General features: G+C 55.4%; 53 protein-coding genes (1 of these 53 cut by a window edge). 28 read left to right on the forward strand and 25 right to left on the reverse strand.

The annotated features are described in order from the left end of the window. Window positions 1-220: 220 nt before the first annotated feature. On the forward strand, window positions 221-1222 hold the full coding sequence (locus BP758_RS02490) for a response regulator (RefSeq protein ID WP_292368391.1): 1002 nt from the start codon (window positions 221-223) through the stop codon (window positions 1220-1222). Window positions 1223-1247: 25 nt separating this feature from the next. Here the strand turns inward: BP758_RS02490 and aroC are convergent, their stop codons facing one another. From aroC to BP758_RS02550, 12 genes are all read right to left on the reverse strand, one after another. Next, on the reverse strand, window positions 1248-2234 hold the full coding sequence (gene aroC, locus BP758_RS02495; protein WP_292368393.1) for a chorismate synthase: 987 nt from the start codon (window positions 2232-2234) through the stop codon (window positions 1248-1250). Next, entirely contained in the window at window positions 2231-3619 is a 1389-nt protein-coding gene (locus tag BP758_RS02500; RefSeq protein WP_292368394.1) for a shikimate kinase, read from the reverse strand. Before BP758_RS02500 ends, aroC begins: the two co-directional genes overlap by 4 nt. After that, window positions 3616-4881, reverse strand: a complete 1266-nt coding sequence (gene aroA / locus BP758_RS02505; protein WP_292368395.1) for a 3-phosphoshikimate 1-carboxyvinyltransferase — start codon at window positions 4879-4881, stop codon at window positions 3616-3618. The genes BP758_RS02500 and aroA overlap by 4 nt, the downstream gene beginning before the upstream one ends. Next, entirely contained in the window at window positions 4878-5684 is an 807-nt protein-coding gene (locus tag BP758_RS02510; RefSeq protein WP_349680494.1) for a prephenate dehydratase, read from the reverse strand. The genes aroA and BP758_RS02510 overlap by 4 nt, the downstream gene beginning before the upstream one ends. After that, on the reverse strand, window positions 5666-6490 hold the full coding sequence (locus tag BP758_RS02515) for a prephenate dehydrogenase/arogenate dehydrogenase family protein (RefSeq protein WP_292368397.1): 825 nt from the start codon (window positions 6488-6490) through the stop codon (window positions 5666-5668). Before BP758_RS02515 ends, BP758_RS02510 begins: the two co-directional genes overlap by 19 nt. A gap of 2 nt (window positions 6491-6492) precedes the next feature. After that, entirely contained in the window at window positions 6493-7482 is a 990-nt protein-coding gene (locus tag BP758_RS02520; RefSeq protein ID WP_292368398.1) for a 3-dehydroquinate synthase II, read from the reverse strand. After that, entirely contained in the window at window positions 7483-8265 is a 783-nt protein-coding gene (locus BP758_RS02525) for a 2-amino-3,7-dideoxy-D-threo-hept-6-ulosonate synthase (RefSeq protein ID WP_292368400.1), read from the reverse strand. It lies immediately after the preceding gene. Window positions 8266-8270: 5 nt separating this feature from the next. Next, on the reverse strand, window positions 8271-9062 hold the full coding sequence (locus tag BP758_RS02530; protein ID WP_292368402.1) for a 2-amino-3,7-dideoxy-D-threo-hept-6-ulosonate synthase: 792 nt from the start codon (window positions 9060-9062) through the stop codon (window positions 8271-8273). 451 nt (window positions 9063-9513) lie between these two features. Continuing rightward, window positions 9514-10698 carry a helix-turn-helix domain-containing protein gene (locus tag BP758_RS02535; protein ID WP_292368404.1) on the reverse strand — a complete coding sequence of 395 codons (1185 nt, stop codon included), beginning with the start codon at window positions 10696-10698 and terminating at the stop codon, window positions 9514-9516. Between the two features lie 933 nt (window positions 10699-11631). Then, window positions 11632-12120 carry a hypothetical protein gene (locus BP758_RS02540; protein ID WP_292368406.1) on the reverse strand — a complete coding sequence of 163 codons (489 nt, stop codon included), beginning with the start codon at window positions 12118-12120 and terminating at the stop codon, window positions 11632-11634. A 159-nt stretch (window positions 12121-12279) separates the two neighbouring features. Then, window positions 12280-12723 carry a MarR family winged helix-turn-helix transcriptional regulator gene (locus BP758_RS02545; RefSeq protein WP_292368408.1) on the reverse strand — a complete coding sequence of 148 codons (444 nt, stop codon included), beginning with the start codon at window positions 12721-12723 and terminating at the stop codon, window positions 12280-12282. Between the two features lie 50 nt (window positions 12724-12773). After that, complete coding sequence (locus BP758_RS02550) at window positions 12774-13415, reverse strand: DUF1847 domain-containing protein (RefSeq protein WP_292368410.1); 642 nt, start codon at window positions 13413-13415, stop codon at window positions 12774-12776. Window positions 13416-13523: 108 nt separating this feature from the next. Between BP758_RS02550 and BP758_RS02555 the strand changes: the two genes are divergently transcribed. The 3 genes from BP758_RS02555 (at window position 13524) to BP758_RS02565 (ending at window position 16079) form a co-directional block, all read left to right on the forward strand. Next, the gene (locus BP758_RS02555) at window positions 13524-13868 is read left to right on the forward strand and encodes a winged helix-turn-helix transcriptional regulator (RefSeq protein ID WP_292368412.1); all 345 of its coding nucleotides are present in this window, start codon (window positions 13524-13526) and stop codon (window positions 13866-13868) included. Window positions 13869-14565: 697 nt separating this feature from the next. Then, window positions 14566-14811 carry a MarR family transcriptional regulator gene (locus BP758_RS02560; RefSeq protein ID WP_292368414.1) on the forward strand — a complete coding sequence of 82 codons (246 nt, stop codon included), beginning with the start codon at window positions 14566-14568 and terminating at the stop codon, window positions 14809-14811. Window positions 14812-15023: 212 nt separating this feature from the next. After that, complete coding sequence (locus tag BP758_RS02565) at window positions 15024-16079, forward strand: RCC1 domain-containing protein (protein WP_292368416.1); 1056 nt, start codon at window positions 15024-15026, stop codon at window positions 16077-16079. 143 nt (window positions 16080-16222) lie between these two features. On the opposite strand, the gene BP758_RS02570 is transcribed toward BP758_RS02565, so the two are convergent. Together BP758_RS02570 and BP758_RS02575 are read right to left on the reverse strand one after the other, a co-directional pair. Further along, window positions 16223-20110 carry a hypothetical protein gene (locus BP758_RS02570; RefSeq protein ID WP_292368417.1) on the reverse strand — a complete coding sequence of 1296 codons (3888 nt, stop codon included), beginning with the start codon at window positions 20108-20110 and terminating at the stop codon, window positions 16223-16225. Window positions 20111-20826: 716 nt separating this feature from the next. After that, entirely contained in the window at window positions 20827-21678 is an 852-nt protein-coding gene (locus BP758_RS02575; protein ID WP_292368418.1) for a Yip1 family protein, read from the reverse strand. Between the two features lie 344 nt (window positions 21679-22022). On the opposite strand from BP758_RS02575, the gene BP758_RS02580 reads away from it, so the two are divergent. Next, complete coding sequence (locus BP758_RS02580) at window positions 22023-22466, forward strand: ribonuclease HI family protein (protein ID WP_292368419.1); 444 nt, start codon at window positions 22023-22025, stop codon at window positions 22464-22466. A 116-nt stretch (window positions 22467-22582) separates the two neighbouring features. Here BP758_RS02580 and BP758_RS02585 read toward each other — a convergent pair whose 3' ends face one another. Beyond that, window positions 22583-22906 carry a hypothetical protein gene (locus BP758_RS02585; RefSeq protein ID WP_292368420.1) on the reverse strand — a complete coding sequence of 108 codons (324 nt, stop codon included), beginning with the start codon at window positions 22904-22906 and terminating at the stop codon, window positions 22583-22585. A 945-nt stretch (window positions 22907-23851) separates the two neighbouring features. Between BP758_RS02585 and BP758_RS02590 the strand changes: the two genes are divergently transcribed. Then, the gene (locus BP758_RS02590; protein ID WP_292368421.1) at window positions 23852-24124 is read left to right on the forward strand and encodes a hypothetical protein; all 273 of its coding nucleotides are present in this window, start codon (window positions 23852-23854) and stop codon (window positions 24122-24124) included. 279 nt (window positions 24125-24403) lie between these two features. Here the strand turns inward: BP758_RS02590 and BP758_RS02595 are convergent, their stop codons facing one another. After that, the gene (locus tag BP758_RS02595; RefSeq protein ID WP_292368422.1) at window positions 24404-25012 is read right to left on the reverse strand and encodes a TetR/AcrR family transcriptional regulator; all 609 of its coding nucleotides are present in this window, start codon (window positions 25010-25012) and stop codon (window positions 24404-24406) included. Window positions 25013-25338: 326 nt separating this feature from the next. Between BP758_RS02595 and BP758_RS02600 the strand changes: the two genes are divergently transcribed. From BP758_RS02600 to BP758_RS02610, 3 genes are read left to right on the forward strand one after another with little or no spacing between them, the layout of a single operon-like run. Then, window positions 25339-25635 carry a hypothetical protein gene (locus BP758_RS02600; protein WP_292368423.1) on the forward strand — a complete coding sequence of 99 codons (297 nt, stop codon included), beginning with the start codon at window positions 25339-25341 and terminating at the stop codon, window positions 25633-25635. After that, window positions 25632-25850: a hypothetical protein gene (locus BP758_RS02605; protein ID WP_292368424.1), complete on the forward strand. Its 219-nt coding sequence runs from the start codon at window positions 25632-25634 to the stop codon at window positions 25848-25850. Before BP758_RS02600 ends, BP758_RS02605 begins: the two co-directional genes overlap by 4 nt. Then, the gene (locus BP758_RS02610; protein ID WP_292368425.1) at window positions 25810-26202 is read left to right on the forward strand and encodes a response regulator; all 393 of its coding nucleotides are present in this window, start codon (window positions 25810-25812) and stop codon (window positions 26200-26202) included. The genes BP758_RS02605 and BP758_RS02610 overlap by 41 nt, the downstream gene beginning before the upstream one ends. 274 nt (window positions 26203-26476) lie before the next feature. Here the strand turns inward: BP758_RS02610 and BP758_RS02615 are convergent, their stop codons facing one another. After that, the gene (locus tag BP758_RS02615; RefSeq protein ID WP_292368426.1) at window positions 26477-27370 is read right to left on the reverse strand and encodes a class I SAM-dependent methyltransferase; all 894 of its coding nucleotides are present in this window, start codon (window positions 27368-27370) and stop codon (window positions 26477-26479) included. A 119-nt stretch (window positions 27371-27489) separates the two neighbouring features. Then, on the reverse strand, window positions 27490-28098 hold the full coding sequence (locus BP758_RS02620) for an MASE1 domain-containing protein (protein WP_292368427.1): 609 nt from the start codon (window positions 28096-28098) through the stop codon (window positions 27490-27492). A 114-nt stretch (window positions 28099-28212) separates the two neighbouring features. On the opposite strand from BP758_RS02620, the gene BP758_RS02625 reads away from it, so the two are divergent. The 5 genes from BP758_RS02625 to BP758_RS02645 all read left to right on the forward strand — a co-directional run bounded on the left by BP758_RS02625 (window position 28213) and on the right by BP758_RS02645 (window position 33430). Next, the gene (locus BP758_RS02625) at window positions 28213-29127 is read left to right on the forward strand and encodes a sensor histidine kinase (protein WP_292368428.1); all 915 of its coding nucleotides are present in this window, start codon (window positions 28213-28215) and stop codon (window positions 29125-29127) included. 320 nt (window positions 29128-29447) lie between these two features. Continuing rightward, window positions 29448-31085 carry an ABC transporter ATP-binding protein gene (locus tag BP758_RS02630; protein WP_292368429.1) on the forward strand — a complete coding sequence of 546 codons (1638 nt, stop codon included), beginning with the start codon at window positions 29448-29450 and terminating at the stop codon, window positions 31083-31085. A gap of 730 nt (window positions 31086-31815) precedes the next feature. After that, entirely contained in the window at window positions 31816-32061 is a 246-nt protein-coding gene (locus BP758_RS02635) for a hypothetical protein (RefSeq protein WP_292368430.1), read from the forward strand. A gap of 122 nt (window positions 32062-32183) precedes the next feature. Next, entirely contained in the window at window positions 32184-32837 is a 654-nt protein-coding gene (locus BP758_RS02640; protein ID WP_292368432.1) for a flavodoxin family protein, read from the forward strand. Window positions 32838-33085: 248 nt separating this feature from the next. Further along, complete coding sequence (locus BP758_RS02645; RefSeq protein ID WP_292368433.1) at window positions 33086-33430, forward strand: hypothetical protein; 345 nt, start codon at window positions 33086-33088, stop codon at window positions 33428-33430. A 109-nt stretch (window positions 33431-33539) separates the two neighbouring features. On the opposite strand, the gene BP758_RS02650 is transcribed toward BP758_RS02645, so the two are convergent. From BP758_RS02650 to BP758_RS02660, 3 genes are read right to left on the reverse strand one after another with little or no spacing between them, the layout of a single operon-like run. Next, window positions 33540-33869, reverse strand: coding sequence for a DUF5400 family protein (locus tag BP758_RS02650; protein WP_292368435.1), 330 nt, complete (start codon window positions 33867-33869; stop codon window positions 33540-33542). A 13-nt stretch (window positions 33870-33882) separates the two neighbouring features. Beyond that, window positions 33883-34728, reverse strand: coding sequence for a DsrE family protein (locus BP758_RS02655; protein ID WP_292368437.1), 846 nt, complete (start codon window positions 34726-34728; stop codon window positions 33883-33885). A 1-nt stretch (window position 34729) separates the two neighbouring features. After that, window positions 34730-35410: a DUF169 domain-containing protein gene (locus BP758_RS02660; RefSeq protein ID WP_292368438.1), complete on the reverse strand. Its 681-nt coding sequence runs from the start codon at window positions 35408-35410 to the stop codon at window positions 34730-34732. A gap of 194 nt (window positions 35411-35604) precedes the next feature. On the opposite strand from BP758_RS02660, the gene BP758_RS02665 reads away from it, so the two are divergent. Together BP758_RS02665 and BP758_RS02670 are read left to right on the forward strand one after the other, a co-directional pair. Next, on the forward strand, window positions 35605-37236 hold the full coding sequence (locus BP758_RS02665; protein WP_292368440.1) for a GAF domain-containing protein: 1632 nt from the start codon (window positions 35605-35607) through the stop codon (window positions 37234-37236). Window positions 37237-37346: 110 nt separating this feature from the next. Beyond that, the gene (locus BP758_RS02670; protein ID WP_292368442.1) at window positions 37347-37541 is read left to right on the forward strand and encodes a hypothetical protein; all 195 of its coding nucleotides are present in this window, start codon (window positions 37347-37349) and stop codon (window positions 37539-37541) included. 57 nt (window positions 37542-37598) lie between these two features. Here BP758_RS02670 and BP758_RS02675 read toward each other — a convergent pair whose 3' ends face one another. Next, the gene (locus tag BP758_RS02675; RefSeq protein ID WP_349680495.1) at window positions 37599-38096 is read right to left on the reverse strand and encodes a multiprotein bridging factor aMBF1; all 498 of its coding nucleotides are present in this window, start codon (window positions 38094-38096) and stop codon (window positions 37599-37601) included. Between the two features lie 202 nt (window positions 38097-38298). On the opposite strand from BP758_RS02675, the gene BP758_RS02680 reads away from it, so the two are divergent. Next, on the forward strand, window positions 38299-39474 hold the full coding sequence (locus BP758_RS02680; RefSeq protein WP_292369947.1) for a proteasome-activating nucleotidase: 1176 nt from the start codon (window positions 38299-38301) through the stop codon (window positions 39472-39474). A 166-nt stretch (window positions 39475-39640) separates the two neighbouring features. Continuing rightward, window positions 39641-40312 carry an FKBP-type peptidyl-prolyl cis-trans isomerase gene (locus tag BP758_RS02685; RefSeq protein ID WP_292368444.1) on the forward strand — a complete coding sequence of 224 codons (672 nt, stop codon included), beginning with the start codon at window positions 39641-39643 and terminating at the stop codon, window positions 40310-40312. Between the two features lie 141 nt (window positions 40313-40453). On the opposite strand, the gene BP758_RS02690 is transcribed toward BP758_RS02685, so the two are convergent. Together BP758_RS02690 and BP758_RS02695 are read right to left on the reverse strand one after the other, a co-directional pair. Continuing rightward, complete coding sequence (locus BP758_RS02690; RefSeq protein ID WP_292368446.1) at window positions 40454-42226, reverse strand: ribosome biogenesis/translation initiation ATPase RLI; 1773 nt, start codon at window positions 42224-42226, stop codon at window positions 40454-40456. A gap of 19 nt (window positions 42227-42245) precedes the next feature. Continuing rightward, entirely contained in the window at window positions 42246-42617 is a 372-nt protein-coding gene (locus BP758_RS02695) for a hypothetical protein (protein ID WP_292368448.1), read from the reverse strand. Window positions 42618-42677: 60 nt separating this feature from the next. Here BP758_RS02695 and rqcH point away from each other — a divergent pair, with 60 nt between their 5' ends. The 3 genes from rqcH to BP758_RS02710 all read left to right on the forward strand — a co-directional run bounded on the left by rqcH (window position 42678) and on the right by BP758_RS02710 (window position 48855). After that, complete coding sequence (gene rqcH, locus BP758_RS02700; RefSeq protein ID WP_292368451.1) at window positions 42678-44582, forward strand: ribosome rescue protein RqcH; 1905 nt, start codon at window positions 42678-42680, stop codon at window positions 44580-44582. Further along, complete coding sequence (locus BP758_RS02705) at window positions 44579-45601, forward strand: mRNA surveillance protein pelota (protein ID WP_292368453.1); 1023 nt, start codon at window positions 44579-44581, stop codon at window positions 45599-45601. Before rqcH ends, BP758_RS02705 begins: the two co-directional genes overlap by 4 nt. A 179-nt stretch (window positions 45602-45780) precedes the next feature. Further along, a complete protein-coding gene (locus BP758_RS02710) occupies window positions 45781-48855 on the forward strand; it encodes a response regulator (protein ID WP_292368455.1) in 3075 nt (1024 codons plus the stop codon). A gap of 55 nt (window positions 48856-48910) precedes the next feature. Here the strand turns inward: BP758_RS02710 and BP758_RS02715 are convergent, their stop codons facing one another. Next, the gene (locus BP758_RS02715) at window positions 48911-49669 is read right to left on the reverse strand and encodes a metal-dependent hydrolase (RefSeq protein WP_292368457.1); all 759 of its coding nucleotides are present in this window, start codon (window positions 49667-49669) and stop codon (window positions 48911-48913) included. A 778-nt stretch (window positions 49670-50447) separates the two neighbouring features. Here BP758_RS02715 and nifH point away from each other — a divergent pair. The 7 genes in view from nifH to BP758_RS02750 are tightly spaced (at most 55 nt apart) and all read left to right on the forward strand, a layout consistent with a single transcriptional unit that may run on beyond the window. Next, window positions 50448-51278 (forward strand): nitrogenase iron protein, encoded by an 831-nt coding sequence (gene nifH, locus BP758_RS02720; RefSeq protein ID WP_292368458.1) that lies wholly within the window; start codon window positions 50448-50450, stop codon window positions 51276-51278. 55 nt (window positions 51279-51333) lie between these two features. Further along, window positions 51334-51660 carry a P-II family nitrogen regulator gene (locus tag BP758_RS02725; protein WP_292368460.1) on the forward strand — a complete coding sequence of 109 codons (327 nt, stop codon included), beginning with the start codon at window positions 51334-51336 and terminating at the stop codon, window positions 51658-51660. A gap of 16 nt (window positions 51661-51676) precedes the next feature. Beyond that, on the forward strand, window positions 51677-52096 hold the full coding sequence (locus tag BP758_RS02730; RefSeq protein ID WP_292368462.1) for a P-II family nitrogen regulator: 420 nt from the start codon (window positions 51677-51679) through the stop codon (window positions 52094-52096). 15 nt (window positions 52097-52111) lie between these two features. Further along, window positions 52112-53752, forward strand: coding sequence for a nitrogenase molybdenum-iron protein alpha chain (gene nifD / locus BP758_RS02735; RefSeq protein ID WP_292368465.1), 1641 nt, complete (start codon window positions 52112-52114; stop codon window positions 53750-53752). Then, complete coding sequence (locus BP758_RS02740; RefSeq protein WP_292368467.1) at window positions 53745-55112, forward strand: nitrogenase component 1; 1368 nt, start codon at window positions 53745-53747, stop codon at window positions 55110-55112. The genes nifD and BP758_RS02740 overlap by 8 nt, the downstream gene beginning before the upstream one ends. Window positions 55113-55159: 47 nt before the next feature. Further along, window positions 55160-56557: a nitrogenase iron-molybdenum cofactor biosynthesis protein NifE gene (nifE, locus tag BP758_RS02745; protein ID WP_292368469.1), complete on the forward strand. Its 1398-nt coding sequence runs from the start codon at window positions 55160-55162 to the stop codon at window positions 56555-56557. Beyond that, window positions 56547-57671: the 5' portion of a nitrogenase component 1 gene (locus tag BP758_RS02750; RefSeq protein ID WP_292368471.1), read on the forward strand. The gene runs 273 nt beyond the window's last position; 1125 of the gene's 1398 nt are visible here — the first part of the coding sequence; it begins with the start codon at window positions 56547-56549; its stop codon lies off the right edge, out of view. Before nifE ends, BP758_RS02750 begins: the two co-directional genes overlap by 11 nt.

Here is a 57671-nt window from a genome sequence, read left to right on the forward strand (position 1 = left end):
CTGTGGAGAACCGGAAAATTTTCCCGGCAACATCGTGTTGCAGGAAACCGGATCCCCGGTGTTTTTTTCTTATGTCCGATATCTGTCGGGATGATAAAGACGAGCGGTGAGTGCCCGGTCCTGCCGGGTCTGTCAGAGGATAATACGGGACGATCTCCATGCACGATGAACATACCGGGAAAACAGGGCGGGAATACCACACCCTGTACCAGGGGGGCCTATGGTAACCCTGCTCTATGTGGACGATGAACCGGCCCTGCTTGAGATAGGAAAGCTGTTTCTCGAATCGCAGGAGGACTTTCAGGTAGAAACGCTCCCGTCTGCAAAACTGGCGCTCGAAAGACTCGGCTGTACACAGCGGTACGATGCAATCCTCTCCGATTACCAGATGCCGGAGATGGACGGGATTGAGTTCTTAAAGGAGGTACGCCGCAAATATGGGGAGGTCCCGTTTATCCTCTTTACCGGGAAAGGCCGGGAAGAGATCGTGATCCAGGCCATCAACAACGGCGCAGACTTCTATGTCCAGAAAGGCGGGGAGCCAAAATCCCAGTTCGCCGAACTGGCGCACCATATCCGTGCGGCAATCGAGCGCCGGACCGCGATTGACAGTCTCCGCCATTCCGAGCAGCGGCTTGCCGATATCATCGATTTTTCCCCGAACCCGATGTTTGCCATCGACAAAAAGGGGGAAGTCATCCTCTGGAACAAGGCAATTGCGGAACTTACCGGCGTACCTTCAGACAGGATGCTCGGGAAAGGGGAGTACGAGTACGGATACGCCCTGTACCGCAGAAGACGGCCCATGCTTGCCGACCTGATTCTTGCAGAAGATGCAGCGTTCGAGAAGGAACACTACCTCTACACCCTTTGCGAAAACCGGACGCTTACTGCCGAAGCCATCCTGACAAAGGATGACGGTACCGAGATCCATCTCTGGGGAAAGGCCAGCCGGCTCTATGAGCCTTCAGGGGATTGTGCCGGAGCCATCGAAACTCTCACGGACATCACCCGGCTCAAGGAGACCGAGGCAAAGCTGAAAAAGGCGTACGACCAGCAGACCCGCATCTTAGAAGAGTTCCAGAAACGGGCTGCCCTGACCCGGGAGAATTACCAGTCGGTTCTTCGGAGTGATGCGCCGGAGACGTCGCACGAGGCCTGCCCGGATCGGTTATCGCAAAAAAAGCCCGCCCGTTCTCCCCGCCATCCGCAGAAGGAATAACCCTCTGCGCACGGTAAAAAAGGTATTACCGGTATTTCTCTTCTTCAAGCACCGCATCGATAAGCACGAGCGCAAGCATTGCTTCGGCCACAGGAAGGATCCGGGGCACAATGCAGGGGTCGTGCCTTCCACCGACCGCGATCTCCGTTGCATTCCCGTGGATGTCACGGGTCTGCTGGACTTTTGCAATCGAGGGGGTGGGCTTTACCGCGATTCTTGCCACGATCTCCTGGCCGCTCGAGATCCCGCCAAGGATACCGCCGGCATGGTTGCTCGTAAATCCCATCTGTGTCATGCCGTCGTTGTTCTCGCTCCCGAAGCGCCCGGCAACCGCAAAACCGTCGCCGATCTCAACGCCTTTTACCGCGCCGATCCCCATGAGTGCGCCGGCAATTGCTGCATCGAGTTTCCCAAAGACCGGGTCGCCAAGTCCCGCCGGGCAGCCGGTGGCCGTGATCTCCGCGATCCCGCCAACCGAATCGCCGGCTGCCTTTGCTGCAAGGATCTCCTGTTCGATCCCGGCGGGATCGGTCTTTGCGTGGACGGAGACGATACGGCTCTTCACGGTGATCCCTTTTTCGGCAAGGACTTTAAGGGCCACTGCGCCGGCTGCAACGCGGCCAACGGTCTCCCGTCCCGAGCTCCGGCCCCCGCCCCGAAAGTCCCGGATCCCGTACTTTTCCTGATACGTGAAATCGGCATGGCCGGGCCGGAACTTCACTTTGATCGTCTCGTAATCGGCGGAATGTACGTCCCTGTTCCTGACAAGAAGCGCTATGGGTGTCCCGGTGGTCTTTCCCTCAAAGACTCCCGAGAGGATCTCGACCCGGTCGGTCTCGTCCCGCGCCGAAGCCAGGGGGGAGGCCCCGGGCCGGCGCCGGTCCAAAAGCGGCTGGATATCTGCGGCGGACAGCGCGAGCCGGGCCGGACAGCCGTCGATAACACAGCCTACCGCGGGCCCGTGGCTCTCGCCAAACGTAGTAACCCTGAAATTGTTGCCAAAGGTGTTCATGCAAGGATCTCCCTGATGGCTGCATCGGGCACATCGATCCCAAAGAAGAGCCGGAACTGGTCTTTTGCCTGGTACACAAAGACATCGGTACCGGGGATCGTGGTGCAGCCGGCCTTCTGCGCTGCCCGGAGGAGCGGGGTAAGCGGCGGGGTGTACACAAGATCAAATACGGTCATCTCCTTCTTGAGCTGATCGGCCCGGAGCGGGCTGGTCATATCGGGCTGCATGCCAAGCGGCGTAGCATTCACGACAAGGTCCGGCCCGATTTTGTCAAAGGCGTCCAAGGGTTTTGCCGTACAGCCGAAGCGTTCCGCGAGCTGCTGCGCTTTCTCGAAGGTCCGGTTGAGGATGGTGACCTCCATCCCGAGATCGATGAGCGCATAAGCTGCTGCTGCGGCAACGCCCCCGGCCCCGAGAAGAACCGCCCGTTTCCCCTTGTACCCGGCAAGAGGTTTCTCGATCCCGATCCAGTCGGTGTTGAAGCCCCGGGCAATCCCGCAGGAGAAGACCACGGTGTTCACGGCCCCGATCTGTTCTGCGGCACGGTCGATCTTGTCGAGGTGCACGATCACGTCCTGCTTAAAGGGGATCGTGACCGAGAGCCCTTTTGCATCGATGTCCCGGGCCACGCGCAGGATGGTCTCAATGGACGAGTCCTCGAACCACGTGTAATGGTAATCCAGGTCGTAGCGGGCAAAGAGCCGGTTGAAGAGGTGGGGGCTCCGGCTGTGGGCGGCCGGCCAGCCGGCAATCCCGAGGATCCGGGTACGGACATCCCGTGAAGGGCCGGTAAGGAGTTCCTCAATTTTGCCCCGCTCGGCATTGGGGACCTTCCCGGTAAGGAACCAGCGGCACGCAGCCTCCCGTTCGGATGCCGCCGTAGAGCCGTTTTTTAAAAGGTTGAGGATCCGGTCGGCTGCCTGTTCCGGCGAGGTCCGGCTGGTATCCACGCAGAAGTCTGCCGATGCCGCATACTGCCGGCGCCGCCGGTCGATCATTTTGCGGATCTCCTCTTTTAACGGCAGGTCGGTGAGCGGCGGCCGGGGGGTATGGGAGAGCCGGCGCTCGATGGTGGCATAATCGGATTTGAGGAGCACGCAGGTGCTCTTCCTTCGCAGGTGCTCCATGTTTGCCGGGTCATTGACCGAGCCGCCGCCGGTACCGATAACGGCATTTTCTGTCGGGAGGCCGGCGATCTCTTGGCGTTCGAGCGCCCGAAACGTCTCTTCCCCGTCGCGTCGGAAGATCTCGGAGATGCTTATCCCGGTCCGGGCCCTGATGAGCGCATCGGTATCGATAAACGGCACGCCGAGTTTTTCTGCAAGGAGGGTCCCGATCGCGGTCTTGCCCGTCCCCCGGTAGCCGGTAAGCACGATCCGCTTCATGCCATCACCGGGGAGAGGATATTCCAGAACTCAGGGAACGACTTTGTGGTGCAGTCGGCCCCGGTGATGGAGACATCGCCGATACCAAGGCCGAGAATCGCAAAGCTCATCGCGGTCCGGTGGTCGTTTGCCGGGTCGATGACCCCGCCGTGGAGCGGCGCAGGATCGATGATGATCCGGTCGTTGTCGGTGGTCACGTTCCCGCCGAGGTGTCGGAGCCGGTCGGCCGTGATCGCCACCCGGTCGCTCTCCTTGTATTTCAGGTGGGAGATGCCGGTGATCACGGTCCGGGATCGCGCAACGGCGGCGACCATGCAGAGGGTCTGGACGGTGTCGGGCGCTGACGACATGTCGATGGTGATGCCCGAGAGCGGTCCCTCGTGCGAGACCGTTACCCGGTCGCCGGCGTACGTGACCTGGCAGCCCATCATCTCAAGCGCATCGAGGAAGCGCCGGTCGCCCTGAACGGAGAGGGGTTGTAACCCGCTGACCGAGACCTTCCCTTCGCAGATCGCCGCAAGGGCAAAGAAATACGAGGCAGACGAGTAATCGCCCTCGATCACATACGTGCGGCCACTGTACCGGTCTTTGGGGCTCACCACGAAATGACGGTAGCCTTCGCGCCGTATTTTCGCCCCGAAGTCGGTCATGACCCCGGCGGTGATATCGAGGTACGACTGCGATGCCGGCGTGCCGGTGATGGTTACGTCCACCGGGCCTTTTGCATAGGGAGCAACCATCAGGACCGACGAGGCATACTGGCTGCTCACCGAACCGTCGATGGTGGCGTAGCCTCCCAGGAGCCGGCCCCCGATGGTGACCGGGGGATAGCCTTCGTTTTTTGCAAACACGATCATTCCCCCGAGACCGTGAAGCGTATCGGCAAGGGGCCCGAACGGCCGTTCCTGCATCCGGGCGCTTCCGGTGAGCGTGACCGGGTTATCGGAAAGGAGGGCGGTGCCCGCAAGCAGGCGCAGCGATGTGCCCGAGTTGTCCAGGTCAAGGACCGTGCCCGGCGGGCAGGAGAGTTTCCCGTTGCAGCCGGCAACCGTGACGCTCTTTGCATCCCCGCTGATCGTTACGCCGAGCTTTGTAAGGGCTGCCGCGGTGAGCTTCGTGTCGTCCGCAATGAGTGGGTTTATGATCGTGCTCTCCCCCTCTGCAAGCGCCGCCGCTACCAGGGCACGGTGGGTGTAACTCTTGGACGGCGGGGCGGTGACGGAAAGTTCGATATTTCTCCTCTGGGGGAGCGTGACTATCATGCCGGAACCTCAATCTTAGGATAGCAGCCAAGTCTTTTGACCGTTGTGATTTGATCCAGCTCATACAGGGCCTCGTCGGTCTTTCCGGTAATGGCATAGTCGAGGAAGAAGACGTACGTCCCCATCCCCCGTTTTGTAGGCCTCGACTCGATCCGGGTCAGGTTGATCCCCTTCCGGGCAAAGACGCCGAGAAGCTCGTAGAGCAGCCCGGCCCGGTCGGTGTCGGGGTCGATTAAGAGGCTGCATTTCCCGGCCGGGCAGCCGGGCCCGGGGCTTTTGGCGATCCGCACGAACCGGGTCGTGTTCTCAGGATTGTTCTCGATGTTAGCGTCCACGACCGGGATATGGTAGATCGCGGCCGCGGAGAGCGGGAGGACCGCCCCGGCGTTCGGGGTCTTTTTTGCTTCAAGGGCACTCGATGCATTGCTGCTCGTGTGGATCACGGGAACACCGAGCCGTTCGAGATACGCGCTGCACTGCTCGTGGGTCTGGGGGTGGACATAGACCACCCGGATCTGCTCTTTTGGCACGGGCGAGGCAAGGTTGTGGTGGACGGGGAGGTACATCTCCGCGGTGATCGAGAGGTCAAACCTCATGAGGCAGTCCATGGTCTCGCCGACCGCGCCGGCCTCGGAGTTCTCGATCGGGACAAGACCGTCGCCTTCTCCTGCCGCAACCGCGGCAAAGACGCCGTGGATGGTGGGTTTGAGCACGATCGTCGTGTCTTTGAGCCGGGTGGCAAGTTCGTGGGAGAACGTGCCCTCGGGCCCGAGCGTGACCAGGGTCATCTCTTCACCATACATTCGATGAGCCGGTCGGTAAGCTCCTGGCCCCGGCCGCAGTAATCTCCCAGGTGCAGGTTGTCTTGTTTGAAGAATGCCTCGAAGGCAGCCGGATCGCCGGATTTTACGATTGCCGAGAGGTCTTCTGCTGCCGCCCGGCAGGCATCGATGACCTCGGGTACGTACGGGTTCTTTTCCAGGATATCGGCATAGAGCGCGCCGTCCTGCGAGAGGAGCCGGCCGACAAGGCCCAGTTCGATCTGGTACACCGGGCTCATGTAGGGTTCGGTGGCCCTGATGTCGCAGCCGCTCCTGCGCATGGCGTCCGCCATGCAGATCGTGACAAAGTGCGTGAGCCCCTGCACGACGGCCATCATCCTGTCGTGCTCTTCGGGGGTTGCCCGGGTGCAGACCGCGCCCTCGCGGGTAAAGATCCCGGTGAGCCGCGCTACGGTCTCTTCCGGTGCCCGGGCCGGGCAGACCACGATCGTCTGGCCGGCAATAGAGGAGACGCTCGGCCCGAACATCGGGTGGAGCCCGATAACGTCTGCCTTTGATGCGAGCATGGCTTTGACGGGCGCCACCTTGAGGGAGGTGAAGTCGCAGAGGAGCTGGCTCTTTTCCATGACCGGGGCGATCTCCGCGATCACATTCTCCGTCTCCCGGATCGGGACCGAGACTACCACGATATCGCAGGTGCCCGCAAGATCCTCTGCCGTGAGCGCGGTCGTGCGTCCCGAGACGAGCGTCTCGTACCCCGCCCGCTCAAAGACCGGGCAAAAGAGCCGGCCCATCTTTCCCGTGCCGCCGATGATTCCTGCCTTCATGCTCACTTCTCGCGGATCGTCTCTTTGACGGCCATGCCGAAGTGCCGGCCGCCTTCGAGCACGCAGCCGAGGATAGTATCTCCTGCTGCAAGGTTCACTACCGAGATCGCGTTCCCGCCGGGGGCAACGAGCCGGATCGTCTCAGCGTTCTGGAGGATCAGGCTTGCCTTTGCGCCGCCTTCGGCTTCTGCATCGACAAGGAGGAGCGGCCGGCGCTCGATCTTGGTCCTGCCGACAATCGCGGACCGGGCTGCGCCGGTCTCGTCCGAGACAAGCACCTGCCCGCCGATGGCAAGATCGGCAAGGTACGCGGTCTTCCCGTCCGGGAGGAGGGTGTAGGCATGGACTGCGCCGGCGTTTACCCGGAAGGGCCGGGGGGCAACGTACGGGTTTTCGAGCGTTTCCGCATGGACAAGGAGCATGGCTGACGAGGTGTTTCCCATCAGCATGCCGTCCCCGTCTTCGAGCATCGAGCAGGTATCCACGCAGACCCGGTCGCCCATGCCCACGGGGCAGATCCTTGTGACCGTGAAGGGCACGAGGTGGACGGTCCCTGCGGCGTTCTTTACCAGTTCTGCGATCTCCTTTACCACGGCAGGTTTGTCGGTCTGCAAGAGGATCCCGTACACGCCTTTCTCAAGAACGGTGAGCGCGAGTTCTGCCTCGTGCCGGTTCTTTACCGCTGCCACGATCCTGTCGGACTGGGCAACAAGGTTTTCGAGCGGGATGACCGTCCAGTCGCTTGTCGTGACGATCACGATCCGGTTCTTGCCCTTCTCCGCTGCCTCGTTCTCGCTTGCCTTGTCGGTGATCCGGCACTCGGCCACGTCTTTCCCCGGCACAAGGTCGCCATCCGGGGCAATGGTGGTGATCCGGCCCAGGCGTTTTACTTCTGCGGCATGCTCTGCCACGATCGCATCCGCACCGCTCTCGATTGCGGTGGTGACAATATCCTTGTTCCACGGCCGGGCATCCACCCAGAACTGCTTCATTTACTGCTTCTCCAGCGCCTTCTTCGGGTCAACGTTGTGGTGCACCACACGGCAGATGGCGTGCACGAATGCCCGGGTGTCCTCACGCTGGAAGGCGTTCCTTCCCATGCAGACACCGGCGCCGCCGGCGGTGACCGAGTCCCGGATCATTTCGAGCGATTCAAGATCGCTGCACTTCTCGCCGCCGGCAACAAAGACCGGCACCGAGCAGGCTTTGGTGATCCTCGCAAATGCCTCGGGGCTCCCGGGGTAGCTGGTCTTGATTAAATCGGCGCCGAGCTCTTCGGCGACCCTTACGCAGTGACCGACCGTCTGCGGGGAGGTCGGGTCGATGCCCTTCCCCCTCGGGTAGATCATGACCAGGAGCGGCATGCCCCAGCGGTTGCAGTCCCGGGCGATCCGTGCGCCGTCTTCAAGCATCTTCGACTCGTTCGGTGCGCCGAGGTTGATGTGGATGGAGACCGCATCGGCGCCGAGCGCGATTGCCTCTTCGACCGTGCAGACCAGCACCTTGTCGTTCGGGTCCGGGTTGAGCGAGGTGCTGCCCGAGAGGTGGACGATGAGGCCGATGTCCCGACCATGCCTGCGGTGGCCGCGCTTGACCATGCCCTTGTGGAGGACGATCGCGTTTGCCCCGCCCTCGCTCACATCGGTGATCACTTTTGTCATATCTAAGAGGCCGTCGATCTGGCCCATGGAGAACCCGTGGTCCATGGGGATGATCACGGCCCTGCCGGTGTTCCTGTCCATTATGCGTTCGATCCGGATTTCCTTGCCAATCATGAGTCTCACCCGTTGAGGACTTTCAGCGCTTCTTCGACGCTCTTGTTCTGGTGCACGATACATGCCGCTGCCCGCACAAACTTGTCCGGGGTCCGGTGCTGGAAGGCGTTCCTGCCGATCGAGATCCCGGCCGCACCGCCCGCCATCGCGCCCTCGATTAATTCTAACGTTGTGCGGTCATCCGTCTTTGAACCTCCGGCGACCACGACCGGCACCGGGCAGCCCCGGGTTACTTCGCGGAAGGACTCCGGGTCGCCGGTGTACACGGTCTTTACGATATCGGCGCCGAGCTCGGCTGCCACCCGGGCGGCGAGCTTGACCTGGTCGAGGTCGTTGTTCTTGGTGATGTTCTTGCCCCTCGGGTACATCATCGCAAGGAGCGGCATCCCCCACTCCATGCACTCGACCGCTACCGTGCCGAGATCGGAGAGCATCTTTGCCTCGCTCTCGGCCCCGATATTGACGTGCATCGAGACCGCATCGGCGCCCATCTTTATGGCGTTTGTGACCGAGTTCACAAGCACCTTCTCGTTTGGGTCCGGCGCAAGCTTCGTGCTTGCCGACAGGTGCAGGATAAGGCCGATGTCCCGCCCGCCCTGCCGGTGGCCGTGGAGCGCAAGACCCACGTGGCCGATTACCGCGTTTGCCCCGCCGTCCGCGATCAGGTTCACGGTCTGGCCCATATCGATAAGGCCCGGGATCGGGCCGTCCGAGACCCCGTGGTCCATCGGGACGATGATCGTCTTCTTCGTATTGCGGTTCATGATTCTTTCCAGGCGGATTTCCTTTCCTCTCATGTTGTGCAACTCCTTTTTTTCAATGCCTTTTTTTAAACAATCAACAATGTGAATCGGTAACTCTCAATCAACTACAATCAACAGCGCCCCTTCGAGCCAGCGAACGAACGATCAGCGGCGAAGGGGCTTACCGGTACCAGGGATAATACCTGAAACCGAAGCTGCTAAAGAAGCTAAAGAAGCCAAAGAAGCTAAAATAGCCGGAAGCGCGATAGCCGGAGCTTGTCGCGTTTGTGCTTTCAGAAACGGAACCTGTTATGCTGCGGACGGTGCTCTCGCTTTTAGAGATAAAGACATTCCCGAGGGAAAAAACCCTCACGGGTGCGGACGCATCCTTCCTGCATGATCATTTGTTTGGGAGTGCTGGTATATAATGGTGTGTGCTAAGGTGTAGCATGGTTGGATCGATATATAAAAAGGGAAGGTTTGAATGAGTCAAGGAACCACATTATTATTGTTTTTTACGGTTTCCATTCTCATCATAATTCTGAGATTTTTCCAAACCACATGCATTTGCGAGAGCATCGAAAGTCTTTTTCAGGATATTTTCGATATTTTCGTTATACTCTTCAATCATAACTTCGGGCAGTGTAAGTATCTCTTTCTGAATTTGTGGAATGTCTCTTTCAAGCATTGGATATCGGTTTTTGTCTGTGCACCGTGTAAACTTCTGCACTCCAACAAGAGTTAAAAATATAATAATTGGTCCTTCGATATTCAATCCCTTTAATGCGAGTAAATAGTTCTTGGATGCGTCTATTATTTTTTCTTCAAATGGGGTCAATGGGATGCACGAATCCTCGATTCCAATAAGATAATTACTACCGACCGATTCAATAATCCCATTTCGAAATAATTGAACATATTCATATGGATTTTTTTCGCCAACTTTGCCAATTTTAACTTTTCCATCGGAATTAAATGTTCCAATGAGTTTATAATCTGTCAACGTTGCAATATCTTTAATAATTTCAGGATATTGTGTAAAATCGATTAATGTTTGAGGATCAAATGCATTAATTGGAATAACATGGAGTATAACTTTTGGAGTTTCGATCGTTTGTAGGGGTGAATCACCGTAATGAATACTATGAATGCGTCGATTAATAAATGTTGAAATTTTATCAAACCGAGATTCCGATAAATTAAATGCATTTCTTAATTCAATGACATCCAATTGGTACTTTCCTTTTGAGTTTCTTGAACAAAATTTATCCCAACCTTTAAAAATAATTCTGTGAGGACTATTCCAACTTTTTTTAATTCTGATAATTATCACATATTTTCCAGTGGACAATTTAATTGAATGTGATTGAGGCGGTGTTATTCGAGGTTGAAGTCCATTTTGAATAATACTATTAATTCTTCGGATTTCTTCATCAGCGTTTGTAATATCCAAACCCACTATTTTTTCTGGAAATCCTGTGTTTCGATTTTCGGTAATCCCAAAAATTATATCTCCCCCATCAGTATTTGCAAAAGAAGAAATATCCGCGAGAAATTCTCTTTTCTCTTCATCATTTCCAACGTTAATTTTTTCTTTATATTCTATTGTTCTTCCTTCTGGAATTTCATTATCAATTAATTTCTGCAAATCTTCTAAATCAATCTCATCGATTTTATTTTTTTGAATCATAATATTTGATTGGTTAATGAGTAAAAATAGATAAAGGTTTTAACCCTCCATATTTCGGAGTTTCCACAATACCGAATTATTCCCAGTGTTTTTCCGGTAATGGATCCGCAGCGGGGGCGCCCCGTCGGGGGCGGCGGAACTCCTCGCTCGTGGGGGTGTGGGGGCGACAGCCCCCGCGATACCATCAGACCCATCCGGAATTTTTTGAACCCCCAGTATCTTAACCGGACCGGCCACAAAACAACGATTCGAACCAATGCAAAAATGTCCCGGTCGCGGACCCGGGGGGTACCCCACCCCCCTCCTTTCGATCAAAGTGGGGGTCACCCTCCCCCCCTTGTGCCGGGCCGGGTGGGGGGTACCCTCCACTCATGATCGCACCCGGCCCCCCACCCCCTCCTCTCTCAGCAAGAGGAGGAGCTACCCCCCCGCACTTCCACTATTTGGGGCACCGTTTCCCGTGGAACTCCGGCGTGAACCCGCACGCAGGGAAAAACCGGGAAAGGGGGGTAGTCCCCCCACCCGGACCGTTCGGGACCCCCCATCCCCCCACCAATGTTCCCGTAGCCTCATACCCCTCCCCCCTCCTCCCTCAGCATGAGGGGGGACTACCCCCCGGTTCCGGCACCGGAACGTGTGCTTCGGGGGGAGCATTTCGCCGGACAAGGGGGGGTGCCCCCTCCGTACCCTGAGGGCGGAGGGGGTGGCCGATCGTACGATGGGGAGGGGGTACCCCCTCCTCTCCTTTCGATCAATGCGGGGGGTACCCTCCCCCATGTGCCGGGTGGGGGAACCCCCCCTTGCTTCCCAATGAAACTGCAATAACGATCACGTAAGAGCAGGGAGCGTTGCCACAACAAAAAACAGGGAACTGGTTAACCATTACCAGGGGGTAGTTCCCAGACCGGACAGGGGATCAATCCCGTCTCTTTTTCAGGCACCGGCGGGCAGCATTGTTCCGGTACTGAAATAGTGGTCAAGGCACCGCTTGAGCATCCCCGTCAGGCCGGCAAAACGCTCATCGAGCCCGGTTTCAACAAACCGGTTCCCCGCTTCTGAAAGTCCGGTCACCGTCCAGGTTATGGCAAGATCGGTATCGCCCGGTGTGGGTTCTGACAGATCCATCTCCCAGAGAATGGTCACAAAACCGGGCGTGATCCGGGAGATCGCAACACGTCGGCAGGGTACGTGTTCGGTAAACATCCAGATTGTCAGGCCCTCATCCGGAAACAGGGTGGTAAAAACACAGCCGGGCTCTGCGTAACCGGATTGCGAACAGACCATGGTATAGTCCCACCCGGCAATCCAGTCGCGTTCCCGTTCGGGGCAGAGGAGAGGAAAGACATCTGCCGGGGGAGCATGGAGATGCAGCACGGCTTTTTTTGTGGCCCGGCTGCCGGATCCGTGCGTGGGCCGGCTCATGCCCGTCCCCTCACGGGAAAAAAATCCTGCGCCGCATCGTCTCTTCTCACGGATAATTTTTTCTTGTCCTGTCTGAACCCGTGCTGTTGCATACCGGAACCGTATGACCGGATCGGATAAATAGTTTGTTAGTTTGAACTAACTAATTTCCGACAGGACTTATTCATCCGGTTCAAGCGGGCTCTCTACCATAATCCGGAATGCACGGGTCAGGATCTTCTGCTCCGCCGGTGTCGTGCACAGCTCCAGCCGTTCGATGAATTGCCGGCATGCCCGATGCTTATGCAGGAAAACTGCCTGTCCCTTTGCCGAGAGGGAGAGGAAAAATTTCCTCTGGTCCGTCGTGGACCGGGTACGGATCACAAACCCGTCGCTGATCAGTCTGGTGACTGCTGCCGTGGCCGATGGCTTGGAGACCCCGATGATACGTGCAAGTTCGGTCAGTGTAATATTTTCATTGCGGTGGATCGCCTGCAGGTAAAAATACTGGTTAATGGTGATATCGGGAAACCCGGGCACCGATCCCGGTTCGGATCCCTCGTTCTCGATGAGGATATGGTGGTATCGTTCGATGACCTGCAGGAACAGATCCCCTAATTCCATGATCATAGTGGGGCACGGCCGGCGTTTAAAGATGTTGAAAGACCAAAAAATCACCTCTTGGCAAACCGGTCCTGGAAAAATCCCTGGCTCTGGTACAACGCAGCCACGGGATTATGCCCGAGGGCACGGTCCTTGACAATGAGCGGCGTTGTCTCTGCCGTACAGTTTTGCAGGAATAAAATGTCGTGCCCGACGCAGAGCCCGACCATGATATTTAAGTCCGTTTTTTCCCGGTTGAGGATCTCTGCCTGCAGGATCGGGTTGCAGAAGATGTTCCCGGGCATGCCGAGATCCTGCGGGTTCACTTCCCCGCAGAGACAGGACAGGGAGACGACTTCAAAGCCGCTGTTTTCAAGAATGTCAGATAACATCTTCGCTTCCGGCATCAGGGCATAACACGTGGCGATGCCCAGTCGTTTCATTCCCCGTATCTTAGCGTATTCGATAATCTCGTGGATCCGGGTCCACGCATACTTCTCGGTCTGTTTTTGCGGATCAAGCACTTTCTTCATCAGGCCAAGCCATCCCTTCATGACCGCCAGGTTTTCCGGGAGCCGGTACTTTTCTGTTGCCTCTTTAACCAGATCCGGGTACTTTTCGGTTGGGCAGGATGCCGGGACCTTCCCGTTCTTTTCTGTTGAACCGCACCGGCGGACGGCACATTTTACGCACTGCGGACTGTTCGTTGCCATACAAAAAAAACTCCTCTGATAACAAGCATCCGTTTCCCGCTTGGTTACAAATACCATGCAGACGGAAAAACGTAACATTGTTGCCAAAAAATAACTATTGGAGGAAATATGCCCGAATCAAAAATACCGTCCAAATGCCCGGTGGAATTGTTCTGCGAGGTCATGGGGAGCCGGTGGAAGATCCTCATCGTCTGGAACCTTAAGGACCGTACGCTCCGGTTTACTGCGCTCCAGAAAAAAATGCATAACGTGAATTCAAAGACCATCACAACGCATCTTCGGGAACTGGAGAACCTAAAGATTATTTCAAGGGTGATGTATCCCGAAGTTCCGCCCCGGGTTGAATATTCCCTGACGGAATACGGCAAGGGGCTTCTCCCGGTATTCGGTGCTATGCGAAGCTGGGGCCTGCAGTACCTGGAAAGCGAGGGAATACCTGCGAAAAAATGCTAGGGCAACTGGCGCGGATAATGGGGTCTGGAGGGGCAGGTCCGGTGGCACTCATCAGTAGGGGGTACTCCCTCCACCCTGATCAGACCCACGTTAATCCGGGCCCGAATATGGCTCTAATTCCCCATTTCATATTTTGACCCTTTCCAGAAACCTCCGTAAATCGACCCGTTTCAGTTCGCGTGGAAAATTACGCCATATAATCGCTCCGATTGCCGAAATTCGCCTGATTTCGATGTCAAAGAATCGCCCTTAATGGCCTTACAATCGATGAAATTCTCTAGGACAGGCAAATACCCGATCCCTGCCGGTTTTCGCCACTATAACGCTGCTACCAGTTACCTCACGGTATCTGACGGAAAACACCCCAAATGACCCGAATTATTACCGTTTTTTCGGGAATTATTACCTCCCAGCCCGGAAAAACAGGAAATCGGAGCCCGTAAAAGGCGTATTTTTGCACTACGGATACATCCAAAAAACCGGTGTCTGGTGAAATCCTTGTGGAGCGACGAATATCCACGTTGGAACAAGTGAAAATGTCGGGGGCTGTCGCTTCAGATTTTTATATCACACTTGTGCAATTCACTATCACCAGGCACCACTATTGATATCGACGGGAGTGGAGATAAAATTTGTTACACATCTATCAAGCATCCTCATACGTGTTCTATTCCTTGTTCACTTAATGTATAATCTCGTGAGTTTTGTTACACGGGGGAGCGTGAGAAGGAAAGTGATCAAAGGCCTTCTCCGTCCAACCACCACAACGGAACTTGCGAAGATGATTGGTGTCGACCGGGCTGCGGTAAGCCGTACCATCCATGCAATGGAAAAAGTCGGGCTCGTAGAATGCCTGACACCGGATGAAAATAGGGATCGCTATTACCGGATAACTGAGACCGGGAAAAAGGTCGTCGCGATTATTGAAGATATGGAAAAGTAGTTTTCTCGGGGTTTCCGCAAAGTATAACCTGACTTTTCAATGGGGTTGAATGCATCTGTTAAGGAGATTGCATCACAGCGCCATTTGGGGATTTTTATCCAAGAATGGTTCCGGCCGACAGGGTATTAGTGCTGGCGATGAGTGAAAAAAGAGTTGCGGTTATGGTGACCATTAAGGGATTCCTGAAAATATGATATTCATAAGAGGAAGTCATGCAAAAATCTCACCTGTTCCTGATTTTAGTCATATCGCTCTGTTGTCTTGGGGCAGGGCTAGCTTTTGTTGAAGTCTCCACTCCAGATGTCAAGAATGACACTCTTACTGTCGCTCACCCGATAAACACTTCATTAACGGGACAACCGGATGTATTCCTTCCGGAAAAAAATGTCTCGTTGAATACAATCAGTGAAATCACGCAAAATATGGTGTCGAGAACCGAGAATGTAATTGCGATATCCGCCGGTAATGAACAGAGCCTGGCCCTTCTGGAAAATGGGACTGTCATTTCCTGGGGGGCCAGAAACATGACCGGTCTCGGGGATCTTCCTACGAATCTCACCCCGGTGGGTGCAGTATCTGCAGGTAAATATCATCTTGGAGGTCTTGCCCTGAAAAATGACGGGACTGTTAGAGCCTGGGGATGGAAATGGTTTCATGAATGGGATGTACCTCCCGGCCTTGAAGAGATCACCGCAATTTCTTCCGGTGGCTGGCATAATCTTGCGCTAAACCGGAACGGAACCGTGGTTGCCTGGGGTGACAACGGATACGGAGAGTGTACTGTTCCTTCAGGTCTCACGAATGTATCTGCGATATCTGCAGGGTACTATTTCTCTCTTGCGCTGAAAGACGATGGATCTGTCATTGCATGGGGACGGAATAGTCATGGTCAATGCAGTGTTCCGGAAAAATTAAAACATGTTCACTCCATTTCAGCGGGAGAACAACATAGTCTGGCACTGATAGAAGATGGGAGCGTTGTCGCATGGGGAAATAATTACTACGGGCAATGTAATGTCCCGCACAATCTTACAAACGTCATTGCGATATCTGCGGGATGTGATCACAGCCTGGCACTCAAAGATGACGGGACCGTGGTTGCCTGGGGAGACAACCAATACGGTCAGTGCAATATCCCTAAAAATCTCACCAATGTCACTGCGATATCTGCAGGTTGTAATCACAGCCTGGCACTCAAGGATGACGGTACTGTTGTTGCCTGGGGCAACAACCAATACGACCAATGTGATATCCCTCAGGAATTATGAGGAAATGGGACACTTTAACGTTGCATAGTGTTCGAATTTCTCACTACCGCGGGAGAGGCAATGCGCAGGAATCTTATACGAAACCTCAAATGTGGGTATCTTGTAATATCCCTAAAATGGGATTGAAAAAAACAATCTGCACCTTAATCTTTTATAACGATGATGCCTGTTAATGTCGGATATTCCAGTTCTTCTATCCATTTAACCGTGGACGGAGCTGATGAATAACAATCAGTTCCTGTCTTGCCTTCAGGGCATACAGGATCTCGCCAGATGATTTTATTTTTTAAATTTTCTTGTTTTGTCCCCACAATAAGCCTTGCATGGCCGTCTTTTCCTGCTTTTACTGGTCTCTTGGCCTTTATCTCCGTATTTATCGTATCAAATGTGGGTGTTACAGACAGCGATCCACTCTTTCCTAATCCCCCATCGTTTACTGCTTTCGTATAATATCCAATTTCTCCAGAAGCCGTGGCTGCAGGACAAGTCAACGTCGGATCTACTTTGTCGCAGTCAACCTGCGAAGTATCCACTCCCATTGTTTTCGCAATATCACACTGGGATCTGCTGTCAGCGTTGTCCAGACCATAATATTTGGTCGCCATCTGTGCCACAGCCACGACGCAAAACTGATTACATATCTGTTGAGCCTGGGGAATACCATCAATATAATAAATTTCGCTGATGCCGCTATCGCCCGATCTTATCAGGGGAGACCGTCCGTTATGAGTGAAGTCTGCTTCTCCCGAAGTTTTATATTTTCCATTATCGGTGATGTCTTTTGTCCCCTGTGCTACAACGGAGGGGTCTGTTTGTGTTGATTTCGTTGTTGTATCGATCACAGTGTCAGAATGTTTTAAATTTGCTGTGACGGTAATCTTGTCAAAATTTTCGTTTTCCGTTTTCGCTGTAGCGGTATATGTATATGATCTAACAGAACTGCTAATATCCAGATCTATCGATTGTATTGAGGAGGGGCCTGCATTGTTTAAATCTGTTATAGTTACCAGAGATACCGAATGCGAAACATTGGGATCGATCGCATTATTTTTAATAATCAACGAGGAGATGTCACCGGAACATTGATCATCACTGCCCCGTTTGCATAGTGTCCCGCTCCACCCGTTATCTCCAAGATACTCAACGGAATAAATCGGGCTGTAATCAATCGCTGTGTTGAAAGGCTGACTTAAAAATAAATGATGTTTTGCAGTGTTTGCTGCACTGCACCCGGTGTTTGCATAACATACACCTTGAGGGATTGTCGGTAGATGGAGAGGATATGAGTTTGCGGAGAGGGAATAACTTTCGTCACCAACATTCTCGTTTATTTTCAAAAGTATTTCGTTTGTTTTTGGATCTGACACCGTTACCTTCCTGGGGGTGGTACTGTCTACTAATGAACCCGAAGGAAGATAATGAATAACGGTCGTAGGAAGTGTATTCCCGTTGGGTGTTTGGATAGTGGTGGCATCTTCATCATTCGCCCAGGCAATCTGAATGCCGTTCTGGTCAAAAATGCGTGTAACATCGTTAGCGGTACATTCAATCGTGGCGCCCCTGGGTAAATCAAGATTTAAGCCATCAGAGTTCGGAATCGGTTTCCCGGGGCTGATCGGCCCGGTGACATGAATCTCAGCAACGGGTTCATGGATTGCGATACCATAGTCCGGACCGAGAGAGATATCCGTGTAGTTTCCATCGGTCGGCGTCTGGACACCGGTCATGTTCTTCCCCCACACCAGGATATGACCGTCGTGGGTGAGGGCTGCACCGGTATACGGGCCGGCATCGATCGTGATATACGTGCTCTGGTTCGCGGGAACTCCGGAGACTTCGCCATATTTGTTCCCCCCGGCGGCGCGGATGTATCCGCCGGCACTTTCATTTCCTTCCGCAGTCAGGCCAAGGCTGAAAGCCGCACCGGCAGCGATATCGGAATACACGGCATTCGTGGGCAGGTCGAGCTGACCTGCGTAGTTTTTGCCCCAGGCAACGACCGAACCATTGCTGCGGAGGGCGAGCGCATGGTCTTTACCAGCGGCGACACGGATCCAGCCGGTATCGTTGGGGACATTATTGAACACGTCCGGGTTGTCTGTCGCATCACCCTGGGCTTCGAGATGCGTTGCCCCCGAACGGTCTGCATACAGGACCAGGCGCCAGTCTTTGTTGGGGAGCGAGCCGTCAAAGTACTGCGAGACCATGAGATATTTTTTATCCGGGGATGCATTCTGCATATCCAGGATCTTACCCGTTTTCGATGGGCTTCCCCGAGGATCCCATGTCCCGAGGTCGCCGGATGTGGTTATGCCGGCGCCGTTGGTTGCCTGAGCCCAGGTATATTTTTTGAATTCAGAGTTTAATGTGCCCAGGGGGCCGATAAAGTGTTCGAGCATGCCGTTGCGCCGGATTGCAGCATCTCCGCCGAGACTGGAATAATCGGTATACGTGGGCAGGTTGGTTACCTGGTTCAAATCACCAAAGAGAACGACGCTTTTGGGGGCATTAGTAACGGTAATGTACCCGGTCTTCAGGACGGTGCTGTATCCGACAGCGTTGTATGCCCGGAGGGCAACCGAATAGGTTCCTTCATTCAGATAGAGGTGTGTGGGGTTCTGCGCCGTTGACCCGGCAGTTTCCAGCCGCCAGACCCCGTAGGTAAAACCCACCCCGGGCCTGTTGATCAGGACAACGCTGCCATCCGGCATGACGATCGCTGAGTCCCGGGGGGATCCCTGGCCCCATTCGGTACTTGCCGAAACCTGCACCCAGGTCTTACCCTTATCGGCCGACCGCCATACCTCCTTAAAAGAGGCGGTCTCATTTTCTGCCCCTATCAGGAGAATACTGTCATCCGGCAGCGCTACCGCCGATCCCCCATGCCGCGGACTCCACTCGGCACTTGCTGTTTGCTGGGTCCAGGTTACTCCCTTATCGGTTGACCGCCACACATCGTTCTTGGAGGGCATTGACCCGGTATTCCCCACGCCCCCCATCACGACAATACTGCCATCCGACAGCGCTACCGCTGGTGCATCATTCCGCGTCGGAAATCCGGAATCCGACGTCTGCTGTTTCCAGGTCGCACCTTTGTCGGTCGACCGCCATACGTCTTTGACCCATGTGCCGGAGTCAGGGTTATATCCCGCCATGAGGACTATGCTGTCATCCGATAACGCTACCGCGGAAAATCCGGCTCTTTGGTGCCAGTCGGGATACCCCGTCTGCCGGATCCAGGTCTTACCCTGATCTGTCGATCGCTGCACAGAGTTTGAAAAGTACTTGGGGTACTGCGTCCCCGTCATCAGGATAATACTGCCATCCGACAGCGCTACGGCAGGCTGGTCGGCTTGCGAGCTCCACCCGGCATTGTCGGTCTGCACGGTCCAGTTCTTCCCCATATTCTCCGACATCCAGACCTTGTTTTTAACATCCCCGTTCTCCGCCATCGCGACAATATAGCCATTCTGCAATGATACCACTGCTGCCTTATTGCCCTCGTCGCCCCATGGGTTGGAGGCCTGCCAGGTCCAAGGAGTAGTATAGGGTTCGTCGCCGAAATACCAGGCCCGGCCTGAGCCCCCCGAGCGATCGGTAAATGTTACATACAGGGGAGCGGTTCCGCTCGTTGCTGTGCTGTTGAAGGAGGCTAGCAGGGGTATGGGCCCTATGGTGACCGTTATTTCCGGCTGGGCCTGCGGCGATGCCCCAAGATTTTCCGCACTCCCGGACCCCGGAGCCTCCGCAAGAGCGACCGTCGCATTGACCGGGGCTGCCGTGGTCGGGCTGGTTGTTACTGCCGTTGTGGGCTGATTGGTCGGGGTTACTTCGGTGGTGCCCGTTGTTGTAATCGTAGTTGTCGTGACAGTAGTTGCCTCGGTGGTGGCTGGGGGAGAGGTTGTGACATCCGTGGTTGCCACCGGGGTCGGGCTTGGTGTCTGGTTGGTAACGGCTGCATCGTCAGAACTGGCCGCGCCGTCCGCTGCACTGCACGGCATCGCAATAAGCGCCAGCGCGATCAGCAACAAGCAGAATACAGCGCAGGAGGTTCTGATAAATTTCGTTACGGTCGGGGGGTTCTTGGGAGGGATATCTGAACGATTATGCATGTTCTCGGCCTCAGGTCTTTGGAAAAAATTGAATCAGGATTAATGAGGGCGCGGTCTGAGGAATCATCAGGGAATAACGAGCGAAAAACCAGGATCTGCCGCTCATATACCACGATCGCCCCCGACAACGTGTCATAGTTGAAAATTGAGTATGGGATACCCATAAACACGGCGTTGAGTGAAGATTTTTTTGCAGTTATTATTTTACGGAGAAAAACTACCGCAAAGCACTGACGGGTCTCGCAAATGATATTAATCCTATGAAAATGATAGCCGCTGCCCGTGTTTCCCCTCATTATAAGCGCTGAACGGTTGACCTGTTAAATTCAGTTGGCGGCATTCCACATTAAGACGAATTGGTGAATAGGCCACCAAATCGTTGCGTTTGCACATTCCTGTCGACCCGGTTCTGGCATCGAGAATTCATTGCCCCCATTCAGTAAAACCTAAGATCTCCGCCATACAGAGCACTATTTTAGCCCACGGGACCGGGGGAGGAAGTGAAAAAAATGTGGAGGTTATGCTGACAGGAGTACGGTTGCCCGCCATTTTCCTCCCTTGTTAATTTTTCCGCACTGATCGTTAATTTGTTAGTATCCTCATCTGGTGGTCTTTATGGATCGTGCCGGCCCGGTTCAGACAACAGTCTGGGACCTCAGGTTCATGATGAGCGTCACGATAACGATCAGTACCAGGGGGATTGCCACCAGGAGGGTTGTCTGCTGCGGAGCACCAAGGGCATGTTTTAGCCCGATAATCAAAAGGAGCCCGGACCAGATCATTGCCACGATGGTGAGAATGAGCGTGATAATATCGTGAGCGGCAACGAAGGAATTCCCGGACAGCTGCCCGCTGACATTCTCTATACCATTCCGGGCTTCGGTTTTTGCATTATTCTCAGCGCTGTTCATCGCCCCGAGTTTCTGGCCTTTTTCAAAAAGGCGATCTGAATCAAGACCGAACTTCCCATCAGTGTAGACTTCAACCGAATCAAACTCTGACGAGGCAATCGTATATTTCTCAAACGCGGTTGTCGGGGGAGGGACGATTGCCACACCGGAAAGTATGGCAGCGATCAACACAAAGCCGATGAACTGGGCAACAATGAGCGGTACGATCGCATATCCGCAGCAGGTCACGATGCGCCCTGCCCTCTCCCAGCCTTCGGGTTTCTTAAATGATCTGCTCTCCGGCGATCCGGAAAGATGATAAAAATAGCTGGCCGCAACGGTCCAGAACAGAACCGTGCTCACGAGCGCGAGAATTCCCTCCCCCATACCTACAGACGGAGTCATGGGAATATACTGCCGGATAAAACCGGAAACATATGCAACGGTCAGGATACCGGGTACTGCCGAGAGCAGGATGAGTAACATTGGCAAAATCGTGGAGGAATCCCGGGAAAAGAGCCGGGCAAAAAAGGCATCCGGATAAAAGAGATAATCCACGATACTGTCAGGTTTCGGAGGGGCGTCTGAAGCAGCCATAGTAAGCGATCCGGTAATTCTCCGGTGTTACTGTCCGCGCCGGTCTTTTCTTGGGGGGCCATGAAGGATCGGTACACCGGATTTACAGTACCATAAAAACAATACCTGAAAAACGTCCCGTTAACTGAAAATATTTTTTCGGTCTTCCTCGCGGGTGTATCCCTCTAATGCTCCAGTATTACTATGAGACACACAATAATACCAGGGTCGGGCGACGGCCCCGCGTGTATAATCGACAGGCTTCCGCCCCATACTCAAAATGGGGTACCCCCCATGTGCCGGGCCGGGCGCCAGTACGTATAATCCCGTCACCTTTTTCCCCCATGCTGGTATCGTTAATGATAATGTCCGGATCCCCATCTGAAAAGTCCCCCGCTGCACCGCTGGAAGTGTATACCGACGGGGCCTCGCGGGGAAATCCCGGGCCCGCGGCATACGGGTTCATCTTCGTTCGGAATAATGAGATCATCCTCGAAGAATCAAAAACTATTGGGACGACCACCAATAACACTGCCGAATATTGCGCGATCATATCCGCACTCAAAAAGGCACAGGAATTTGCCACGGGACCCGTACTTGTCTGTTCCGACAGCGAGCTCGTGATAAAACAGATCAACAACCAGTACCGGATTACCAAACCCCACCTTGCCGGGCTCAGGGCAGAACTTGCGACACTACAAAAAAAATTCCGGGATATCCGGTTCCGCAATGTTCCCCGGGAACACCGGTTCATCCGGCGGTGCGACGAGCTCTGCAACCAGGCCCTGGACCGGGAAACAAAGGGGTGAGCCCGGGAGATGCCGGGACCGGATCCCGGCGGTGTAATTCCCCCTCGGGGAGATTGTCAGACCATCCCTTCCGACCCTGTTTCTCCTTTCGATTCTCTCTCCCGGGCAGTTCTCCTTTACGTGCAGACCGAGAGCGAAGCCTCGCACCGGGGAGCACAGGCGTTCCCGCCGCCGCCAATCTTGCAGACCATGATGCAGACATAATACGAGGGCAGGTTGATTATCGGGAAATAACAGCCGGCACCAAGTACCGTCGTTGTTCCCGCTCCCCCGGTAATACCGCTTAATCCCTTGTCCGTGTGAACCGATCCCGCCACCGGCTGGTTTGCCGGCACGGCCATACCCGCATGTTCGGCGGTACAGTATCCTGCCCCGGACACGGTACCCACAATCGCCAGCAGGAGCATGCAGCATACCAGTTTTCTGAAAGTGCCATTCATAGCAGATCCCTTATGCGGTTGTACGGTCTGCCCGGGACATAAGGGCAGCGATGAGTGAAAAATAAAGTTCAGTCAGAAAAAAACACCCGCGATCGTCCCTGATGGCGGTGCCCGGGGCGGGGACCGGTCACCGGTTCGTTCCCCGGCCTTCCCCGTGCAGATGGCAAAAAACCAAAAACCCGGGATGTGATTCCCGCAGTACGGGGGCGGGAAACCCGAAATGGTCCGGCATACATCCTATTATACCCCGGGACAACCTATTGGTACCTACATAAACGGTTCTGAGCATACATATCATCGCGCACGATCCTGACGGATCGTGAATCTTTTGCGAGCTATGACCCCCTCTCTATAACCTTTTTTGTAGAATTGAGCGATTAAAACCCGGGCCGCGATCATCCGGCCCGGTTACCACAAACCAGAATAAAGAGTATCCAATGTCCAACCAGTTATTAAAATCAGTAGTTGCAGGAACGCCTTCAGGATATATCATCCGGTGGACCTGTCCCGCTTGTTATACAGAAAATGCAATCATCAACCGGTCCCCGGGGGAGTTTTACAAGGCAACCCGGGATTCCTCGTGCCGGCATTGCAGGACACGTTCCACCATTTCAACACCCGGCTTTCATAATTAACCCGCACTTTTTTTGGTTTTTTTAAGGATACGTTCCTGAGAACTACGCCGCCGCCCCACCCGGCCCTGTGGATCGAAAAACCAGGTATATCCGGTCGTTTCCCTGCACGGACATGCCACCCCGGCGCACCGGCCCGGACCGTACCACCGCTAGAAAAAAGTGGATCGGCAGCACAAGGAGGGGGCGGGAAATCCTCGCGTTCTCCCGGGGCCCCCGTAGGGTGTGCGCCCGGGGGAAAGCCAGCCCGCCTCGTTATGATAAATCCTGCAGATGTGCATTGCTTTATCAGTAGGCAGCGGGAGTATTGCGTATGTCACCGCATCCCGAACCCAGAAAAAAGACCCGGGACCCGCAGTCGCATCTCGGGTCATCAGCCGGGCAGGACAAGGAACGCAACATTGATGGAGAACGGCACCACCCCACGAATACACCTCATGCCGCCCACCACCCGCAGGCAAAACCGGTACTTCCCGCCCGTCACGACGCCCATTCCCATCCCCACGGCGACGAGCTCCCCGATCATACCAACCCGCCCTCGACCATCAAACCCTCGAAGAAGATGACACGGAACGGGAAATCATAAAAAACGCACACACTTCCTGCCTCAGGCCGGGTTCCTGCACCTGACAATCGCACAACGAACACATCAGGTGCGGGATCGAACGGAGGGGTGATTTGTGTCATCGTCCTCGGGCTCATGACAGGATACCGCCCGATCCAAAAGCCTCCCTACGGCAGGCTGTTCACCCGGACTGCGGCATCGTAACTTATGGCAATCCCCGTACGTCAGATTACGTACCAATGATCCGCACCCCTGCCCCCCGTGACAGAACGGGCACGCGGGGGTCATCGTATGTCAGTCTTACTGCCCGGCCTGCGGACCGATCCGTAAGAGTCGTTCCACGCCCTCAATCCAGATCTCCTTTTCCCGGGTATCGCTGGTCTTTGGAATAAAAAGGGAGGTAATGTGAAGGCCAATTGTCAGGGAATGGATAAACCTCGTGCTGTGGTTCAGGTCGAGATCGCCCGGGATCTCCCCCCTTGCCTGTGCACGGGCAAGGGTCTCGCGGATAACCAGCGAGCTGCTCCGGTACAATGCAGCAATCTTTCCGTGCTGGACCGGGTCCTGGAGCAACCGCACCGGCATATTGGTGAGTACCTGTGCGTACCGGGACTTCTGGTCAAAGAGCAGGTGGGCATAATCCTGTAAGACTTCGCGGATATTCTCTCCGCGGGAGAGGGTTTCTTCGATCTCTTCCTGGTTCTTTGAGAGCGCCCGCAGCACGACTTCGTCCTGCAGCGCGTCGCGGTTTTTGAAGTAACTGTACAGCGCGGGGGTCGTGACCCCGATCTCCTGGGCAATGGCATCGAGGGTCATGGCCTCCCAGCCCCTGTTTATCACGATAGTGAGCGCTGCATTCACAATCCGTTCTTTTGCATCCTCGCGGTACTCCCTGTTGACGCGTGCCATGGTTTCTCCTGCCCCTCTCCACCTTCTTAAAGATACTATTGGCGTTTTTACTATTTAAACAAATTTAAGCAACGCTAAACAAAAATAAGTATTCTTAATAAGATTTAAGTATACTTAAAACATATTAATTATAATAGCACAGACCCGTCCCGAAACCGGGAGAGGATGCATATGACAGATACGAGAAAAGCCACCCTATGCGGTGCACCGGGCGCCCGGGAATTCCGGGACTGCCCGTTTCCAAAGGAAAACAGCCGGCCCATCCCTGCCGTCCAAACATCTCCGGGCGTTCCCCGCAGGACAAAACCCCGGGGGAGGATCGCTCTATGATCGCCTTTGAACAGCTTGCCGCACTCCCCGGGGCAGTCGCCCTCGCGCCGGCCTCAGTCTGGATCGCCGCAGCCATCCTCGCCGGGCTGGCAGCCGTGATCGCAGTGCGGATAGCCCGGGAAAGAAGACTCCCGGTAAAAGGGGGCCGGGATGTGCAGGACGAAACGTTCCGGCCCGGCATTCTCTCCGGGGCAACCAGGCCCCGGATGCCGGAGAAGACCGGGGAAAACCCGGAGAGAAAACAGTTTCCGGGAAAAAATCCGTCCGGTTGTTCCCGGGAGCAGCTCCCATGACGCCCCCCGCAGGTACCGGATGCATTGTCCTGCTCCCGTTTCCCGCACGTGGCGGCCCCGCAGTACAGGACCGGCCGGGAAAATTCCCGGGTGGCCTTGGCCGGGGCCCCGTGTTGTTTTTGACCATGAACGGCGGCGACCTCTATATCCGGGGCGACGGGGCTTCATGTGTCTATGTCAGGAAGGATCCCGATGATCCGGATGCTGTACATTGATGCCGACCCGGAGATGTGCCAGACTGTTTCCGCATTCTGCGACCGGCTGGAAACGATCCGGGCAAAGACCCTCGGATCCGGGGAGGCTGCCCTGGAATGGCTCCTCTGCTCACCGGCAGATATCATTGTCTCGGAGTACCGGTTTCCCGGGGGAATCGACGGGATAACCTTTACCCGCAGGCTCCGTCTCCGCGGCAACAGGACCCCGGTGATTCTCTTTACGGCCGGCACATCCCGGGCCCTCAAAAAGGAGGCTGCCCGTAACGGGATCTTTAAGGTAGTGAGCCGGACCCGGCAGGGAAAAAACCCGGTCCTTCCCCTGATCCGCACCGTATTCTGGGCGTTAACATAAGAGAACTGCGAAAACCGGTATGCCCGTGAAACGCCAGTCCCGCAATGCTCCGCAGGTATCTGCTATAGGAGATCCTATAGTCACCTCACCAATCACCCTCTCATCCTGCGGGGGATTGCGGGGGCGAAATTTCAAAAAAGGGTATGTCCGGTCACTGCCGGGAGCCGGTAATCGATCCGGACGGGCCCCAAAAGGCTTGATTGTTTCCGCAGGAAGCACCGGCAGGGACTGCCGGTATTCCCCGTGGTTCGGGATACCCGGCCCCGCTCTTTTGTTACTGGTCCCCTCGCAGGGCGTACACAAACGACGATACCGTGCGGAGCTCCCGCCCTTCCTTTGCCCGGTTGAAATAGAGCCCCCGGTACTCCTCCCCGGTTGTGACCCGGAGCCGGGAAAAGCCCCGCGCCCGGAGAAACTCCCCTGCGCCTTCCTTTGGCATAAAAAACCGGAACGGTTCTCCCCCGCGGGCGGTCTGGCTCCCGAGATCTTCCCCGGTCTCCCCGGAAGGAGAATCTTCGTTACCGGACCCTGCCGGATAATCAAACAGCACCGCGCTGTTCCTGCCGGAATTATGCACGATAAAGGACAGGACTGCATCGACGGTCTGCGGGGTAAGGTACATGATCAGCCCTTCCATCACAAACAGGGTCTTTTTCTCTGTGGAATACCCGGCTTCCGCGAGGCGGGTGCCAAAGTCCTGCACTTCAAGATCCACCGGCACATAGACGACATCCGGGGGAAGCCGCCCGAAAATTTCTGCGATCTTCTCCTTTTTTACCTGCTGGGTATCGGGACGATCGAGCTCGAAGACGCGCACGCGGTCCTTGAATTCGGGGATCCGGTACGCCCGGGTATCGTACCCGGCCCCGAGGATCACCAGCTGGGAGAGGCCGGTCTTTGCCGCAAGCGTGATAACATCGTCGAAATGCCGGGCCCGGGCAGCAACATAACTCCGGAGCCCGGGGAAATGGCGGTCCGCATATTCGGTCAGCCTGTCGAGGCGGTCGGGATCGGTAAACCGGATCGCATACGGATCGTAGCATACCCGCTGGTCCTCGGGCAGCATCGATTCGGCTGCCCGGAATGCGGCCACATTCTCCGCGGTCCGGCTGGGCCCGGACCGGGAAGGGGCCTCCGGGGGATCGCGGGGGATATCCTGCTCTTCCATGAGAGAGCAGTTTTTCCCGGGAAGGTAATGAGGTTTTTTGTTTTACCATTCGCGGGAGGGACAGACCCCCAAAAAACCGGCCGATCGGGCAAAAACGGGGGGCGTTCCCTTTCGGGGTTTTATTTCCAGAACGTTGTAACAAAGAGCTCCTGCTCGCGGACAAGCGGGGTCAGGAAATACAAAACCGGCGGGACGATGATGGCGGTGACGATAACGTTCCCGATAAACCAGCCGGCAAATACCGAAAACAGGAGCGGTGCCGGGACAAGCCCGGCCGCACCAAGGGAGAGCGTCCCGCAGACCGCACCGACCAGGTTATTGAGGAGAATCCCGGATACCAGGAGGATCGCGACATCGCGCCGGCTGGCCAGGGCAACATCCGCGCCGAGCATCCGGAACGCAATGAGCGGGATAAGCACCTGGATGAGATCGGCAATCGACCAGAAGAGGGCAAATCCCGGGGAGAGCCCGCTTAAGACCCCGGCCCCGATCCAGCAGCCAAAATACGCGGCAATTACCCCGTACATCCCGAACCAGAGCGTGGTGATGATCATCACCGCTGCAACGATATACAGAAACGAGGTCCCGGGACCGGTTGTAAACGAGAAGACCGCAAACTTTGCCACCAGGGCATCCAGGCAGATGAGGAGGAAGAGAAGGGCAACGCGCAGGAAGAACGGGACGCCCGCAGCGCCGTTTACGCCGGTATCCGGGATAGTTTCTGCCATAATTTTAGTAATTATAATATCGTTTCAAATCATATATGAGTCCATCTTTTGACGCCTAACGAAATGTCCGAATCGACCAGAATATCTCATGAAACCCCCGGCAGACTCCGATCCGTGTTTGCCCGTCCACAGATCCAGGCACTGCTTGTCGCAGTAACCCTTCTTGCGGTTCTCCTGCCGTACTGGTGGCTCGCGGTCCTGTGGTCAAAGGAGAGTATTTCCCGGGAGGATACGCAGTTTGCTTTTGCAACAACGACCTTCCTCCTTGTCATGGTCATTGCGGATATGGCCTTTCTCATCCGCTACTACCAGGTAAAAAGGAAGCGGGAGATCCTGGAGATGACCCGGGAGCTCAGGGCAAGCGAAGAAGCGCTCCGGCTGACAAACAAGAAGATCAACCTGCTTTCAAGCATCACCCGGCACGATATCCGCAACCAGCTTACCGCACTCAAGATCTACCTGGAGCTGTCCCGGATTACTCCTGCGGATCCGGAGAAAGCAGCAGAATATGTAGAAAAGGAAGAGCAGATCGCTCTTGCAATCGAGCGCCAGCTGGAGTTTACCCGCCAGTACGAGAGCCTTGGGGTAAACACCCCGGTCTTCCAGGATCTCGCTTCCTGCATAGGGGAATCAAAAGCAGGGCTGAACCTCGATGGGATCGCGGTGCAGGTTGCCGGGATCCCCGGCGCAGAGATCTATGCCGATCCCCTGCTCAAAAAAGTGTTTTTTAATCTCTTCGACAACTCCCTGCGCCACGGTGGACGGGGGATGAATGCCATTACCATCTCCGCTGCACTCAGCAGCGGCCGGCTCGTCATCACCTTCGAAGACAACGGGATCGGTATCGAGGCCGGTAAAAAAGAACTGATCTTCGACCGGGAATACGGGCAGAACACCGGCCTTGGCCTCTTTTTGATCCGTGAGATCCTGGACATCACCCGGATCGCCATTATCGAGAACGGAACACCGGGTTCCGGTGCAAGGTTCGAGATCATGGTGCCGGCTGGCGCATACCGGGTTACGTCCTGATCCGCGATCAACAGCCCGGCCGAATGAGCGTTTCCCGCGAGGAAGCGCCCGGGGCCCGAGGGCGGGAATCCCCGCTCCCCGGATTGCACCAATTTTCCTTGTCCGGGTTCCGGGGTAAAATCGTGGGTTCTTCTTGATGAGGGAGCGTTTTTGCTTCCCGGAACATGCCCCGTAAGCCTGATTGAAGCAAGGAATTTTTTTCACTCATCAACAGGGTTATAGTCGGCCCCCGCATAACCAGAGAAGTATATCACCGGTATCTCCGGGTTACCCCGGGTCCGGGAAGATTGCAGGATCGGGTGTTTTCTCGGGAGGAAAATATGCAGGAAGAGCCACGCGCACGGGAAGGGTATAATCGGCTTCTTTGGGAGATCTGCTCCGCCCGGCCGTTCTCCTACCTCGCCGTCATTATCTTAAATGTCTCCGGCATGCTCTTTGCCATCATCAGCCCCCTTATCATGCGGTCGCTGATCGATGACGTGCTGATCGGGAAGAACACCGCCCTGCTCATGCCCCTGCTTGCAGCAATGGCCGGAGTATTCCTCGTCTCCGCCCTCTCAAACTATCTCTCCGCCCGGGTACGAGGAACGCTCTCAATCGGCCTGTACCGGGAATTCTCGCTCCGGGTGTTTGCCCGGCTCCAGCGGGCAGACTATGCACACGTGCGGAAATTCAAGACCGGCGACCTGCTGTCACGGATCACCGGGAATGTGACCACGGTTGTCCAGACCGCGATACGGACGATCCCCCAGATCCTGGTAATCATCTTTGGCATTGTCCTGCCGTTATTAATCATGATCAGCATGGACGCCGCACTCACCGCAATCGTGATCCTGCCGGCGCTCCTCTTTGTCGTCTCCGCGGCATGGTTCGGGAAACGGATGAAAGCTGCCCAGAGGCCGGCGCTGGATGCAGAGGCCGGCATCCAGTCGTTCCTTAAGGAAACGCTTCCTTCCCTGCCCCTTATCCGGGTATTCGGCATCGAAAAGTGGGCAGATAAAAGATACGATACGGAGTTCGGGCGGTTCTCGGACACCTCTGTCTCGGTCATCCGGCTCTCCTCCCTCTCCGCTGCCATCACCATGCTCATCTACAGCGTCCCCACCCTCCTGGTCCTGGCACTCGGAAGCATGTCCGTACTTGCGGGGACCATCACGGTAGGGACGCTGACCGCGTTTGTCGCATACGTCGGCCTCTTTTTGTCTCCCGTTCTCCAGGTCTCGGACCTCTGGAATTCCTATAAGTCGTCCCAGGCCTCGTACGACCGGGTTGCCGAGGTAATGGAGCTCAAGCCCGATGCCGAAGGCAGCGTTCCCCTGCCACCCGGGGGACCCGTGGAGATCCGGTTCGAGCATGTCAGCTTCTCGTATGACCGCCGCGTTGTCCTTTCTGATGTCAGCGGCCGGTTTTCTTCCGGGATCAATTACCTGACTGGCGAGAACGGGTCGGGAAAGTCCACGCTCCTGCGCCTTATCTGCCGGCTCTATTCCCCGGATTCCGGCAGGATCACGATCAACGGTACCGACCTCGCATCCATAAAAAGGGACGATCTCCGGTCAAACGTCTCAATGGTCTTTTCCGATTCCCTGATCTTCGATGGTACGATTGCTGATAATATCCTGATCGGGGACCTGTCTGCAACTGGTGACGAGGTTGTTTCGGCTGCAAAAAGAGCGGGGCTTGACGGGTTTGTCCGGACACTCCAAAAAAAGTACGATACGCCCGTAGGGGAGAACGGACTCAACCTTTCCAGCGGCGAGATGCAGAAGATCGCCCTCGCCCGTGTCCTCCTGCGGGATTCGCCGGTGATACTCTTTGACGAATTCACCCGGTCCATTGACGAAGAGTCCAAACGGTCCATCTATGAGGTTATCCAAAAGCTGACCGATAAGACGGTGATCATCGTGACCCATACCCCGGCAGATATAAGGGAGGGCAGCAATGTCGTGCATCTGTGAAAAGCGGCATGACCGCGAACAGGAGACCGGCGGGACAGGTTTCTTTTAAAGGGAGATACCGGCCCGGATACGGGAGAGATTGGCGGATCGGCCACGGGTTTCCCGGAATGTAAGTTATAATCCTGCCCGGTGAAACGTCCCGGTAACGCAGCACTTTTTTAGTGAAATAATTTTTTCACTCAACGCCAGGTATAACCTGTCCTGCGTAAGATATCCCTCTATCCCATCATACTAGAAGCCCGGGAAAACGGAGTAAACGAGATCATGTGCGAAAAACTCGGAGAATCCATCACTGCACCGATTACCGCAGCGGGATCGGGAATGGTAACATCATTTGCCGGAGGAGCAGCCACAAACGTGTTCTGCAACAGGACGGACTGCCCGTCCTATGGAAAATGGTGGTGCCCCTTCACCGGGTGGTAACCCCTCGGCAGGATTCCAGAAATAAACGCCCGACTCTTTTGTTTTTCTTTTTTAAGATGTCTGCACACTACATCATGCCGGACAACAAGGGCATATCGTACCCGATACGCCAATGAGTCCGCGTGTCCTTCAGGATCCGCCGTTCCTGTACATCAGGTTATATGCCGGGACAACCCATTCTTATATACATAAACGGTTTTTTCGCATTCTTCTGATCGCACCCGGTCCTTTCGTACCGGATGATTCCTGCGATCCTTGACCCCCCGATAAAACCTTTTTTGTACGTAAGGATCAGGGAAAACCCGGGATGTCGGCACCGACCCCCGGACGGATCAGGATATCAGAAGAGTACACCATGGCAAGCCAATCGTTAAAAACCGTAGTCGCGGGAACACCATCAGGGTATATTATCCGGTGGATCTGTCCTGCCTGTTTTGCAGAAAACACTATCGTCAACCGGTCCCCGGGAGAATTTTTCAAGCCGGCCCGGGACGCTACGTGCCGCACCTGCAGGAAGCGTTCGACCATCTCGACACCGGGCTTTCACAAATAACCCGACCCTTTTTTTCTCTTTTGTGCACTCTCCGTTCGGCAACCTGCTTACCCGGAGCCAACCGGCTGCTCTATTACCCGGATTGCTATAATGAATACTTCACGGACAACCTGTCCGCGGGGATGACGATGAAACTTCTTGCATTCAACGGAAGCCCGAGAAAGAAGGGGAGCACGGCAACACTCCTCCGGCATGCCATGGACGGTGCCGGAGCAGAAGGCGCAGATACGGAAATTATCGACCTGTATGATCTCAGGTACCAGGGCTGCACCAGCTGCTTTGCCTGCAAACGGATCGGCGGGAAGAGTTACGGGCACTGTGCGGTACAAGACGATCTTGCGCCGGTCTTACAAAAGGCAGAGACCGCAGACGCACTTTTGATCGGTTCTCCCATTTACTTCTCGCTTACTTCCGGCATGACCCGGTCGTTTCTCGAACGCCTCGCGTACCCCTACGCGGTCTACGATAAGCCGCGATCAACCCTGTTCCCAAAGAAGATCCGGACCGGTTTTATCTATACAGCCGGGGCATCGGATGCAATGGTAACGGAGATGGGCTATGACAGGAGTGAGAAGGTGACCGAGATGGCCATGGCCCGGATCTTCGGAGCCTGCGAATCGCTCTGGGTCACCGACACGGTCCTGTTTGACGATTATACCCGATACGAGTCCTCGCTTTTTGATCCCGCGGCAAAGAAAAAACACCGGGAGGAACAATTCCCCATCGATTGTAAAAAGGCATACGAGCTCGGGGCCCGGCTGGTCAGAAACGGATAATACCGGGGGCTTTCACCCTCATCCGGCATTCTTTTTGATCTCCATACGGCAGAGTAATCCCCCCGGTCCTTGAGTGCCGCCCCGGCTTTCCTGCCATAACATCCATTGCCCTGCCGGGATGAGCCTGAGGATCTTTCAGGTACTTCCTGTGAACCTGCCCGGGATCTGCTCTGCCGACAGCCTTCCCGTGAGGAAACCATTTCTAGTTTCAGGGCAAAAAAAGGTAAAATTACTATCCCGTGATCATTATGGCTGAAAAAAAAGGACACTTTGAAAATGGACTCTGGGTCGAAGACCCGGTTGCAGCCCCTTCTGCACCCCAGAAAGAGGATCCCCCGATCGACCTCCGCTTTGCTGCGGCAACAAAGTCGGTTATCTCCGCAATGGACGATCTCGCAAAGGTCACCCGCGACCTGGTGGGAACGGACGAGGGACGGAAACATATCGAAAAATCCGTAAAAGAGACAACGGATAACGTCAGGAAATCCTTTGACGATATCCTTGCCCGGGCAAAAACGGAAGTGGAGAAGGCCAAATCAGAGATGGAAAAGGAACAGGCAGAAAAGAAGACCGGCGCCGGGCAGAAGAAGTAATCCGGCGTGCCGGGGATTCCGGTAACGGATTGTACGGACCGGTAGTCAATTCCCGGCCGACAGTCTTTTTTTTTAATTTCCCCGCAGGGTGGAAAAAGAGAGAATTTTTTTACAGCAGCAGCCCGGCAAGCGCAAGGACCGGCAGTATCGTGACAATTGCCAGATGGGCGCTGTATCCCGGCGAGGTCTGGAAGCTGTCTTTTAAGGTCGGCATAAGCTGGGTATAGGCCGTGATGGTCACCACGAACTGCAGGATTACTGCCGCATAGACCGCCGCGGTCATCCCCGTTACAACCGCCGCGAGTGTTGCGATAAGGGCGAGGATGATCGTAATAAAGTGCGCCATCAGGTGCATCCCCTGCATCCGGAAGATAATAAAGCCGGTCGCCATGCTCGAGACAAGGATCGCAAGGCCGATCACAAGATAGGTCGTGTCCATGTTCTTTCCTCCTCTAAAAGTTCACCACGGCATTTCCCGGGTCGCTCAAAAGCTGGATAAAGGTCGCAGCGCCGGCAAGCTTGACACCGGGGACAAGATCCGCTTCGCCAATCCCGCGAAACGATGCCGAAAGCTCGCAGGCATACACCGTTACACCGGCTTTGATGACCTCGTCCATGAGCTCTGAAAGGACCGGAAATGCCGGGTGTTTGACCGTTGCAGCGTTTCCCTTCCGGGCAATACCCACGCCGTCCATCAGGAAAAAGATCGTCACCTTCTTTCCCATGGAGAGCGCGACTTTCGAGAAGATGAACGTAGCATAGGCCCGCTCGGCGTTCCCGATCCCATTGCTCTGGGCTACCACGACCCGGTCTTTTGAGACCATGCCCGCAGCGCCTGCCGCAGGCTCTTTCTTCTCGGCTTTCTCTACCGTAATGAAGTGCCGGTCGCCTTCTGTACCCTCTCCGACAACCTTCGAACCCGATGCAATGATCGCGGCAGAGACATCGGCAAGAGTGTCGGCGCTCCTGCACTTTACCTTCAGCCGGTCGCCCGGGGCAAGGGACGAAAGCTTCTCGCCTACGATCATGACCGGGCCGGGACAGGTCTCTCCCGTGACATCGATCTCTTCTGTGGTTGTTTCCGAAGGTACCATGCGGACCTCTACCTCCTTCTCGTGCGGTGTAATCTCAGTTTTGTACCCGTACTTCCGGGCCACGGCCTCCATGCCGGCTTCGGCACCGGGGCTTACGATAAACCGGACTTCTTCGCCGGGAGTCTCCAGGTCCTTTATCACATTGGTTGCAAGGAACCCTGCGTTTGGGGCCCGGATTCCCCGGGCCTTGATGGTCTTTACCATGTTACCCCCACTTTTCTTTGAAGGCCTTCAGGGCTGTTACGATCTTTTCCAGATCCTTTGTCGGGACACCGAAGATCACCTCGTCCTCGGCAATCCCGGAATACTTCCGCGAGCCGTTGCAGCCAAGCGTCATGTTGGGGACCCCGCGCTCCCGCACCGCAACCACGGCATCGGCACAAAGCGACTGGATGCCGGAGTAATCCGCGGCAAACCGGCCACCGGTGGCATAGAGATAAGCCTGCGAGAGCCGGAGGGCCTGCCGGGGCGTTGCCACGATCACGACAACGTCAGGGTCGAACTCTGCCTTCTCGAGCGGCGCATAGACCGAGGCATAGAACTGTTTGCCGGTCTTTGGCACCGCGCTCACGGTCTCAACAGCTCCCTCAACGGTCTTGAAGTTCCCAAGCTTCTGGTAGGTAGTGCCGTCAGAGACAATCTCCGGGGATGGCTCGATCCCCATGACAGCCGCCCCGCCCCGGCAGAGGTGCTCCGGCCGGGTTGCATAGCCGGTCATTCCCTTGAGGCGTGCGTCCTGCACGAACTGGCAGTGCCGGTGTTTTTCCGTAACCTTCTGGTATCCCACCGGGATATCCGCAGGGGTCTTTGCAAGCTTTACCGCGACCGGGCTGCCCTTCAACCCAAGGAGTCCGATCAGTTCCGTTCCCAGAGATTCATACTTCATGATTCAGTCTCCATTCTCCCGGTGAACCCGGGAATTTATACTATATTGTCTAAATACACTGATCCATATGATACAATATAAATGTTTTTACTATATCGTCTTCCCCCGCAATTACTCATGAACCCGTCAGTTATAGTGTCGTCATATAAATCTGAGATAACCTTATCAGTGAGAAGTTAGACTATACAGTATAGATGTCTCCCCGCGATCCGGAAAAGGAAAATCTTAGCGAGACCGAACAGCTGATAGTCTCGTACCTTGCTGCAAACCCTCCCGAAGAGGGGATGCTCGATAAGATCGCTCTGGGCACCGGCAAGAGCCGGGCAACGGTGCTCAAGTACCTTAACGCGCTCCACGACCGGGGTGTTCTCTGCTACCGCATCATCGGCCGGAACAAGCTCTGGACGGTAAAAAACGCCCGGGCACAACAACTATCCCCGTTAACCGGTAGTCCTGCCGCAGGAATTGCTAAGCTTGCGTTCCGGGCCTTTGAGCTGCACGCTGCGCTGCTCCACCGCGCCGGGCTGGAGGCCGGACTCGATATCCCGGGCACGGTCGTATTCACGATTCTCGATGATACCACGATTGTTGTTAAAAACCGGCCTGCCGAGTCGCTTTTCCCGGATGCCACATCGTTAAACGAGCTCCTGTGTCCCAGAGATGCAGCGCTCCTTGCAGCAGCACTCAATGGAAAACGGGGCAGCGAACCGGTCCGCCTCGAACTATCCTTAAAAGAACAGACCGGTGTCCTGCGCAGGTACCGCCTCACCTTCTTTTTCCCCCCGCCCGCAGGCCCCTCGGGCTGCATTGCGGCGATCGGCGAAAATCCTGCCGACATGACGCGGACAACCGAAGATCTCGCATCGCTTCTCTACATCATCCGGGCCGCGGGAGCCACACGGACCGAGGATGCACTCCTCAGCGTAGCCATGAAAGGGATCCGGGAGCGTCTTGTACCTTTCCGGGCCGGTCTTGTCTTCCTTGACGATATGCGGGTGGCATATGCAGATCGCCGGGTCCCGGCCGCCGCTCTCCCGGGGCTCACGCCTCTCGTGAAGCGCTGCCGGGATTCCCTGACCACCATTGCAATCGGGAAAGACGACCCGGCATATCCAGCCCTTACGATCATCGGGGGAGGAGAAGCGCCGGCAGGGGCTCTTGTGGTCCCGGTGATTGACGGGGAAGAGGCAACAGGGGCGTTCCTCCTTTTAACCGACACGGAGGTTACCGCCAAAAACATCGGGAATGTCGAGATCGTAGCAGATGAGATAGCAGGGAACCTCAAGCTGCAGCGCCTGGACCGCGAGCGCAGCGAGTACGTGAACACGCTCCTTGCCCAGACACGACTTTCGGCAATCCTGAATGATGAGCGGGATGAAGATGCCCTCCTTTCAAAAAGCATCCAGGCCGTGATGGATACCCTTGGTTTCGAGATGGGGTGCGTGTACCTGAAAAATGAAAAGGACGACATGGTCACCCGGGTAAAAAAGAACATGCCGGAAAATCTCGAAAAGATGTGCGTTTCCGGCGTGTTCGACTCCCTGTTCGGGCAGGCATTTGCCAACAAGGCGGTTGTCTACCTGACTCCCGAATCCCCGGCCTTTGCCGGGCTGGACCCTGCCGTACAAAAAAGCGGCGTGCGCACGATCCTTATCATTCCCATCCGGAACGGCGATACGGTCGAGGGCCTGCTCAACATGGGGAGCCCAGAAGAGAGACCGTACCTCCCGGCGAGTCTCGATACTCTCGCAACACTCGGCCTCCAGCTCGGAACGGCACTGGAGCGGTCACGGTTTGCCCGTGCGCTGGAAGGCCGCACTACCTGAATGTCCGGGGTCCCGATCGTTTCGGATAGCCGCTCCGGAAAAATCCTGTCCGGATCTCCTTTTTTGTCCCAATGGAAACATTGATTATACCCGGTCTGTGATTGGTGACTATGTACCAAGTTGCCATGAGCCGTAAGATGGAGAACGGGATTGTCGTATTCTGGCTGGAAAGAAACGATACACGATACGAATCGTTCAACTACCAGGAACTCCAGGACGCAAACATCAACGCACTCGACCTGCTCGACCGGCCAAAGTCCTACCAGGTCGATCCGGGTGCACACAGGATCATTGTGAAAAAATAACCGGGACACCGGTTCTGCCGGCGCTGAAAGAAACGCCTGTGTAAAAAAAGTATACCCTTATTTCTTTGCTTTCCGTATGATCGTGAGATCGCCGAGCGTCTGGGTGATCTTTGCCTGGGCCTTGCTCTCCGCATCGCCGGCAACGACATCGACGAGCTTGATCCCGAGCACCTTTTCGAGTTTCTTTCGTACCTCTTCTTCCGGGATCAGTTCCCCTTTCTCGATCTTTTTTATCAGGAGCTCCCGGACCATCATCTGGAGGGCAAGATCCTTCTGGCTCAGGCCCTTTTCCGTACGGGCGTTCTTGATCCGGTCTGCATAATCTTCGACAATCTCGCCTTCCATGTAATCGAACATGTCCCGTTTGCGCAGTCCGGGTGCCGGTGCATTCACAGGGCGGCCGGGCTGGCCGGGCCGTGCTGCCGGGCGGGGCACATCAGTCCGGCGGGGCTGCTGGACTTCGGTGCCAAACTTGCCGCACCGGGCGCAGACCTGGAGTTCTGCCCCCTCCACGCGGATCAGCTTCGGCGCGCCGCGGATTGTTTCGCCACACATTTCACACTGCATATTCTCACAAACACTTTATATGGCGATTTCCCTATATACCTATTTGAGGAACGGAATGGGCGACATTCTCCGCGATACGGCCGAGCCGCAGACCCCGGAAGAGCTCTGCCGCCTGTACCGCACGATCTCCGAGCAGCTCCGGGACCAGCTCCAGCAGATCGAAAACGATAAGCACGACCTTGAAACCCAGATGATAGAGAGGGTCAACAACCTGGAATCCCGCAATCTCGAACTCCGCGAACAGCTCCGCCAGGTCGAGGCGGACAAACGGTATATCGAGACCCAGAAGATCCGGTTCGAGCGGGAGGTACGAAAACTCAAAAGCGAGAGCGAGCAGCTCAGGAGCCCGCCGCTCATTATCGGGAACGTGGTGGATGTGGTCGATTCGTCCCGGGTCATCGTCCGCAGCAGTGCCGGGCCTAAGTTCCTTGTCCGGAGCTCGCCAAGTATCAATCCCGACGACCTAAAGGCCGGCGCCCGGTGCACGCTCAACCAGCAGTCGCTTGCAATTGTCGAGCTGCTCCCGAGCTCGTTTGATGCACAGGTCTACGGGATGGAACTCGTAGACTCCCCGCAGGAGAACTATACGGATATCGGCGGTCTCTCAAAACAGATAAACGAGATCCGCGAGGCAGTCGAGCTCCCCTTAAAACGCCCGGAACTGTTTACCCGCATAGGAATCGAGCCGCCCAAGGGCGTTTTGCTCTACGGACCCCCGGGAACAGGAAAGACGCTTCTTGCAAAAGCGGTTGCCCACGAGACCAATGCCCATTTCATGCGGGTCGTGGGAAGCGAACTTGTCCAGAAATATATTGGCGAAGGGGCACGGCTCGTCCGCGAGCTCTTCGATCTCGCGAAGAAGAAAGCCCCGACGATCATCTTTATCGATGAAATCGATGCAGTGGGAGCGAGCCGGACCGAGGCAAACACTTCCGGTGACCGCGAGGTCCAGCGTACCCTCATGCAGCTCCTGGCCGGTATGGACGGTTTTGAGACCCGGGGAGACGTGAAGATCATCGGGGCCACGAACAGGATCGATATTCTCGACAAGGCGCTGCTGCGTCCCGGCCGTTTCGACCGGATCATCGAGATCCCGTTGCCCGATGGAGAGGGCCGGCTCTCGATCCTGAAAGTCCACACCCGGGGACTGACCGTTGACGAATCGGTCGACCTTGTCGAAGTTGCATCCATGACCGAGGGCAGGAACGGAGCAGATCTCCGGGCGATCTGCATGGAAGCCGGGATGTTTGCCATCCGGAACGACCGTGAAGCTATCACCCGTTCCGACTTTTTGGCGGCCATAGAAAAAGTCAGGATCGATTTCTCCCGGCCCGTCTCCGATGTCGAAGGCCGGATGTTTGCATAAGCATCCGGTTCTCTTTTTTTGCCCGGCAAGCCGGGTCCTGTTTTGTTCTTTTCGCTTCCCGTTACGGACATTCACGGATTTTTTTAGAGATTTTTTTGACCCGCAGACTTTTTCACATAACGAGTCAAGATATACGGCATCATATTGGTAAAGGAGGGTTACACACTTGACCGATCCAGAAAAAACAGCCGAACCGACAGTTCCTGAAGAGAAAACAGAAACTGTGACGAAAAAGGCAGAAGAGAAAACTCCGGAGAGCACAAAACAGAACGTACCGGCAAAGGGTGCGGGAAAAGAGACCGAAAAGAAAGCCATGAACAGGGAATTGCTTATAACAGTCGGTGTAGCAGTGATCCTGATCGCTGCTGCAGTCGGCGCCTGGTTCTTCCTTACCCCGGTCGTTGCAACAAAGGGAGACACCGTTTCTGTCTACTACACCGGGACATTTGACAACGGCACGGTGTTTGATTCCAACAAGAATTCCACCGAACCGCTGATGTTTACCCTCGGCAACTCAACGATCATCCCCGGTTTTGCAGATGCAGTATCGGGTATGGCGCTGAATTCGGAAAAGACCGTAACGCTCCCGCCGGAAAAAGCCTACGGGAACTATGACCCCGGCCTTGTCCAGGTTGTCAACCGTACCGGACCGCTCGCCAATGTCACGTTCGTTCCTGGCCAGCATTATATCATCCACGACCGGCTCACCGATACCAACAGCAGGGTTACCGTCATTAACGTGACACCAAAGACCGTGACCATCGATTCCAACAGCCCGTACGTAGGCCAGAACGTGACCTTTACGATTCAACTGGTCAACATCACCAAAACCAAGTAAGCGGGCGGAAGGATCGAATCATCCTATTTTTTTGTTTTTTATCCGTACCGGGCAAATTGGTTCCTTTCGCCGATGGAGGATTATTAAAAAAAAGGAGACGGGAAACTCCGGATCGCTTGTGGAAATAAGATTTCCCTGAGTTTACTCGTCGTCAGCCGCGTAATAGTAATATTCGCCGCTGCTTTTCTGCTCCCGGTCAAGGAATGAGTCGGGTTTGTTGATCCGGGGACGGCCGGTCTGATCCCGCCGGAAGGTGACATCGAGCTCGTGCAGGAACCGGTTCATGCCCTCCCGCATTGCAAACGGGCCGACCGCAGTCCCTTTGATACCCGGTTCGCCTTCAAAGACAAGGATCCGCTCGCTGATCATATCGATAAGGTAGATGTCGTGGTCGATGACCATGATCGCTACGACCTTTCCTTCCGCATGGTGTTTGATGAGCCGGGTCACTTTAACCCGCTGCTCCACATCGAGGTGTGCGCTCGGCTCGTCGAGGATGTAGAGGTCAGCATCGCGGGATAGGCAGGCCGCGATGGCGACACGCTGGAGTTCGCCGCCACTCAGCGAATCCACCGGTGACTGGAGAATAGGGCCAAGCGAGAGCGGTTCGAGGATCTCGTGCTGGTAGTACGAGGTGTCGAATTTGCTGGTGCACTTACGGAGATACATCTCGACAGAGTCCGACGAGTCGGGCTTGATGTACTGCGGTTTGTACGAGATCCGGAGCTTGAGATCCATGGTGCCGGTGTCCGGTTTCTCGACACCGGCAAGGAGCTTTGCGTACGTGCTCTTCCCCATGCCATTTGCCCCGATCACACCCAGCACCTCCCCGGCTTTAATCGTCCCGCCGGCAATCGTGAGATGGAAGGTATCATAGCCCTTGGTCATCGCCGGGATCTCCACGAGGTCTTCGCGTTTCGATCCCTTCTCATGCGCACGCTTCTCAAAGACCACCTGCGTGTCCCGGAAACGGACGTTCTCCTCGGCAAGGAACCCTTCGAGGTACTGGTTGATGCCCACCCGGACGCCCTTTGGCCGGGTGATGACCCCAAAGACCGCCGGTTTGCCGTAGCCTACATGTACCGTATCCGCAAGCATGTCGAGGATGGCGAGGTCGTGCTCGACAATCACGACCGGGCGTTCGGCGGCAAGTTCCCGGATCAGTTTTGCAGCCGAGATACGCTGGTAGATATCCAGGAACGGGGTAATTTCATCGAGGAAATAGAGGTCGGCGTTACGGGCAAGGCAGGCCGCTATGGCGACACGCTGGAGTTCTCCGCCGCTCAGCGTGTTTATCTGGTGGTCGAGAATAGCATCGAGCTTGAGGACCGGGAGGATCTCGGCAAGTTTTTGCCGCTCATCGGTTGACTTGAGCAGGTCCCGGACCGTGCCGGAAAATACCTTCGGGATGAAATCGATGTACTGGGGTTTTACCGCAATCTTCTTGCTCTTTTTCGAAACGGTCTGGAGATAGTCGAAGAGCTCGGTACCTGCATAGCGTTTTAAGATCTCATCCCAGTCAACTTCGGCATCGAAGTTCCCAAGGTTGGGACGGAGCTGCCCGGAAAGGATCTTTACCGCGGTACTTTTCCCGATACCGTTTGCGCCGAGAATACCGGTCACCTTTCCCTGGACCGGGATAGGAAGGCCGTACAGGGCAAACCCGTTCTGGCCGTACCGGTGGGTGGGGTGTTCGAGTTCTTCGGGCAGGCTCACGATGTCGAGGGCCTCGAACGGGCACTTCTTGATACAGATGCCGCAACCGACACAGAGTTCTTCAGAGATCTTTGCCTTGCCGTCTTCTCCGATAACAACGGTTTCGTCACCGGTCCTGACCCGGGGGCAGTAGATGATGCACTCGGTCCCGCACTTCTTTGCGTGACAGCGGTCCTTGTGAACTATGGCGATTCTCATGGATATCTAAAAAAAATTCTTATGCGGTCACTGTGGAGAGCAGGATGGTCCAGGACATAAACCAGAAGGCAAAGGTCATAAAGCCCTGGTAGAGCCAGTCTTTTGCTCCCAGTTTCGAAACGTCGAGATGCAACAGGATAAAGATGTGCCTCTGGACGACCACACCGGCAAGCATCAGCATGAATGCAAGAAGGCCGATATCGCTTTTTACGGTTACCTGGAGGAAATACGACAGTATCCCGACAAAAATACCCATGAAACAGGCAACCAGCGTTCGTTTGATCCGTTCGATATGGTCGGCCTGTTTTTCCAGTTTGGTCTTCTGCTTTTTGGAGAGTGCCGGTTGTTCCGTAGGTTGTTCCTGCACTTCGACGTTGACTTCGTCAGCCATCCCGTTCACCTGGTAGTCTTATTTTTTAGTGCGCAAGCCATATGTATCTTGGTATATCCCATGGCAACAGCGCAGGGAATGAGCGGGATCGATCTGCGGGCGGTAACCGGCGAGCTCAATGCAAAGCTGCCGCTCTGGATCGATAAGGTTTACCAGTTCGAGAGCCGGACGCTCGGTATCCGCCTGAATGGCGAAAACCATGCGAGGTACCTGCTCCTAATTGAAGCCGGGCGACGGGCGCACCTTGTATCAGCGTTCCCGGACGCCCCGAAAAATCCTCCGCAGTTTGCCATGTTCCTGCGCAAGTATATCTCCGGAGGCAAGGTACTTGCAATCCGACAGCACGGACTGGAACGGATCCTGATATTCGAGATCGGGAAAGGCGAACTCACCTACCGGCTCATCATCGAACTCTTTGATGAGGGAAACGTGATCCTCACCGATGAGGCAGGAAAAATTATCAAGCCGCTCCGGCACCACCGGTTCAAGGACCGGGACATAGTCCCCGATGCACTCTATGCCATGAGCGAAACCGACCCGACCGGTTCAGAGAAAAATCTTGCCGCAACGCTTGCAGGGGACGACCGGGATCTGGTCCGGGCCCTTGCGGTTGCGTGCATGTTTGGCGGCACATATGCGGAATATGTCTGTAAGACCTCGGGTATTGATAAGTCCCTGCCGGCAAAAGCTGCCGATCCAAAGGCATTGTATGCGGCCATAACCGGGCTCTTTTCCCGGGTGCAGCAGTCAGCCCGGCCGGTTGTATCAGCAAAAAGCTGCGAACCGCTCGCGTTTGGTGAGGGAGAAGGGAACTCCGGGGATACCGGCACACCCTACCCCGGCTATTCTGCTGCGCTCGAAGCCTTCTACCCGATGACCAAAGCCGAGAAGGTCAGGGTTGCGGCAAAACCGAAACTTTCCGAAGAGGAGCGGATCCACAAGTACCAGGAAGCCGCAATTAAAAAATTCGACGAGAAGATCAAAAAGAACGAAGAGCTGGTAAATGCGATCTACGAGAACTACCAGTTCATTGCACAGATCATCTCGTCACTGGATACGGCAAGCAAAGAACACTCCTGGCAGGAAATCGAGCGCCACCTCAAGGGAAATTCATCTGCCGATGCCAAAAAGATCGTGGCGTTTTACCCGGAAGATGCAGCGGTGGGCGTTGATATTGGAAAGACCGTGAAGATCTTCGTCCACGAAAGTGTCGAGCAGAACGCAGGGCGTTATTACGATACCATCAAAAAATTCAAGAAGAAAAAGGAAGGCGCCCTCCAGGCTATGAAGACGGTCCGGCCAAAGAAAAGGGCGGTACACCGCGATATTGTGCCCATGAAAAAACTCTGGTACCACCGGTTCCGGTGGTTTGTAACAAGCGATGGTGTGGTGGTGCTGGGCGGCCGGGATGCTTCGCAGAACGAAGAACTGGTCAAGAAGTACATGACCGGCGGCGATCTCTTCCTGCACGCGGACGTGCACGGGGCAAGTGTCATTCTCGTAAAAGGAAAGACCGAAAAGATGGACGAAGTGGCGCAGTTTGCCGCATCGTTCTCCGGCGCGTGGCGGAGCGGGCATTTCTCGGCCGATGTTTTCAGCGTGCGGCCGGACCAGGTAAGTAAGACTCCCGAGTCCGGGGAATATATCAGTCGGGGCTCGTTTATCGTGAGAGGAGAGCGCACGTACTACCGGGATGTCCCGCTCGCAGTAGGGATCGGTCTCGTGCTCGAACCCCAAGCTGCGGTTATCGGCGGTCCACCCGCAGTTATCCGGTCGCGGACAAAGACCTGTGTAGAGATCCGGCCCGGGCAGTTCGAGCCAAACGATGTGGCAAAAAAAGTGCTCCGATCCCTGCGGGAGCATCTCGCACCCGAGGAGGAGAAACTGCTCAAGGGAATCTTAAACACCGAATCGGTAGCAGCCTTTGTCCCGCCGGGGGGTTCGGACATTCTTGAGGAGTCATGAAAGCGGAATTCGGGGACATTAAGGAAAATTATGGCGAAATACGGCTTCTCCCCGAGACGATCGATGACCTCTGGCACCTCAAACACCTCATCCTTCCCGGCTCGCTTGTCTTTGCCACCACATTCCGGAGTGTTGAATCTGTAACCGACAAACTCCGTCCCGAGAAAGTGGAGAAACGGCCGGTCCGGCTCGGGGTACGGGCGGAAAAGATCGAGTTCTCGGAGCATGGGATCCGGCTCCGGATCACCGGTATCATCGAGCACGGGATCGACTGCGGAGCGTACCATACGATAAATGTCGAGACCGGATACGAGATCTCGGTAATCCGCCAGTGGCGCCCGGTTGACCTCGAACGGATCGAGCGGGCCAAAAAGTCGTCCGTCTTTGGCGTCATCCATATCCTCACGATTGAAGAAGGCGAGGCCGAACTCTTCCGGATACGGCAGTACGGTCCCGAAAGCGTAGTAACGGTGACGACAGGGAGCGGCAAAGGCGGCGAGTGCGACAACAGGGTAGCATTTTTCGAGGGGGTCACAAAGACGATTGCCGAGATTACCGGGCCGCTCGTTATTGCCGGGCCGGGTTTTATCAAGGACGATTTTCTCCGGTATGCGAAGAACCGGAACTGCCCGCCCGGAGAACGTGCAGTCGTTGTAGAGACCCGGCGGATCGGCCGCGGTGCCGTGCAGGACGTGATCGGTGCCGGGACGCTTGAGAAGATGATCGGCGATCTCCAGCTCTCTCGGGAGGTGCGGCTGATGGATGAAGTACTCCTGCGGATTGCCCGGGATGGAGCGGTAGCATACGGGAGGGAACAGGTCAGAAATGCAATCGATTACGGCGCAGTCGAAGAGGTTCTTATCGCCGATTCGCTGCTGCATGACACGGCAACTGCCCCGCTCCTTGAACGGGCCGAACGGATGCAGTCCCGTATCGTAGTGCTCTCAACCGAATTCGAACCCGGGGAACGGCTGATGGCACTCGGAGGGATTGCTGCACTGCTCCGGTATAAATTATAAAGACGTCGGGCCGGGCAGCGGTACAGGATATTCCACAATTTTTCCCGGATAACCGGTTTTTTTAATTCCCTGAAAATGAGTATCTGAAACAATTTATCTGGGGTTTTAGTCATTGACAGAACCCCGGCCGATATAAACATACATATAATATAAAGCCTTTAGTTTGTGTAAGAGCGCAAATGGCGATGAATTCTGACCCATCTGGTACAGATGCAGACATCCCCTCCGGCCCGGACGGGGATCACGTCATCGATATCTTCATTTTCACCAAAGATGCCCGTAATTCCCGGCAGATAACCGGGCAATTGGCAAACGAAGGATACCGGATCACTTCGTTTTTTGATGATGCCGAATTGCTGGACCGTCTCCGCATGGGAAAACCCAACCTTCTCATCTGCGACGCAACCGGCCCGGAAAAAGAGGGTTATCCAGTCTGCCATGATATCAAGGAAGATGCGGATCTCTGGAATATCCCTGTTCTTTTGATCACGGGCGTCTCCAGCCTCGGCGACCTTTTGATCGTGCTTGACAGCAATGCGGACAATTTTATCGCTTTGCCGTGGGATGCCCAGTACCTTGTCTCGCTCATCGAACTGATGCTTGCCTCGCCCGTGGAAAAACCGGATCCGGATAAAGTGCGGACGCAGTTCAAGATCCGTCACGAAGACCAGGATTATGTCATTACTGCCGATCGCAGGAAGCTCCTGGAATTCCTGCTCTCCTCGTTTGAGATCGCAATGAACCGGGCAACCGAACTCGACCAGGTTCGGGGCGAACGGAACACGCTCCAGTCAACGCTGGAAAGCAGGGTTGCCGAGAAGACCCGGGAACTCACCAGTGAGGTAGCCCGGCTCCAGACGGCAGCAACCGGACAGTCCCGCGAATTGGACTCGTCAAAAAATGCACTGGCAGCAACCCAGAGGGAGGCAGATGCCCTGCGTACCCGTATCGGGGAGACGGAAAAATCGCTTGCGGCAAAAGCCGACGAGCTCGCCCGGGCAAACGAGGAACTGGAAGCCACCCGTGCCCATCTTGCAGAAACGGAAGACACCGTAAGGACCCTTGGTGCGGAAAAAGAGGAACTTGTACATACCCTCAAGAGCGAGCTCGATACTGCAAATGCAGACCTGGCACAGGCCCGGGATGCGCTTGCCGGGGCACACAGGGAACTTGACCTTCAATCATCGGAACATGCCGATCTCCGGCAGCAGCTGGAGACACGGGACACTGAATACACAGAGACCAAAAAATCCCTTGCAGCTGCGGTAATTGAGATCGGGCAGCTCAAGAGCGATCTTGCCGGGGAGAAGAACCGGGCAGATACGGCCGAGCAGGAAGTAAAATCCATCCTCCAGGAAAAGGCAAAATCCGAAGAAGACCTTCGGCAGATGATTGGGGACATTACCGCAAAGGCCGCACAGCAGTCCCAGGAAGTTCTGCGTCTTTCCGATGAACTAGTAACAGAAAAGAAAGAGCGCGAGAGTCTCGAACAGGACTATACAGAATTCCGGCAGGAAACGGCAAAGAAAGAAACCGGGCTGGTTGCCGAACGGGACACTCTTGCCGGGCACCATGACGAACTCCAGGAAAAATACGATGCGCTTACTGAATCTCTTGGGGCAGAACGGGAGAAGGCTGCCACAAAGGATGCGGATATGGCACGCCTTGCCGTGGAAAAACGGCAGCTTGAAAACGATCTGCTCTCGGCAAAGGGTCAGGTTGAGACCCTCACGATGGCCCTTGACGAGGAAAAACGCCTGCGGGCCGGTGCCGAGCTGAACGCCAAAAACGGGATCGAGTCCAAGAACGACGAGCTGCGGGAACTGGCTGCAACCATCGATACTCTCCGGAGGGATCTGGATGCCCGGGGGTCAGAACTCTCTCTTGCAGGAAAGGAGCGGGACGATGCCCGGCTTGCGCACCGGGAAGCCTGCGATCGGCTCGCCGCTTTGGAGCTGGCAAAGGGACAGGCAGACAAGGTGGCCCGGTCTGCTGCAGCCGAGATGGAGCAGGTACGGGAACAGCTGGAGACGGAACGGCGCCTGCGCCATGGAGCAGAGGAAACGGCAGCCGCGGCAGAACGGACAAAGGAGAATATCAATCAGAATCTCCAGGCAACGATCGAGGCCGCTGAATCCGCAAAACGGGAACTTTCAGGAAGAATCGATGAGTTGTCAAAGAGTCTTGAGAACGAACGTGCGGCAAAGGACTCTGCGGCCGGCCAGCTGGACCGGGCAGTTACCGGCTTAAAAGAGGCTGCCAGGATCGCGGACCGGTTAAAAGATATGGAGAGCGATCTCAGGACCGCACAGGAACGGCAGCGGTCGCTTGAGGAGCAGCTCCGTAATTGTGAACGGGAACAGGCACAAAAAGAGGCTGCGTTTCAGTCGCTGACCGAGGATCTCGGGCAGATCTCCTCAACGCTTGCTACAGAACGGGATCTGCGCCGGGCAGCAGAACACGCGTACGAGGAACAAAAAGAGGAACTTGCAGTACTGAAAAGCGGGACCGGACATACCCTTGACGGTACTCCCCCGGCAATGGCAGAGGAACCGGCCCTCCCTGCAGTGATCCCGGGCGCAGCTCACCATGAGCTGGCAGTTCGTGAGGATCCGGTTCATTCCTTAACCACAATGGAAGATTTCTTTGAAGAACCAACAGAGCTGGATATTGGAGACCTGCCCGATGCAGCTCCGGTACCAGACAGCACCAGAGACGGATCCGGTAGTCCTGAAGTCCAGGACATACCCGTGACCCGAGGTACCCTGATAGTTCCGCCGGTCCGGGAATGCGGCACGAGTGCGACGACGCTTCCATCAGATCCCATGCCGGAGAAGGGAGAAGATCAGGAGATTCATGCCTGCATCTCTGATGATCCTGATGCCGGGCCGTCATCAAAAGAAGAATTATCCGAAACAGAGGATCTCCCGGAGGGGGATGAGACGGACTCTCCGCTTGATGAGAATCCGGATGATGAGATCCCGGACGAATCCGAAGACGGTGACGCGGAGAAGCAGGCAGGAATTTCCGGGGCGGATACTCCTCGGACCGGTACGACGTTCAGCCGCAGACAATGGCTGGATCTGATCAAGTGGGCCCATCATGCAGAAACACTCAGTCGCGAAGACCGCATACGGATTGTTAAGCTCGGACGTTTGATCCAGCAGGGAAGGCGCCTGACACCGCGGCAGGAAGAGCAACTGACCGGACTGGTGGCCCTTGCTGGTGCAATGGGCTACCGTCCAAAAGAGTGAAAATTTCTGGATCGGGAGTTTTTTTAATTTTTTATCGCAGCCCACAGTCTGCTGCTTACCGGGGATTTCGGGTTATTCCCTCTGCCGGTAATGGCAGCGGTTGTTTATCGGTTTGGGATTTTCCCCAATGTATCGTAACTTCGGAAAACCCGATCATCGTTACCTGGCAGAACAGGAAACCGGCAATTGAGAGCAGCATAATCCATAGAGAAGAGAGAATTCCCGTTGTTTCAATTACGACAATTATCAACAGGACCGCACAGTGCTGGATGTGATACTGACCGATACGGGGATCGATCGTATCGCAGGGCCGGATGGTACCGGTAATGGTCACGGCAGAAAACGGGAAGCAGGGAACAATTCCTTTCCGGGTACAGAGGTCTTCTATCAGGTGCAGGAAAATGCCCAGGAAGACACCGGCAAGGAATACAAAGATTGCATCGGTAACAAAAGTGTTTTTTAAGACAGATGCCGGGATGAGGAGAAGTAGCGCTGTGCAGGCAAAGACAAAGAGCGCGCCCGGGAGGGAATGACTCAACCTCTTATCGCCCGGATCCTGTACCGGGTGGCGAGTATGCGCATAGATCCGGCAGAGCAGCGGTGCGCAGATCCTTCGGGGGAACTGCACGATCAGCCATGCGAATGAACGAAATTTGAAATGTTTTGGCCGGGTCATGTGGATATCCGGAAGTAATACTCCGATGCAGGTGCCGGCCGTAACAAGGCACACAAGACCGGGAGGGGAAAAAAGGAATGCGCTGCTGGCAATCAGAGCACACATCAGGGCAAGAGCCAGGTGATGACGGGTGATCATGGGATTAGCCTGTTTCTCTCATGGGACCGGGAAATAAAAATGCCCGGACGGATTACCGGTTTGTCAGGCTACATTTTGAGGACAACAGAATATATGAATTGTCATTTTACTTGTTTTTTTCATAAATTAAACTAATTTGATTAATTTGATATGTGAGCGATTTGGTATCAAGGCCGGAATTTGTTGAGTCCTGCCGCGAGGTTCAAAAAACATTTTCCATTTTACCTGATTGATCATTATTTATTATGCAGCTGTGATAGAAGGAATGTTCCTACTATCAAATATAAATATTTGTAAAACAATGATCTGGTATAACAGGAGGAATGATGCGACAGACCAGATTTGTCTTCACGTTACCGCTGCATGCGAGGGGTGCCTCAGTGCCGCGGTCGAGCGGGGCAGGATTGCTTGGATCGCCCCAATGCGATTCGTACGGCGTTGCAGAAGATCTGAAGTTGCCGATCTACTCTTGGGCGGAATGACGAAAAGGCTCACATGCGGCAATACACGTGTCGGGTAAATTCCCGGGTACGGTAATGCTCGCATGAAAAGCCCACTGTCCCGAACCGGGAGTTGGACGAGGCGTTCAGAGAGAAGGGGGATTACAGGACATCCCCATTTCCTGAAACGATTCCGGAGATTGTACCAGTAACATCGGGCCTCGGGTAATCGCTGCACGCAAAAAAAGGGAGAAATAACGAATGCCGGATCACCGGGGAAACCCGGAGATGCGGGCAAGGATTTCAGGTATAAAAAAACTAAACGGAGGAATAAAAGAATGACACGACAGGTAGCAATTTACGGAAAAGGCGGTATCGGCAAATCAACAACAACGCAGAACACGGTTGCGGCACTTGCCGAGGCGGGCAAGAAGATCATGGTCGTAGGATGCGACCCGAAAGCAGATTCAACCCGCCTGCTCCTGCACGGGCTCTGCCAGAAGACCGTGCTTGACACGCTCCGCGACGAAGGAGACGATATCGAGCTCGATGCGATCTTAAAACCCGGCTTTAAGAATACCATGTGCGTGGAATCCGGCGGCCCTGAACCCGGTGTAGGTTGTGCAGGACGCGGTATCATCACATCGATCAACCTGCTCGAATCCCTCGGGGCATACACGCCGGATCTCGACTATGTCTTTTACGATGTGCTTGGCGATGTGGTGTGCGGGGGTTTTGCCATGCCGATCCGTGAAGGCAAGGCCCAGGAGATCTATATCGTCGCATCCGGGGAACTCATGGCCCTCTACGCAGCGAACAACATCTCCAAAGGTATCCAGAAATATGCAATAAACGGCAAAGTCCGGCTTGGCGGGATTATCTGTAACAGCAGAAAAGTCGATAACGAGCGTGCATTGCTCCAGGCATTTGCAGAAGAACTTGGATCGCAGCTGATCTACTTTGTTCCGCGTGACAATCTCGTCCAGCGTGCCGAGATCAACAAGAAAACCGTTGTGGATTTCGACCCGACATCCGGACAGGCCGGCGAATACCGCAGCCTTGCTGAGGCGATCGACACCAACAAGATGTTCGTCGTGCCAAAACCCATGACCCAGGACCGGCTTGAAGAACTCATGATGCAGCACGGATTCCTCGACGCTATTGCATAAAAAAAAGTGTGCAGATCATTTGAAAGAACAGGGAAAAATGACGAGGCGGTAAACCATGTTACTGATACGTGCAATTGTCAGGCCGGAAAAGAAAGACGAGGTCCTTGCGAACCTTTCATCAGCGGGGTTCAATGCCGCAACCATGGTGGATGTGGTTGGAAGGGGCAAGCAGAAGGGAATTAAGATCGGGGGAATGGTGTACGATGAGATCCCCAAGGTACTCATCATCATGGTCGTTCCCGACGAGGAGAAGGACAAGGTCGTAAAGATCGTGCTTGAGACCGGGCGGACCGGGGCGAACGGAACGTTTGGCGACGGGAAGATCTTTGTGAGCCCGGTAGACGAGGTCTACACCATCTCGAGAAACACCAAGGGACTCTAGAAAGGGGGAACTGGCAATGAAAGAGATCATGGCCATTGTCCGGATGAAAAAGACCGGCGCCACCAAAAAAGCACTCGTGGATACCGGCGTTGCCGGTTTTACCGCGGTAAAAGTGCTCGGGCGCGGGAAACTTATCACGGACCCCGGCGTTCTGGAAGAATGCCGGCAAAAACTCCTCTCGATGGGCGTGGATGAGTTTAGCGACTCTGCAGATACGGAAAAACAGGTCACGTCGTTTCTTGACGGATCGCGATTCTTCCCCCGGCGTCTCTTTACCATCCTCGCACACGATGAGGACGTTCCGCGGATAATCGAGGCGATCACAAACGCCAACAAAACGGAGCACGGGCTTGGTGACGGGACGATCTTTGTCCTGCCGGTGTACGATGCAGTCCGTGTTCGTACCGGGGAGACCGGAGAGGCAGCCATCTGGTAAGGGAGGTGAACATTCATGGACGGAATGGATACAACACTCGAAGATATCTACACACAGTATCCGGATACAGTGAAGAAAAACCGGAAAAAACACATTGTCATCAAATCTGAAACAGATGAAGCCTGTCCTCAGATCGAAGCAAACACCCGTACCATCCCGGGCATCATCTCACAGCGGGGCTGCGCCTATGCCGGCTGCAAAGGCGTAGTGGTCGGTCCGATAAAAGATATGATCACGATCACCCACGGCCCGGTAGGCTGCGGGTATTACAGCTGGGGAACCCGGAGGAACAAAGCGCGTGCAGACGCCACGACCCCCAAAGACAAGATCTATTCACAGCTCTGCTTTACGACCGACATGCAGGAACCGGATATCGTCTTTGGCGGGGATAAGAAACTCGCGAAGATGATCGACGAGATCGTGAGTGCCTTCCACCCGCGTGCCATCAACATCTGTTCGACGTGCCCCATCGGGCTTATCGGCGACGATATCGGTGCGGTTGCAAAAGCGGCATCGGAGCGCCACGGGATCCAGGTCCTTGCCTATGCCTGCGAAGGCTACAAAGGGGTCAGCCAGTCGGCAGGCCACCATATCGCGAACAACAACATCATGCAGAATGTTGTCGGGACCGGCACTGAGAGAAAGCCCGGAAAACACGTGATAAACATCCTTGGCGAGTACAACATCGGAGGCGACGGCTGGGAACAGGAACGCATCCTGCAGGACTGCGGCTACACGGTCAACAGCGTGCTGACCGGGGACGCAAGTTACGTGGATATCAAAAACCTGCACCTTGCGGATATTAACCTCGTCCAGTGCCACCGGTCGATCAACTACATTGCCGAGATGATGGAGACCAAGTACGGGATACCCTGGCTCAAGGTCAACTTCATCGGTATCGAAGCTACGAACCAATCGTTGCGCCAGCTGGCAAAATGCTTTAACGACCCCGAGCTCGAAGCGCGGACCGAGGAAGTCATTGCGCGGGAGACCGCCCGGATCGAACCGTCGCTTGAGCAATACCGGAAGATCTGCCAGGGAAAGAAAGCGTTTGCTTTCGTCGGAGGGTCCCGCAGCCACCACTACCAGCACCTGTTAAAGGATCTTGGCATGGAGGTCGTTGTTGCCGGCTATGAATTTGCCCACCGCGACGATTACGAAGGCAGGCAGGTCATCCCGACGATTAAAAGCGATGCGGACTCCAAAAACATTCCCGAACTCCACCTCAAACCGGACGAAACAATGTACCGCGAGGCACACCAGTACCTCGATCTCACGAAAGAACAGTTCGAGGCCTTAAAAAAGGAAGTGCCGATCAGCTACTACGAAGGCATGTATCCGGATATGAAATCCGGCGAGATTATGATCGACGACTGCAACCACTACGAGCTTGAGGAGCTCATTAAAAAACTCAAGCCCGATCTGATCTTCACCGGCGTCCGCGACAAGTACATTGCAGAGAAAATGGGCATCCCGGCAAAACAGATGCATTCGTACGATTATGCCGGACCCTATGCAGGATACAACGGCGCCATCAACTTTGCGCACGATGTGACAAACGCCCTCTCGACACCCGCCTGGAAACTGATTGTCCCGCCCTGGGAACGAGAGGAAGAGCCTGAATCTGAAGTACAGGAAGGTGCTCCCCATGCTTGAATGCGTACCGGAAGGTAAAATCGAACACACGACCGGCAAGATCAACCCGGCAAAAACCTGCCAGCCGATCGGGGCCATGTATGCATCTCTCGGGATTCACGGATGCCTGCCCCACAGCCACGGTTCGCAGGGATGCTGCGCATATCACCGGATGCACTTGACCCGGCATTTCCGCGACCAGGTGCTCGCTTCTTCGAGTTCCTTTACCGAAGGAGCTTCGGTCTTTGGCGGTGCGAGCAATCTGAAAACATCGATCAAGAACATCTTTAAGATCTACAACCCGGACATCATCGCCATCCACACGACATGCCTGTCGGAAACGATCGGCGACGATGTCCCCAACATCATCAAACAATCGGAGATCCCCGAGGGCAAAGTCGTCATCCACACCAACACCCCCAGTTACGTGGGTTCGCACATCACGGGTTTCTCCAACATGTGCAAATCCATGGTCGCATACCTGGCAGAGGCACAGGGCGAGACAAAAAAAGAGCAGGTCAATGTCCTGCCCGGCTTTGTCAACCCCGGCGATATGCGCGAGATCCGGCGGATAGTAACCGCCCTGGGTATTAAACTCGTCATGTTCCCGGATACCTCCGGTGTTCTTGACGCACCGCTCACAAGCAAGTACCAGATGTTCCCTGAGGGCGGGGCAACGGTCGCAGAGATCCGTGATTCGGGCAACTCCGAGGTCACGCTAGCGCTTGGCGCCTTTGCCTCAAACGCTGCTGCCGATCTCCTCCAGGAGAAATGCGGCGTCACCGGTATTCCCTTAAAACTCCCCATCGGCCTGAAAGCAACCGATGATTTCATCATGGCCCTCAAGGACTGGTTCGGTGTCGAGATCCCAAAGGAGATCGCCATCGAGCGCGGCCAGGTCATCGATACGCTCATAGACACCCATTTCCATTACCAGGGAAAGACAGTGGCAGTCTTTGGCGACCCCGACCATGTGATCGCCATGACCGAATTTGCCATTACGATGGGCATGGTCCCGAAGTATGTCCTTACCGGGACGCCGGGAAAAGAGTTCGAAGCAACCATCACAAAAATGCTCGGCGATGCCGGCATCACAGGGAGCAAAGTCAAAGCCGAGGGCGATCTCTTCGAACTTCACGAGTGGATCCGGGAAGAGAAAGTCGACCTCATGATCGGGACGACCTACGGGAAGTACATTGCACGAAAAGAGGATATCCCACTCGTCCGGTTCGGCTTTCCGATCCTTGACCGGGCCGTCCACCCGCTCATGCCCGTGGTCGGCTACCGCGGCTGCCTGCGCTTAATCGAGCAGATCAGCAACGCGCTTCTCGAACGCCGCGACCGCGATGCCCTTGACGAAGACTTCGAGCTGGTTCTGTAGACCACAAAATTGTACGAACATAGCAAAAAGGAGGTGACGATTTCACTATGGAAGAATCATGCACGCTTTCGCGGGCTGCGACCGCGTGTATCGCTGAGCGCCAGGACTCCATCCTGACCACGGGAAAAAGCCGTTCGCGCATTCACTGCACCACGGACAGCCTTGCCGGTTCGGTCAGCCAGCGGGCCTGCGTATTCTGCGGGGCCCGGGTAGTCTTAAACCCGGTCACCGATGCAGTCCATCTGGTCCACGGCCCGATCGGCTGTGCGACCTATACGATGGATATCCGCGGAAGCCTGTCGAGCGGTTCGGAACTCTTCCGGACCAGCTTTTCAACAGACATGAAAGAAAAAGATGTCATCTTCGGCGGCGAGAAGAAGCTGGCGGCATGTATTGACGAAATAGTGGAGAAATACCACCCTCCCGCCATTTTTGTCTATGCCACCTGTGTATCGGGTATGATCGGCGACGACATCATTGCCGTATGCAAAGCAGCATCAGCCCGGCACAATACCGAAGTGATTCCGGTCGAGTCGAGCGGATTTATATCCGGCAACAAGGTTGTCGGGTACCGTGCGGCAGCAGAAGCCCTGCTTACACTGATCCGGCCAAAAGAGGGCGAGATCGTTGAAAAGACCCGCAAAGTCAACTTCCTCGGGGAGTATAACCTTGCCGGCGAGATGTGGCTTACCCGCCGCTACCTTGCCGAAATGGGCATCGAGATCAATGTGGCATTCACCGGCGACTCCACGGTTGCGGCACTCAAACGTGCACCGTCCGCGTGTCTCAACCTTGTCCAGTGTACCGGTTCCATGCACTGGGTGGCGACAAACCTCGAACGCTCGTTCGGGACGCCCTACATGGACGTGAACTTTTTCGGCCCCGAGAATACGGCCGAGAGCCTGCGAAAGATTGCAGCGTTCTATGAGGATCCCGCGATCTCCGCACGGGCCGAAGCCCTGATTGCCCGCGAGATGAGCCGGATCCGGCCTGAGATCGAGAAATACCGCAGCAAACTGCGGGGCAAACGCGCCGCAATCTACCTGGGCGGCGCATACAAGGCGATTGCCATCATCCGCCAGCTCCGCGGTCTCGGCATGGAGATCGTCCTCTCCGGCACCCAGACAGGAAATGCCGACGAGTACGAGAACATGAGCCGGATCCTCTCGGAAGGCACGATCATCATCGATGACGCGAACCCGGCAGAACTGGAAAAATTCCTGATTGAAAAACACGTGGATGTCATGATTGGCGGGGTCAAGGAACGGTTCCTGGCATACAAACTCGGGATCGGCTTTGTCGATCACAACCATGACCGGAAAGACGGCCTAGCCGGCTTTGACGGTGCGGTCCGGTTCGCCCGCGAGGTCTACGTCACCACCTGTTCTCCGGTCTGGAAATCCCTGCGGACCCCGGCTCCGGGAGGTACTATCCATGGCCAGTGAAGCAGCCGTTGCCGCCCCGGTACAGGGCCATGTCAAAGAGACAAGCGAGAACCAGTGCACCATGTGCATGCCGATTGGCGGCGTGGTCGCATTCAAGGGAATCGAGAACGCGATGGTGCTTATCCATGGCTCGCAGGGCTGCAGCACCTACATGCGGCTCTTTAATGTCGAGCACTTCAACGAGCCGGTTGACATCGCCTCGTCATCCTTAAACGAGAAACAGACCATCCATGGCGGCGAGGCAAACCTCAAAAAAGCCATGGACAATGTTATCCGGGTCTACCAGCCAAAAGTCCTTGGCGTGCTGACCACCTGCCTTGCCGAGACCATGGGCGAGGATATCGACCGGATCGTTGCGTCCTATATCGAAGAGAGGAAACTCACCGGGATCGATATCGTTCCGGTACCGACGCCGAGCTACAGCGGCACGCATGCCGAAGGCTACTGGGCAGCCATCCGGAGGATTGTCGCTTACTATGCACGTCCCGCGCAGTCCCACCGGCGCATCAATGTGATTGTGCCCAACATCAGCCCGGCCGATCTCCGGGAGATACAAAGGATCCTCGGCCTCATGGGCATTGAATACACATTGCTCCCGGATATCTCCCTGACGCTCGACCGCCCCTATGGCGGGAAGTACCAGAAGATCCCAACCGGCGGGACGCCCACCACGGCGATTGCGGAGATGACGGGCGCACCGGTGACCCTCCAGTTCGGTTCAACATGCCCGGATAATCTCTCCCCGGGAAAATATCTCGAAAACGAGTTTCATGTCCCGCTGGTGAACCTTCCGCTTCCGATCGGCTTAAAAAACATGGATCTCTTCATTGCGACCCTTGCAGAGATCAGCGGGAAGGCAGTGCCGGACGAGCTCGTGCTCGAACGCGGATGGCTCATGGACGCCATGGCCGACGCGCACAAGTACGATGCGGACGGTGTGCCGGTCCTCTACGGCGAACCCGAACTGGTTTACGCGCTCACATCGGTTCTTTCCGAGAACGGCGCTCTGCCGGCCGTGATCGCAACCGGTTCGAAAAACAGTATACTCGCCAGACTGCTGGCGCCGGTAACCGCAGATGCAGATACTGCCCCGGCGCTCATCGAGGAAGCCGAC

Origin of the sequence: Methanoregula sp. UBA64, assembly GCF_002502735.1 — an archaeon.
Lineage (GTDB): Archaea > Halobacteriota > Methanomicrobia > Methanomicrobiales > Methanospirillaceae > Methanoregula.

Bases quoted from the DNA above. Each gene is read 5' to 3' on its own strand.
- BP758_RS02490 (WP_292368391.1), top strand. From the start codon at position 221: ATGGTAACCCTGCTCTATGTGGACGATGAACCGGCCCTGCTTGAGATA.
- aroC (WP_292368393.1), bottom strand. From the start codon at position 2,234: ATGAACACCTTTGGCAACAATTTCAGGGTTACTACGTTTGGCGAGAGC.
- BP758_RS02500 (WP_292368394.1), bottom strand. From the start codon at position 3,619: ATGAAGCGGATCGTGCTTACCGGCTACCGGGGGACGGGCAAGACCGCG.
- aroA (WP_292368395.1), bottom strand. From the start codon at position 4,881: ATGATAGTCACGCTCCCCCAGAGGAGAAATATCGAACTTTCCGTCACC.
- BP758_RS02510 (WP_349680494.1), bottom strand. From the start codon at position 5,684: ATGTATGGTGAAGAGATGACCCTGGTCACGCTCGGGCCCGAGGGCACG.
- BP758_RS02515 (WP_292368397.1), bottom strand. From the start codon at position 6,490: ATGAAGGCAGGAATCATCGGCGGCACGGGAAAGATGGGCCGGCTCTTT.
- BP758_RS02520 (WP_292368398.1), bottom strand. From the start codon at position 7,482: ATGAAGCAGTTCTGGGTGGATGCCCGGCCGTGGAACAAGGATATTGTC.
- BP758_RS02525 (WP_292368400.1), bottom strand. From the start codon at position 8,265: ATGATTGGCAAGGAAATCCGGATCGAACGCATAATGGACAGGAACACC.
- BP758_RS02530 (WP_292368402.1), bottom strand. From the start codon at position 9,062: ATGAGAGGAAAGGAAATCCGCCTGGAAAGAATCATGAACCGCAATACG.
- BP758_RS02535 (WP_292368404.1), bottom strand. From the start codon at position 10,698: ATGATTCAAAAAAATAAAATCGATGAGATTGATTTAGAAGATTTGCAG.
- BP758_RS02540 (WP_292368406.1), bottom strand. From the start codon at position 12,120: ATGAGCCGGCCCACGCACGGATCCGGCAGCCGGGCCACAAAAAAAGCC.
- BP758_RS02545 (WP_292368408.1), bottom strand. From the start codon at position 12,723: ATGGAATTAGGGGATCTGTTCCTGCAGGTCATCGAACGATACCACCAT.
- BP758_RS02550 (WP_292368410.1), bottom strand. From the start codon at position 13,415: ATGGCAACGAACAGTCCGCAGTGCGTAAAATGTGCCGTCCGCCGGTGC.
- BP758_RS02555 (WP_292368412.1), top strand. From the start codon at position 13,524: ATGCCCGAATCAAAAATACCGTCCAAATGCCCGGTGGAATTGTTCTGC.
- BP758_RS02565 (WP_292368416.1), top strand. From the start codon at position 15,024: ATGCAAAAATCTCACCTGTTCCTGATTTTAGTCATATCGCTCTGTTGT.
- BP758_RS02575 (WP_292368418.1), bottom strand. From the start codon at position 21,678: ATGGCTGCTTCAGACGCCCCTCCGAAACCTGACAGTATCGTGGATTAT.
- BP758_RS02580 (WP_292368419.1), top strand. From the start codon at position 22,023: ATGTCCGGATCCCCATCTGAAAAGTCCCCCGCTGCACCGCTGGAAGTG.
- BP758_RS02585 (WP_292368420.1), bottom strand. From the start codon at position 22,906: ATGAATGGCACTTTCAGAAAACTGGTATGCTGCATGCTCCTGCTGGCG.
- BP758_RS02590 (WP_292368421.1), top strand. From the start codon at position 23,852: ATGTCACCGCATCCCGAACCCAGAAAAAAGACCCGGGACCCGCAGTCG.
- BP758_RS02595 (WP_292368422.1), bottom strand. From the start codon at position 25,012: ATGGCACGCGTCAACAGGGAGTACCGCGAGGATGCAAAAGAACGGATT.
- BP758_RS02600 (WP_292368423.1), top strand. From the start codon at position 25,339: ATGATCGCCTTTGAACAGCTTGCCGCACTCCCCGGGGCAGTCGCCCTC.
- BP758_RS02605 (WP_292368424.1), top strand. From the start codon at position 25,632: ATGACGCCCCCCGCAGGTACCGGATGCATTGTCCTGCTCCCGTTTCCC.
- BP758_RS02610 (WP_292368425.1), top strand. From the start codon at position 25,810: ATGTCAGGAAGGATCCCGATGATCCGGATGCTGTACATTGATGCCGAC.
- BP758_RS02615 (WP_292368426.1), bottom strand. From the start codon at position 27,370: ATGGAAGAGCAGGATATCCCCCGCGATCCCCCGGAGGCCCCTTCCCGG.
- BP758_RS02620 (WP_292368427.1), bottom strand. From the start codon at position 28,098: ATGGCAGAAACTATCCCGGATACCGGCGTAAACGGCGCTGCGGGCGTC.
- BP758_RS02630 (WP_292368429.1), top strand. From the start codon at position 29,448: ATGCAGGAAGAGCCACGCGCACGGGAAGGGTATAATCGGCTTCTTTGG.
- BP758_RS02635 (WP_292368430.1), top strand. From the start codon at position 31,816: ATGTCGGCACCGACCCCCGGACGGATCAGGATATCAGAAGAGTACACC.
- BP758_RS02640 (WP_292368432.1), top strand. From the start codon at position 32,184: ATGACGATGAAACTTCTTGCATTCAACGGAAGCCCGAGAAAGAAGGGG.
- BP758_RS02645 (WP_292368433.1), top strand. From the start codon at position 33,086: ATGGCTGAAAAAAAAGGACACTTTGAAAATGGACTCTGGGTCGAAGAC.
- BP758_RS02650 (WP_292368435.1), bottom strand. From the start codon at position 33,869: ATGGACACGACCTATCTTGTGATCGGCCTTGCGATCCTTGTCTCGAGC.
- BP758_RS02655 (WP_292368437.1), bottom strand. From the start codon at position 34,728: ATGGTAAAGACCATCAAGGCCCGGGGAATCCGGGCCCCAAACGCAGGG.
- BP758_RS02660 (WP_292368438.1), bottom strand. From the start codon at position 35,410: ATGAAGTATGAATCTCTGGGAACGGAACTGATCGGACTCCTTGGGTTG.
- BP758_RS02665 (WP_292368440.1), top strand. From the start codon at position 35,605: ATGTCTCCCCGCGATCCGGAAAAGGAAAATCTTAGCGAGACCGAACAG.
- BP758_RS02670 (WP_292368442.1), top strand. From the start codon at position 37,347: ATGTACCAAGTTGCCATGAGCCGTAAGATGGAGAACGGGATTGTCGTA.
- BP758_RS02675 (WP_349680495.1), bottom strand. From the start codon at position 38,096: ATGTGTGGCGAAACAATCCGCGGCGCGCCGAAGCTGATCCGCGTGGAG.
- BP758_RS02680 (WP_292369947.1), top strand. From the start codon at position 38,299: ATGATAGAGAGGGTCAACAACCTGGAATCCCGCAATCTCGAACTCCGC.
- BP758_RS02690 (WP_292368446.1), bottom strand. From the start codon at position 42,226: ATGAGAATCGCCATAGTTCACAAGGACCGCTGTCACGCAAAGAAGTGC.
- BP758_RS02695 (WP_292368448.1), bottom strand. From the start codon at position 42,617: ATGGCTGACGAAGTCAACGTCGAAGTGCAGGAACAACCTACGGAACAA.
- rqcH (WP_292368451.1), top strand. From the start codon at position 42,678: ATGGCAACAGCGCAGGGAATGAGCGGGATCGATCTGCGGGCGGTAACC.
- BP758_RS02705 (WP_292368453.1), top strand. From the start codon at position 44,579: ATGAAAGCGGAATTCGGGGACATTAAGGAAAATTATGGCGAAATACGG.
- BP758_RS02710 (WP_292368455.1), top strand. From the start codon at position 45,781: ATGGCGATGAATTCTGACCCATCTGGTACAGATGCAGACATCCCCTCC.
- BP758_RS02715 (WP_292368457.1), bottom strand. From the start codon at position 49,669: ATGATCACCCGTCATCACCTGGCTCTTGCCCTGATGTGTGCTCTGATT.
- nifH (WP_292368458.1), top strand. From the start codon at position 50,448: ATGACACGACAGGTAGCAATTTACGGAAAAGGCGGTATCGGCAAATCA.
- BP758_RS02725 (WP_292368460.1), top strand. From the start codon at position 51,334: ATGTTACTGATACGTGCAATTGTCAGGCCGGAAAAGAAAGACGAGGTC.
- BP758_RS02730 (WP_292368462.1), top strand. From the start codon at position 51,677: ATGAAAGAGATCATGGCCATTGTCCGGATGAAAAAGACCGGCGCCACC.
- nifD (WP_292368465.1), top strand. From the start codon at position 52,112: ATGGACGGAATGGATACAACACTCGAAGATATCTACACACAGTATCCG.
- BP758_RS02740 (WP_292368467.1), top strand. From the start codon at position 53,745: ATGCTTGAATGCGTACCGGAAGGTAAAATCGAACACACGACCGGCAAG.
- nifE (WP_292368469.1), top strand. From the start codon at position 55,160: ATGGAAGAATCATGCACGCTTTCGCGGGCTGCGACCGCGTGTATCGCT.